This window comes from Marinomonas shanghaiensis (assembly GCF_003259175.1).
Taxonomy (GTDB): Bacteria; Pseudomonadota; Gammaproteobacteria; order Pseudomonadales; family Marinomonadaceae; genus Marinomonas; species Marinomonas shanghaiensis.
In genome coordinates this window covers 1-57,671 of record NZ_QGOK01000027.1, presented here as the reverse complement: position 1 = coordinate 57,671, position 57,671 = coordinate 1, and the positions used below count along the sequence as shown (strand labels likewise).

52 protein-coding genes are annotated in these 57,671 nt (G+C 45.1%); 25 read left to right on the top strand and 27 right to left on the bottom strand.

Annotation, left to right across the window (positions count from 1 at the left end; genetic code table 11):
* Positions 1-17: 17 nt before the first annotated feature.
* The 4 genes from DKT73_RS20445 to DKT73_RS18115 all read left to right on the top strand — a co-directional run bounded on the left by DKT73_RS20445 (position 18) and on the right by DKT73_RS18115 (position 4,428).
* Positions 18-1,313, top strand: coding sequence for a methyl-accepting chemotaxis protein (locus DKT73_RS20445; protein WP_111639927.1), 1,296 nt, complete (start codon positions 18-20; stop codon positions 1,311-1,313).
* 12 nt (positions 1,314-1,325) lie between these two features.
* Positions 1,326-1,817, top strand: a complete 492-nt coding sequence (locus tag DKT73_RS18125) for a GNAT family N-acetyltransferase (RefSeq protein WP_232827925.1) — start codon at positions 1,326-1,328, stop codon at positions 1,815-1,817.
* 82 nt (positions 1,818-1,899) lie between these two features.
* A complete protein-coding gene (locus tag DKT73_RS18120; RefSeq protein WP_198666660.1) occupies positions 1,900-3,408 on the top strand; it encodes an adenylyltransferase/cytidyltransferase family protein in 1,509 nt (502 codons plus the stop codon).
* Positions 3,409-3,681: 273 nt separating this feature from the next.
* A complete protein-coding gene (locus DKT73_RS18115; RefSeq protein ID WP_111639924.1) occupies positions 3,682-4,428 on the top strand; it encodes a SapC family protein in 747 nt (248 codons plus the stop codon).
* Positions 4,429-4,736: 308 nt separating this feature from the next.
* Here DKT73_RS18115 and DKT73_RS18110 read toward each other — a convergent pair whose 3' ends face one another.
* The 5 genes from DKT73_RS18110 to DKT73_RS18090 form a co-directional block, all read right to left on the bottom strand.
* On the bottom strand, positions 4,737-6,047 hold the full coding sequence (locus DKT73_RS18110) for an NAD(P)/FAD-dependent oxidoreductase (RefSeq protein WP_111639923.1): 1,311 nt from the start codon (positions 6,045-6,047) through the stop codon (positions 4,737-4,739).
* A gap of 99 nt (positions 6,048-6,146) precedes the next feature.
* The gene (locus DKT73_RS18105) at positions 6,147-6,917 is read right to left on the bottom strand and encodes an amino acid ABC transporter ATP-binding protein (RefSeq protein WP_111605654.1); all 771 of its coding nucleotides are present in this window, start codon (positions 6,915-6,917) and stop codon (positions 6,147-6,149) included.
* The gene (locus DKT73_RS18100) at positions 6,917-8,275 is read right to left on the bottom strand and encodes an amino acid ABC transporter permease (protein WP_111639922.1); all 1,359 of its coding nucleotides are present in this window, start codon (positions 8,273-8,275) and stop codon (positions 6,917-6,919) included. Before DKT73_RS18100 ends, DKT73_RS18105 begins: the two co-directional genes overlap by 1 nt.
* Positions 8,276-9,508, bottom strand: coding sequence for an amino acid ABC transporter permease (locus tag DKT73_RS18095; protein ID WP_111639921.1), 1,233 nt, complete (start codon positions 9,506-9,508; stop codon positions 8,276-8,278).
* A 110-nt stretch (positions 9,509-9,618) separates the two neighbouring features.
* Positions 9,619-10,650 (bottom strand): amino acid ABC transporter substrate-binding protein, encoded by a 1,032-nt coding sequence (locus tag DKT73_RS18090; RefSeq protein WP_111639920.1) that lies wholly within the window; start codon positions 10,648-10,650, stop codon positions 9,619-9,621.
* Positions 10,651-10,851: 201 nt separating this feature from the next.
* Here DKT73_RS18090 and DKT73_RS18085 point away from each other — a divergent pair, with 201 nt between their 5' ends.
* Complete coding sequence (locus DKT73_RS18085) at positions 10,852-11,775, top strand: LysR family transcriptional regulator (RefSeq protein ID WP_111639919.1); 924 nt, start codon at positions 10,852-10,854, stop codon at positions 11,773-11,775.
* A complete protein-coding gene (locus DKT73_RS18080; RefSeq protein WP_111639918.1) occupies positions 11,768-12,358 on the top strand; it encodes a DNA-3-methyladenine glycosylase I in 591 nt (196 codons plus the stop codon). Before DKT73_RS18085 ends, DKT73_RS18080 begins: the two co-directional genes overlap by 8 nt.
* 27 nt (positions 12,359-12,385) lie before the next feature.
* On the opposite strand, the gene DKT73_RS18075 is transcribed toward DKT73_RS18080, so the two are convergent.
* Positions 12,386-12,685, bottom strand: coding sequence for an addiction module antidote protein (locus DKT73_RS18075; protein ID WP_111639917.1), 300 nt, complete (start codon positions 12,683-12,685; stop codon positions 12,386-12,388).
* A gap of 366 nt (positions 12,686-13,051) precedes the next feature.
* Here DKT73_RS18075 and DKT73_RS20440 point away from each other — a divergent pair, with 366 nt between their 5' ends.
* Positions 13,052-14,350, top strand: coding sequence for a methyl-accepting chemotaxis protein (locus tag DKT73_RS20440; RefSeq protein ID WP_111639916.1), 1,299 nt, complete (start codon positions 13,052-13,054; stop codon positions 14,348-14,350).
* 112 nt (positions 14,351-14,462) lie between these two features.
* Here the strand turns inward: DKT73_RS20440 and DKT73_RS18065 are convergent, their stop codons facing one another.
* From DKT73_RS18065 to ypfH, 3 genes are all read right to left on the bottom strand, one after another.
* Complete coding sequence (locus DKT73_RS18065; RefSeq protein ID WP_111639915.1) at positions 14,463-15,224, bottom strand: sulfite exporter TauE/SafE family protein; 762 nt, start codon at positions 15,222-15,224, stop codon at positions 14,463-14,465.
* A gap of 161 nt (positions 15,225-15,385) precedes the next feature.
* Entirely contained in the window at positions 15,386-16,153 is a 768-nt protein-coding gene (locus tag DKT73_RS18060; protein WP_111639914.1) for a transporter substrate-binding domain-containing protein, read from the bottom strand.
* An 86-nt stretch (positions 16,154-16,239) separates the two neighbouring features.
* Positions 16,240-16,857, bottom strand: coding sequence for an esterase (ypfH, locus tag DKT73_RS18055; RefSeq protein WP_111639913.1), 618 nt, complete (start codon positions 16,855-16,857; stop codon positions 16,240-16,242).
* Positions 16,858-17,091: 234 nt separating this feature from the next.
* Between ypfH and DKT73_RS18050 the strand changes: the two genes are divergently transcribed.
* Both DKT73_RS18050 and DKT73_RS18045 read left to right on the top strand, forming a co-directional pair.
* Positions 17,092-18,174, top strand: a complete 1,083-nt coding sequence (locus DKT73_RS18050; protein ID WP_111639912.1) for a bifunctional transcriptional activator/DNA repair enzyme AdaA — start codon at positions 17,092-17,094, stop codon at positions 18,172-18,174.
* 128 nt (positions 18,175-18,302) lie between these two features.
* Complete coding sequence (locus DKT73_RS18045; protein ID WP_232827924.1) at positions 18,303-18,713, top strand: gamma-glutamylcyclotransferase family protein; 411 nt, start codon at positions 18,303-18,305, stop codon at positions 18,711-18,713.
* On the opposite strand, the gene DKT73_RS18040 is transcribed toward DKT73_RS18045, so the two are convergent.
* Positions 18,682-19,842, bottom strand: coding sequence for an aldose 1-epimerase family protein (locus DKT73_RS18040; protein WP_111639910.1), 1,161 nt, complete (start codon positions 19,840-19,842; stop codon positions 18,682-18,684). The genes DKT73_RS18045 and DKT73_RS18040 overlap by 32 nt on opposite strands.
* Before the next feature lie 439 nt (positions 19,843-20,281).
* Here DKT73_RS18040 and DKT73_RS18035 point away from each other — a divergent pair, with 439 nt between their 5' ends.
* On the top strand, positions 20,282-22,267 hold the full coding sequence (locus tag DKT73_RS18035) for a methyl-accepting chemotaxis protein (RefSeq protein WP_111639909.1): 1,986 nt from the start codon (positions 20,282-20,284) through the stop codon (positions 22,265-22,267).
* 73 nt (positions 22,268-22,340) lie between these two features.
* Here the strand turns inward: DKT73_RS18035 and DKT73_RS18030 are convergent, their stop codons facing one another.
* Positions 22,341-23,765 (bottom strand): coniferyl aldehyde dehydrogenase, encoded by a 1,425-nt coding sequence (locus DKT73_RS18030; RefSeq protein WP_111639908.1) that lies wholly within the window; start codon positions 23,763-23,765, stop codon positions 22,341-22,343.
* 130 nt (positions 23,766-23,895) lie between these two features.
* On the opposite strand from DKT73_RS18030, the gene DKT73_RS18025 reads away from it, so the two are divergent.
* The 9 genes from DKT73_RS18025 (at position 23,896) to DKT73_RS17985 (ending at position 34,711) form a co-directional block, all read left to right on the top strand.
* Positions 23,896-24,516, top strand: coding sequence for an SGNH/GDSL hydrolase family protein (locus DKT73_RS18025; RefSeq protein ID WP_111639907.1), 621 nt, complete (start codon positions 23,896-23,898; stop codon positions 24,514-24,516).
* 458 nt (positions 24,517-24,974) lie between these two features.
* Positions 24,975-25,844, top strand: coding sequence for an NAD(P)-dependent oxidoreductase (locus DKT73_RS18020; RefSeq protein WP_111639906.1), 870 nt, complete (start codon positions 24,975-24,977; stop codon positions 25,842-25,844).
* A 533-nt stretch (positions 25,845-26,377) separates the two neighbouring features.
* Positions 26,378-27,970 carry an ABC transporter substrate-binding protein gene (locus DKT73_RS18015; protein ID WP_111639905.1) on the top strand — a complete coding sequence of 531 codons (1,593 nt, stop codon included), beginning with the start codon at positions 26,378-26,380 and terminating at the stop codon, positions 27,968-27,970.
* Positions 27,971-28,090: 120 nt separating this feature from the next.
* Entirely contained in the window at positions 28,091-29,101 is a 1,011-nt protein-coding gene (locus DKT73_RS18010; protein WP_111639904.1) for an ABC transporter permease subunit, read from the top strand.
* A 10-nt stretch (positions 29,102-29,111) separates the two neighbouring features.
* Positions 29,112-30,026 carry a dipeptide ABC transporter permease DppC gene (dppC, locus tag DKT73_RS18005; RefSeq protein WP_111639903.1) on the top strand — a complete coding sequence of 305 codons (915 nt, stop codon included), beginning with the start codon at positions 29,112-29,114 and terminating at the stop codon, positions 30,024-30,026.
* Positions 30,027-30,037: 11 nt separating this feature from the next.
* Positions 30,038-31,006 carry a dipeptide ABC transporter ATP-binding protein gene (dppD, locus tag DKT73_RS18000; protein WP_111639902.1) on the top strand — a complete coding sequence of 323 codons (969 nt, stop codon included), beginning with the start codon at positions 30,038-30,040 and terminating at the stop codon, positions 31,004-31,006.
* Positions 31,003-32,043: a peptide ABC transporter ATP-binding protein gene (locus DKT73_RS17995; RefSeq protein WP_111639901.1), complete on the top strand. Its 1,041-nt coding sequence runs from the start codon at positions 31,003-31,005 to the stop codon at positions 32,041-32,043. The genes dppD and DKT73_RS17995 overlap by 4 nt, the downstream gene beginning before the upstream one ends.
* Positions 32,044-32,268: 225 nt before the next feature.
* Positions 32,269-33,525, top strand: a complete 1,257-nt coding sequence (locus DKT73_RS17990; protein ID WP_111639900.1) for an MFS transporter — start codon at positions 32,269-32,271, stop codon at positions 33,523-33,525.
* Between the two features lie 226 nt (positions 33,526-33,751).
* On the top strand, positions 33,752-34,711 hold the full coding sequence (locus DKT73_RS17985; protein WP_198666659.1) for an AraC family transcriptional regulator: 960 nt from the start codon (positions 33,752-33,754) through the stop codon (positions 34,709-34,711).
* 68 nt (positions 34,712-34,779) lie between these two features.
* Here DKT73_RS17985 and DKT73_RS17980 read toward each other — a convergent pair whose 3' ends face one another.
* Both DKT73_RS17980 and DKT73_RS17975 read right to left on the bottom strand, forming a co-directional pair.
* Entirely contained in the window at positions 34,780-35,871 is a 1,092-nt protein-coding gene (locus DKT73_RS17980) for a hypothetical protein (RefSeq protein ID WP_111639936.1), read from the bottom strand.
* A 194-nt stretch (positions 35,872-36,065) separates the two neighbouring features.
* Entirely contained in the window at positions 36,066-36,524 is a 459-nt protein-coding gene (locus tag DKT73_RS17975) for a YehS family protein (RefSeq protein ID WP_111639898.1), read from the bottom strand.
* 215 nt (positions 36,525-36,739) lie between these two features.
* Between DKT73_RS17975 and DKT73_RS17970 the strand changes: the two genes are divergently transcribed.
* Positions 36,740-37,867, top strand: coding sequence for an acyltransferase family protein (locus tag DKT73_RS17970; RefSeq protein ID WP_111639897.1), 1,128 nt, complete (start codon positions 36,740-36,742; stop codon positions 37,865-37,867).
* A 75-nt stretch (positions 37,868-37,942) separates the two neighbouring features.
* On the opposite strand, the gene DKT73_RS17965 is transcribed toward DKT73_RS17970, so the two are convergent.
* The 5 genes from DKT73_RS17965 to DKT73_RS17945 form a co-directional block, all read right to left on the bottom strand.
* Complete coding sequence (locus DKT73_RS17965; protein ID WP_111639896.1) at positions 37,943-39,004, bottom strand: class I SAM-dependent methyltransferase; 1,062 nt, start codon at positions 39,002-39,004, stop codon at positions 37,943-37,945.
* Positions 38,994-39,602 (bottom strand): gamma-glutamylcyclotransferase family protein, encoded by a 609-nt coding sequence (locus tag DKT73_RS17960; protein WP_111639895.1) that lies wholly within the window; start codon positions 39,600-39,602, stop codon positions 38,994-38,996. Before DKT73_RS17960 ends, DKT73_RS17965 begins: the two co-directional genes overlap by 11 nt.
* Before the next feature lie 198 nt (positions 39,603-39,800).
* The gene (locus DKT73_RS17955; RefSeq protein WP_232827923.1) at positions 39,801-41,333 is read right to left on the bottom strand and encodes a DHA2 family efflux MFS transporter permease subunit; all 1,533 of its coding nucleotides are present in this window, start codon (positions 41,331-41,333) and stop codon (positions 39,801-39,803) included.
* Positions 41,334-41,343: 10 nt separating this feature from the next.
* Positions 41,344-42,408 carry an HlyD family secretion protein gene (locus DKT73_RS17950; protein ID WP_111639894.1) on the bottom strand — a complete coding sequence of 355 codons (1,065 nt, stop codon included), beginning with the start codon at positions 42,406-42,408 and terminating at the stop codon, positions 41,344-41,346.
* A gap of 24 nt (positions 42,409-42,432) precedes the next feature.
* Positions 42,433-42,858 carry a MarR family winged helix-turn-helix transcriptional regulator gene (locus DKT73_RS17945; RefSeq protein WP_111639893.1) on the bottom strand — a complete coding sequence of 142 codons (426 nt, stop codon included), beginning with the start codon at positions 42,856-42,858 and terminating at the stop codon, positions 42,433-42,435.
* A gap of 202 nt (positions 42,859-43,060) precedes the next feature.
* On the opposite strand from DKT73_RS17945, the gene DKT73_RS17940 reads away from it, so the two are divergent.
* Positions 43,061-43,810, top strand: coding sequence for an SDR family oxidoreductase (locus tag DKT73_RS17940; protein WP_111639892.1), 750 nt, complete (start codon positions 43,061-43,063; stop codon positions 43,808-43,810).
* Between the two features lie 5 nt (positions 43,811-43,815).
* On the opposite strand, the gene DKT73_RS17935 is transcribed toward DKT73_RS17940, so the two are convergent.
* The 8 genes from DKT73_RS17935 to pdxR form a co-directional block, all read right to left on the bottom strand.
* Positions 43,816-45,480 (bottom strand): tannase/feruloyl esterase family alpha/beta hydrolase, encoded by a 1,665-nt coding sequence (locus tag DKT73_RS17935; protein WP_111639891.1) that lies wholly within the window; start codon positions 45,478-45,480, stop codon positions 43,816-43,818.
* Positions 45,481-45,683: 203 nt separating this feature from the next.
* Positions 45,684-46,574 (bottom strand): heme o synthase, encoded by an 891-nt coding sequence (gene cyoE / locus DKT73_RS17930; protein WP_111639890.1) that lies wholly within the window; start codon positions 46,572-46,574, stop codon positions 45,684-45,686.
* Positions 46,575-46,645: 71 nt separating this feature from the next.
* The gene (gene cyoD, locus DKT73_RS17925; protein WP_111639889.1) at positions 46,646-46,966 is read right to left on the bottom strand and encodes a cytochrome o ubiquinol oxidase subunit IV; all 321 of its coding nucleotides are present in this window, start codon (positions 46,964-46,966) and stop codon (positions 46,646-46,648) included.
* A complete protein-coding gene (cyoC, locus tag DKT73_RS17920; protein ID WP_111605712.1) occupies positions 46,966-47,583 on the bottom strand; it encodes a cytochrome o ubiquinol oxidase subunit III in 618 nt (205 codons plus the stop codon). Before cyoC ends, cyoD begins: the two co-directional genes overlap by 1 nt.
* Before the next feature lie 2 nt (positions 47,584-47,585).
* Complete coding sequence (cyoB, locus tag DKT73_RS17915; protein WP_111639888.1) at positions 47,586-49,565, bottom strand: cytochrome o ubiquinol oxidase subunit I; 1,980 nt, start codon at positions 49,563-49,565, stop codon at positions 47,586-47,588.
* A complete protein-coding gene (cyoA, locus tag DKT73_RS17910; RefSeq protein ID WP_198666658.1) occupies positions 49,565-50,647 on the bottom strand; it encodes a ubiquinol oxidase subunit II in 1,083 nt (360 codons plus the stop codon). The genes cyoB and cyoA overlap by 1 nt, the downstream gene beginning before the upstream one ends.
* A gap of 158 nt (positions 50,648-50,805) precedes the next feature.
* Positions 50,806-51,186 carry a hypothetical protein gene (locus DKT73_RS17905; RefSeq protein WP_111639887.1) on the bottom strand — a complete coding sequence of 127 codons (381 nt, stop codon included), beginning with the start codon at positions 51,184-51,186 and terminating at the stop codon, positions 50,806-50,808.
* 238 nt (positions 51,187-51,424) lie between these two features.
* Positions 51,425-52,903, bottom strand: a complete 1,479-nt coding sequence (pdxR, locus tag DKT73_RS17900) for a MocR-like pyridoxine biosynthesis transcription factor PdxR (protein WP_111639886.1) — start codon at positions 52,901-52,903, stop codon at positions 51,425-51,427.
* 105 nt (positions 52,904-53,008) lie between these two features.
* Here pdxR and DKT73_RS17895 point away from each other — a divergent pair, with 105 nt between their 5' ends.
* Both DKT73_RS17895 and DKT73_RS17890 read left to right on the top strand, forming a co-directional pair.
* Complete coding sequence (locus tag DKT73_RS17895) at positions 53,009-53,659, top strand: pyridoxamine 5'-phosphate oxidase family protein (protein ID WP_111639885.1); 651 nt, start codon at positions 53,009-53,011, stop codon at positions 53,657-53,659.
* Positions 53,660-53,924: 265 nt separating this feature from the next.
* A complete protein-coding gene (locus tag DKT73_RS17890; RefSeq protein WP_111639884.1) occupies positions 53,925-55,331 on the top strand; it encodes an alanine/glycine:cation symporter family protein in 1,407 nt (468 codons plus the stop codon).
* Positions 55,332-55,419: 88 nt separating this feature from the next.
* Here DKT73_RS17890 and DKT73_RS17885 read toward each other — a convergent pair whose 3' ends face one another.
* Positions 55,420-55,635 (bottom strand): DUF2798 domain-containing protein, encoded by a 216-nt coding sequence (locus DKT73_RS17885; RefSeq protein WP_111639883.1) that lies wholly within the window; start codon positions 55,633-55,635, stop codon positions 55,420-55,422.
* Positions 55,636-55,787: 152 nt separating this feature from the next.
* Here DKT73_RS17885 and DKT73_RS17880 point away from each other — a divergent pair, with 152 nt between their 5' ends.
* Entirely contained in the window at positions 55,788-56,678 is an 891-nt protein-coding gene (locus DKT73_RS17880) for a LysR family transcriptional regulator (protein WP_111639882.1), read from the top strand.
* 87 nt (positions 56,679-56,765) lie between these two features.
* Positions 56,766-57,572 (top strand): sulfite exporter TauE/SafE family protein, encoded by an 807-nt coding sequence (locus tag DKT73_RS17875; protein WP_111639881.1) that lies wholly within the window; start codon positions 56,766-56,768, stop codon positions 57,570-57,572.
* Positions 57,573-57,671 lie beyond the last annotated feature (99 nt).

The following is a 57,671-nucleotide window of genomic DNA, read 5'->3' as shown; positions in this document are numbered from 1 at the left end:
ATTTTGAGGGTAATAAAATGCTTTTTCTTAAAGGACATAAAGAAAAAACACCACAGCACAAAACAGAGTATTCGGTTGATAGTGAAAACGAACTAAAAGCCATCAAAAAAAACACCGCGGCAATCAGCTTCAGTAAAGAGGGCATCATTCTTGATGCCAACGCATTATTTCTTGAAACAGTGGGTTACAGACTAGAGCAGATTGTTGGTAAACATCATAAAATCTTCTGTGATGAAAAATACACCCTCTCATCTGAATATAAAAAATTCTGGCAAGATCTCGCGGCTGGGCAACCTTTTCATGGTACATTTTTACGCTTCAAATCGGATCATTCTGTACTACACCTAGAAGCAAGCTATTTCCCGGTCATTGACGACAGCGGTAACGTCATCAGGATACTCAAAATAGCCAATGACATTAGTCAAAAGCAAAAATCGCTTAATGATAAAATCGCCGTATTAAAAGCGCTAGACACCTCCTTAGCTGTCATTGAGTTTGATCCCAAAGGAAACATACTTACGGCAAACCAAAATTTCCTGAAAACCATGAAATATAAGTTTGAACAGATTCAAAATAAACATCACAAAATGTTTTGTGATGATAAATTCTACAAAAATAATCCTAATTTTTGGTCCGACTTAGCCAAAGGAAAACATTCATCAGGGCGCTTCCAACGTTTTGATGGCAATGGCAATACTATCTGGCTAGAGGCCACCTACAACCCCATTTATGATGAAGACGGTAAAGTCTATAAGGTCATAAAGTTTGCCTCCGACATAACCGTCCGTGTGAATGCAGCATTTAATGCCGTCAATTTAGCCGCCTCCACCTCTGAACAGACCAGTAACGTATCAACCAATGCCGTCAACATACTTAAGGCATCGGTCAGGACCTCAAAAGAGATTGTCGAAAACATTAAAAAAGCGTCTGAAACAGGCGAACAACTTAAACTGCAATCTAAAAGCATTGCCGATATTGTGGTGGCGATACGCTCCATTGCTGACCAAACAAACTTGCTGGCGCTTAACGCTGCGATCGAGGCGGCACGAGCTGGGGATGCTGGCCGAGGCTTCTCAGTCGTTGCAGACGAAGTCAGAAAATTAGCCAGTAACACCGCGGTTGCTACTGCAGAAATTACGGATGTTGTCGAAAAAAACCATGCCTTAATCAGTGAAATAGATAATACGCTTCGAGAAGTCAGCGGCACGGCACTGCATGGTCGAGAAAGCATTCTTGAAGTATCTAATGGCCTTAATGAAATAACAAAAGGAGTTGCTCGCTTTTTAGAGATGGTTGAAACAATGAAACCCTAATAAGCGGGTATAATGATGTCGCTTGCAGGCGATTTACTCTTACCAAGGGATAGGCAGATGGAAATCAGGAGAATCAAAGCCTGTGAGGCGATGTCATGGTCGGCGTTAAGAGTCGACTTTTTACCAGACATAAAAGACATTAGCCAAACAGAAGTTGACGCTTTCTTTCAAGGAACGTATCCCAACGTGAAGGAGGTGTTAGTCGCGCTTGATGATGCACAACAGATGGTCGGTTTTATTGAGCTGAACCTTCGCGACAATGTCCCCGGCAGCAGCCAGCAAACCACGCCTTATATCGAAGCGTGGTTTGTTTCACCAGATTGCCAAGGACAAGGCATTGGCAAAGCCTTGATTCGCGCCGCCGAGCAATGGGCCAAACAACAAGGCTTTCAGGAACTGGGCAGCGACGCCCCGATCACCAATGAGAAAAGCATCAACCTTCACAAACAACTTGGCTTTGACGAAATCGAACGTGTGGTGTGTTTGCTCAAGGTATTAGATTAAGATATCAAAAGGCACTTACCCTGCCCGCCGTCATAGAAAGAACAAGACTGCTCCCAATCACATAATGCCCTGCAGGAAGAACATGACCATTGACGACCAAATTCAACTCGCCGTGCAACATTTTCGTGCCGAGCAATATCAAGACGCCAAGCAACTTTTTCAAGGTATTTATAAACAAGCACCTGAGTTTATTATTCCGCAAATCTATCTCGCACAATTGGCGGTTTTAGAAGGTACTGGAAGTACATGGATCGAAAGGCTTGAGGCCTTATTACTAGAAAAGCCTTATATCCATGAGGCGTATCATATTTTAGGGCATTGTTATCAACAAAATCGCTTATTGCCCCAAGCTTCCCAAGCCTTTCATCAAGCGCTTGGGACTTTTTACCTTCAGCCTTCCTCCTTTACTGCTGTGTCGCCTCAGCCACGAAAAACACCTTCAGGGTTTGATCGCACCACAGCCGAATCTTTATTATGGTCAACACTGGTCGCATTGAAACAACAAAATATTTATGCCTTTGCCACCGCTGGCACCTTACTCGGCTTGGAACGCTCAGGACAATTGTTAGAAAACGACAAGGACATTGATATTGGTATCGATTGGCAGCAAATGCCCGACACCATTAAGGCATTAACGGCACTAGGTTGGCAGGAAGCGTCGCGCTCTTATGATTTGATTAACCCTCGCTGTTTTAAACATCAGACCTCTGGCATCATCATGGATGTCTGCGGTTATGGCACCGAGGTTCACTCAGGCAAAACCATTTCAGGACTCTGGATGGATCAGGTTCCCTTTGATTGGAACCGTATTACCTACTTCCCACCACTTCAGCTTAACGCCAAAATGTCTCCTGCCGGAGAAGTATGGCATTTGACGGCACCAGATGCGTTTTTAGCCGCCCTTTATGGCGAACATTGGCGCGTTCCTGATCCATATTTCGACACCATAGTATCTGCCGCCAACTTACGGCATTTTTCTTGGCTTGCGCTATGTTATGGCTACTCACACCTTTACGGTGAGTGGACTAAAGGCAATAAACAAAAAGCGCTGAATATCCTTTCTACCTTGCAGCGGCATCAGGCAGAGGATCCGTTACTGGCCGCCATCGAAAAACACCTTATTCAACCCATCCCCAAAAGCCAGCCACGGCGTGTACTCGCATTAGGCTACTTCGATCTATTCCATCAAGGGCATCTCAACTACCTGAATTACGCCAAACAACAAGGCGATATTCTTGTAGTCGGTGTGGCACCCGATGCCTTTGGTATAAAGAGTAAAGGTTACGCTCCCGTCATGCCAGAACAAGACCGCATGGCCATACTCAGTGCCTTATCTGTTGTCAGCGAAGTATATCTAGTTGGCGCGCCTATGTCTCAAACCGAAGCCGCCGCCCGATGGATTGCCTCACTCAATATCAATAGGGTGATTTGTGGCGAAGAATGGCAAGGCAGTGAGCGTTGGAACGCCCTTAGCGAACGCTTAAGCCAAGACCATATTCACGTCATATACGCCCCACGCACTGCAAACGTGTCAACCACTGACTTGAAAAATTACATCCTAAAAACGCTTAACGAGACACACGCCAAATAAGTAACATCTTACTGTGATAGCTGAGTTTTATGTTGAATCAATCAAATGGGACGAATTGCAAGAAAATAAGCTGGCTGAATACAACTCAATAAGACACCATCATATTGTTTCGTAGTGAAAAAATAGCAAAACCACTGAACGTAATTGCATAAGCTGTTAGACAAATTATCTATTCTATCGCTTTTCAAATAAAGTTAGATTAACCTAATAAAAATACACTAATGCTAATTCCTCTTGCTAATTTTAAAAAAGAATACTTAAGGACTTAATGCAATGTTCACTAAATTGACACCCATAAATAAAGAACAGCACGCTAACTTAAAAGTAAAGGCCATTGAAAGTTTCGATTTTGCTAGCAAATTTCATATCGCGTCGGTAATGGTGCATGAGTTTGTTAAAGCGGCATCGGTATATCCAATTGTTTTTTTAGAAGACAAGTCTCAGGATGAATTTAAACCTGTTGCTTTACTTGGCCTAGATGAAAACGAAAACCTGTTCATTGGTGAAGATGGCAAATGGCAAGCGCCTTACATTCCTGCGATCATTCGTCGCTACCCATTCGCTTTGGCTAAAAATCCCGATCAAGACAACTTTACGGTATGCATTGATGAAGACAGTAAGTATGTGGGCACAGAAGACGGTCAACCACTGTTCAATGATCAAGGGGAACCAACGGAAGTTATTGAAAATGTAAAACGCTATTTAGGCGAACTACAACAAATGGAAGAGTTTACTAAAGCCTTTTGCCACTTTTTGACTGAGAACAACTTGTTCACGTCACTAAACATGCGTGTTAAAGCCGCCGATCAGATCAAAAACGTTACCGGTTGCTACGTGATCAATGAAGAACGTCTAAACAACCTTTCTGATAAGAAATTCCTTGAAATTAAAGAAAAGGGTTATTTAGCCCCGCTTTATTCCCACCTTACTTCTCTTTATCAAATTGAGCGTCTAGCCTTACTTAAACAAGGTATCAGTGCCGTTGAAACGCCTCAGCAAGCAAAAAATAGCCTGCAATAAGCTAACGTTTCCTATTTAAAGTTCATAAAAGCCGTTTCAAATGTCTATTTAAGACGGCTTCTGTTTATGAGGACTGAAAAAAACAAACGACAGACTAAACCTTCTGCAGTAACCAACAAACCTCACATCGAAGCTTGGTTTGTGTCACCGGATTACCAACGAAAAAAGCGCCAACCTTCACAAACAACTTAGCGTTAACGAAATAAAACGCGTGGTGTATTTGCTAAAACCTTTGGCGGAAAAAACAAAACCCCAGTGAATTACTGAGGTTTTGCGAGGTTAAAATCAGACGTTTCTAACGGCTGTGACTACCAGCCGCGACGGTCGGCGAAGTCGTGCCATTTCATGATCATTGGCAAAAACCAAGGTTTTCCGGTGTAAAGCGGACGCGTATTGAACGGAAACTGGTCGAAAGACGTTTTTCCTTCCGCTTGATTCAGCACCTGTTGGGCGATTTTACGACCAAAATAATTCGCACGGCCCACACCCGAACCACAATATCCCATGGCATAGTGCATGTCGTCCATCTTGCCAATGTGTGGCACATGGTCAAAGGTATACGCCACATAACCTGACCAAGCGTAATCAATTTTCGCCTCTTCCAACTGAGGAAAAGTGCGAATCATAAAGTCTTGCAGGTATTTTGAATACAGCTGTGGCTGATCGCCACGGCCAAAGGCACGACCACCAAACAAGATGCGTTTGCCGTCTGGTGAGGGTCGATAATAGGCCACCAAACGCTCAGTACCGCCATGAGCACGTAATTTCGGGCTCACAGAACGAATCACAGATTCAGGCAATTCCTCGGTGGCAATCATCGCGGAACGAATCGGAATCACACGACGTTTGAATTTATCAAACTCGCCGCCAGTGTAACCATTTGTCGCAATAATGACTTGATCGGCATCGATCTTGCCGCCATCGTATATAACTGTGTGGCGATTAGCTTGTTTATTGATGCCTCGAACCTTGGTGTGTTCTAGCATGAGTACACCCGCTTGCTGAGCGATATGACACAATCCGCGGTGTAACTTAGCGGGCTGTAAGGTACCGTCGGTCGGGTAGATTACCCCACCGTAATAGGCATTAGAGCCTACTTCGTCAAATTGATCCTGACGACTCACCGCAATCGCTGGGAAATCCACAACTTTCGCCAATTCTTCCGCTTGTTCGATCAAACCCGCGTAATGACTCGGATGACTGGCGCCACGAAAACGACCACACAAGGACAAATCACAATCGATCTGCTCTTCTTTGATAAAGTCCACCAGCCAATTAAACGCCACCAGACTCTCTCGAATGGTCGAATGCACATTGTCTCGACCGTATTGTCGCTCCAGACCATCCACGCCTAATTTACTAAAACTCGGCCCAAGCAAACCACCATTTCGACAACTTGCGCCTTCACCTAAACGCCCCGCTTCTAGCAGAACCACGTTAAGTCCTGCTCGTGCCAAGGTAATGGCCGCAGAGACACCAGTAAAGCCACCTCCGACAATCACCACGTCGGCTTTTTGTGGGAGTTCAAAGCGAGCATTTGAGTGAATCTTGCTTGCCAAAGACGTATCGGCCAACCAAAAAGGCATGTTGGTGTACGTCGATCTGTTTTTTGCCAACATATCGATTTCATTCCATAAAATAAGGGTAAGTTCGTATTTTTTTAACAGCCAAGCTCAATCTTTGAACGATGTCACGAGCGCTGCCATCGTTCAAAAATTTCAGAGAACATGTTGTAAAAACTCTTTCGTCCTATCCCACTGGGGATTGACTAACACCTGCTCAGGTGGCCCAACTTCGATGATTTCACCATCGGCCATGAACACCACTCGATCGGCTACTTGTTTGGCGAACTGCATTTCATGGGTAACGCACACCATGGTCATGCCGGTTTTAGCAAGGTCAATCATCACGTCCAAGACTTCCTTGACCATTTCTGGATCTAACGCAGAGGTTGGCTCGTCGAACAACATGATTTTGGGTTCCATGGCGAGAGATCGAGAAATCGCCACACGCTGTTGTTGACCTCCAGATAATTGCCCCGGATAACGGGTCGCCAATTGCGCAATGCCAACGCGATCCAATAAACGCATTGCCATTTTGTCAGCGTCACGCTCTGACATCTTGCGCAGCCACGTGAGACCTAAAGTACAGTTCTGCAAAACAGTAAGGTGAGGAAATAAGTTAAAGTTCTGAAACACCATGCCCATGGTTTGGTGAATGATTTTATGGCTTTGACGATCCCGAGAAAGCGGCTGACCAAACACCGAAACCACGCCTTCTTGGTAATCTTCTAAATGATTCAAGGAGCGAATCAGGGTCGATTTACCTGAGCCAGACGGCCCACACACCACCATAATTTCGCCTTCACTAATATCCAGAGAAACGTCTTTTAAGACATGATGGTCTCCGTACCATTTATTTAGCTTGTCGATTTTAATCGCTGTGTTTGTGGTATTTTTTGTAGCCAAATGGCCTGATGACGTCATCATTAGCGATCCACCTTTAAACGTTTTTCTAGGGTCAAACTGTATTGAGACATGCTGTAGCAAAAAAGAAAGAAGAGTACGGAAATCATCACCAAAGGTTCGGTGTGCATGCCCACCCAGTCTTTGTCATTGGCAATGTTGCGCGCCATCAACATAATGTCGAACAAACCAATGATGGAAACCAAGGTCGTGTCTTTCAACAAACTGATAAACGACGTCATGATGTTTGGAATCATCATTCGAAGCGCCTGCGGCAGAATAATCAGCGCCATGGTATGCAGATAACCTAAGCCAAGCGTCGCGGCGGCTTCGTATTGACCTTTGGGAATGGCTTGCAAACCACCACGGATGTTTTCCGCCATGTACGCACCAGCAAAGATACACACCGCCACCAGCACCTGCGCAAGCTTGTTGAATTCCACATCCGCGGGTAAAAAGATAGGCAGCAGAGTCACGGCCATAAACAAGACAGTGATCAAGGGCACAGAGCGCACTAATTCAATCACCGTCATCGACAACCAATGAATCACGGGTAACTTAGAACGACGGCCAAGCGCTAATACCACGCCAATAGGAATCGCCATGGTGATAGCAAAACTGGCGATAATAAACGTCAAAAACAAACCGCCCCAACGCTCAATGGCCACCGGTTCCAGCGATACTTGATTCAGTGCAAAAGCCATCACCAACGCGATAAGCAACCACGCAGCCACAAAGCTCAACAGATGAATTCGTCGCTCAACGAAGCGTGATACCAGCGGCACAAACAGTTCGTTTAGCCCCTTTTTATCCCATACTGACAAGATCCAGTTGGCGTAGATAATGGTTAGAAAAGCCAAGGCAAGGCAGGTCATCACGCCATGTACCCAGCCCAACTCCGCACCAAAACGACCACCTAAGAAAAGATACGCCCCAACAAAAGGATACAGACCGATCCAAGACAATAAGATGACGTTACGCAAAGGTATACGCTTAGACATCAGCGGCAATAACCACACCAAGCCAAGCAATACGCCAACATTGACCCGCCATTGCTCATCGACCGGAAAACGCCCATAAATTAAGCCATTAAACCAGCTAATAACCCCCGCCCAGCAGGCGCCATCCGGACTGATATCCATGCATTGACGACGATTATCCGCAATAAATACAGCGTTAAACACGGCCCAATCCAACACGTGTTTCACTAAATAAAACAGCACAGCGATCACACACAAGGTCAACACACTGTTGCCGATACTGTTAAAACAACGCTGACGAATGGTACCGAAAATGCCACTTTTACTTTGACGTGGCGGACGCGGTGGCGTCGGAACAAATTGCTTTAAAGTGGGTGGATTTTTCACGTTTAGATCGTCCATTTATCGCACCTTATACTGCACGCTGTCGTTGTACTTATTGAGCAAGTAAGAGATCAGCAAACTGATGAAGATATAAAAGCCCATGACCATAAAGATGATCTCGATAGCGCGTCCGGTTTGGTTCATCGACGTTTGCATAAACACCGACACCAACTCAGGAAAGCCAATTGCCACAGCAAGAGAAGAATCTTTCACACTGGTCAACCAAGAATTGGTCATAGGTGGAATAATGGATCGAATGGCCTGTGGAATTAAAATCAGACGCAATGACTGAACACGAGAGAAACCAATGGTAAAAGCGGCTTCGTGTTGTCCTCTGTCGATAGATTGCATACCCGCTCGCACGGTTTCAGCTATCGCCGCAGATCGATACACCGTCATGGCCACAAACGCCGCCCCAAATGACGCCGGAAGATAAGCTCCCCCGCTGAAATTAAAACCTTGCAGAGTCGGCACAGACAGAGTCATTGCATTCACAAAGAACCACAAAGCCCAGCCAGCCAGCAATGCCCAAACGACTAGGCCAATATAAAACCCACTGGAACGAGAACCAGACAAGGCGTAATACGGTTTAGACCAACGCAACAACCCATAAAGCAACAGGATAAAGCCAGCAACAAGGGCAAGAACCCATCCCCATGACACGGCACTTTGCAAGGTCGTCACATACAAGCCACGGTTATTCAAAAAAAACCATTCACCTAGATGATAACTTTCTCGCGGCGCAGGCAAGGTAGAAAACACCACGGTAAACCAAAAAATAATTTGGATTAACAAGGGCACATTACGCACGATTTCCACGTACCAACGAGCCAATTGAGACACCAAGGGATTCTCAGACAAACGTAAAATGCCCACCAAGGTGCCAATCAGAGTACCGACAACAATCACGCAAAAAGACAATATCAAGGTATTCACAATGCCGACGAAAAAGACACGCAAATAACTCATACTGGGATCGTAAGGAATGAGGCTCCAACTAATGTTGAATCCTGCGGTCACTTGTAAAAAGTCAAAGCCAAACGTCATGCCCAAACGGTTTAAATTTTCACTGGCATTGGCAAATAAAAACCATAGGCCGAATAACGCTAACATCAAGACAAACGCTTGTAGGATGACCGCTCTGCTTGCATCATTATTAAGCAGAGACCGTCTTTTTTGTGTCGCAGACGAAGGCAAGCCAGCGCCCTTCACGGGACTTTTTTGTGACTTGCTCGTAGAAGACTGAATCATATCGATATACCGAACGAAGAAAGAAAACCAAAACCGTAATAGATAGGCAAACGCCTAGCTATTACGATATTTAGAAACCCTTACACCCAATAACGTGTCTCCATCGGGTGTTAACGGAAAGATTTTGCGTACATCATTCCGCCGTTAGTCCACAATGCGTTCAGAGTACCTTCACGGTCCAGACCCAACACACTGTTTACCCCCACGTTACGTTCGTAGACTTCACCGTAATTACCGACGTTTTTAATCACTTGATAAGCCCAATCTTGCGGCAACCCTAGACCAACATGCAGGTCGCCTTCAACGCCAAGCAAGCGGCGAACCACAGGGCTTTGACTTTCCGCACGCATCTGTTCAACGTTTTGCGAATTCACACCAAACTCTTCTGCCGCCACCATGGCGGCAAAAGTCCACTTCACCACATTCGCCCATTCACTGTCGTTTTGCTTCACTGCGAAAGACAAAGCTTCTTTGGAAATGGTTTCAGGTAAAATGACATAATCGCTTGGGTTAGGTGCGGCAGAACGCTGCGCCGCCAAACCGGATTTGTCATTGGTCAAAGCATCGCAGTTGTTGTTAAAAAAAGCCGTGTTGCGCACAGAAGAGTCATCAAACACGACGGTTTTAATGTCTAAATCATTCGCACGGCTGTAATCGGCGATGTTGAGTTCACTCGACGTTCCGGTCAGTACACACACCGTCGCGCCTTTTAATTCTTTGACGGATTTCACGCCCAAATCTTTGCGCACCATAAAGCCTTGGCCGTCATAAAAATACGTATCTAAGAAATCCAAGCCTTGCTGCGTATCACGGGACAAGGTCCACGTCATACCTTTTGATAAAATATCACCTTGACCACTCTTAATAGAGGTAAAGCTTTGCGCCCATTGCACGGGCAAAAATGTCACTTTAGAGGCATCGCCAAACACCGCTGAAGCTACGCCACGACACATATCAATGTCCATGCCTTGCCATTCACCCGCTTTGTTTAGGCTATAAAAACCAGGGAAAGAGTTACCGATGACACAGTTCACATAACCACGGTCTTTGACCGCACTTAATGTTGACGCGCTTTCATCGGCATAGCTGTTTGCGGCTAGAAGCGTGGTCGTTGCAGCTAATGCTAGAGAAATTTTTTTCATTGTTCGTTCCTTTTATAATGCTGTTGATTTTGTGATTTCTTTTTATTCGAACTCATTTTTATTATGAATCGAGTCCGCGACCCCATCGTTTTATTAAATCTTTTGATGCAGATCAAACAACTAACCGTTACGATCTTATGTGAAGATTTTTTATAATCACACTGAATATTTTTAATAGTCTAATAACTTTAGGTTATGCCAATGAACATCAATAAATTGCGTATATTTCACGAAGTATTTGTCACTGGCAGCATCACCCGAGCCGCAGAGCGCAGCTATGTCAGCCAACCGGCTGCGAGCAAAATGCTGGCCAATTTTGAGGATGAAATAGGCTACAAACTCTTTGTGCGCAATAACGGCAAACTGATCCCAACCGACGAAGCGCTTTACTTACACGAAGAAGTTTATGGTTTATTACAAGGAGTGAACCACTTAGAAGACAGTATCAAGAGCGCGAAAAACAACAAAACCGGCCGCTTGCGCATCGCCACTATTTTTGGCCCATCCTATCAGTTTTTACCCGAACTGATTGCCGAATACATGAGAGCGAATCCTGGCGTAGACGTGAGCTTACACCTTTCTGGTTGTTCGGCGATTCGACAAGGTATTGCCTCGGGACAATATCAAATTGGCTTAGTCGATAAAGCCCAAAGCTCCTCGAAACACGATTCCGTCGCCTTTGATCTTGCCTGTTATTGCGCGGTACCCAAAGATCATCCCGCGTCTCAATTAGACATTATCCATCCTCATGATTTACAAGGATTAAACTGGATCACACTCGATTCTGAAAACGCCACCACCAAAGCATTAAAACGCCTTTATGCCGAAAGTGGTTTGCCCTTTCATCGCACGTTAGAAGTCCACACCACGATTCACGGACTCTCTTTTGTAAACCTAGGAATGGGCGCCACCTTGGTCGACATTTTAAACTTCCGCTACTTCGATAAAGTCTTCCAACTGCCCAATGTCGTCTTAAAACCCTTCGCCCCCAATATTGTTGAACCGCTCGAAGTACTGACCTCTAACTTAAGCCCGCTTTCGGGCCTCGCCAAAGAATTTTACGATACCCTGATTAACAAACTGGAGAAACAAACTCAGCTTCCTAAGAGCGACAATAATGCCTAATAGCCATAAAACCCGCTGCGCATGGGCCAGTACCGCGCCAGACTTTCCTGAATACCATGATCACGAATGGGGCTTTCCGGTTAGTAACGACCAGCGTTTATTTGAAAAGCTATGTTTAGAAACCTTTCAAGCGGGGTTGAGTTGGCGAACAATCCTCAGCAAGCGAGAAAACTTTCGCCTCGCTTTTCACCACTTTGATTTTCACAAAGTGGCACAATTTGGTGAAGAAGACGTCGCTAAATTACTGGATAACGAAGGCATCATTCGCAATAAACGCAAAATCCTCGCCGTGATTAACAACGCCAAACGCGCTTTAGAAATGATCGAGCAAGATGGTTCATTAGCCGCCTTCATTTGGCGCTACGAACCCAACGAAAACACCCTGCCTCCACCCGAAACCCAAACCACCTGCGCGGAATCCATTGCCCTTTCAAAAGAGCTCAAAAAACGTGGCTGGCAATTCGTCGGCCCAACCACCATGTACGCCTTCATGCAATCCATGGGACTCATCAACGACCATGCAGAAGACTGTTTTATGCGGGAAGAAATTGATGAAGCGAGGAAGGGGTTTAAGAGGCCGTAAAAGCACATCCTATCGAAGTCGATGTGCTCATTTTTGCGTATGAACCACGGCTTTCAAATCAAAATTAAGGGATTTAAGCACTTTTACTATCGTGTCAAATTGCGGCCGAGAACCGGATCTAAGGGCTTTATAAAGACTCTCACGCCCAAGTCCACTGTCTTTGGCTATCTGCGTCATACCTCGCGCTTTGGCAATATGGCCAAGCGCATGAATAAGCTCATCGGTATCCCCACCCTCAAGCACCATAGATAAATAAGCAGCAATGTCTTCGTCGGTACGAAGCTGCTCAGACATATCAAAGTTGGTCAGATCTTTTATTGAAGTCATGTCGTCTCATCCAGTTTTGTGGCTTGCTGTTTTATCCTACATAAAAATTCGTATCCAACTGAATACAATATGGCTGTTTTTTAACCTAACATCAATATTTTTTACATCTTCATGCAATACATGGGACTCATCAACGACCATGCCAAAGACTGTTTTATGTGAGGAAGTATCAATTCAGTCAAAAGTAAGGTTAAGCGGTGATAAATCATTACAGAATTGCATAAAAACTTACCACATCAGTACGCAAGTTCTCATGAGTTAAGCCACACTCTAGAGGTAGTATTTTCAATACTGCAAGAGTTTTGAATTGTTCGCATAAAACGCTCGATGTTTAACAATGACTGCTCATTATCAAGGATAGCCAACATGATTTTCGGTAAAAAAATAGATAAACAATCTGACATTGAAATCAAACTTCAACAGTTAAAACAATGCCAAGATGAATTAAACGCCATTAAGCAAAATATCGCGAGTATCAGCTTTAGCCCTGAGGGTGTGATATTAGATGCTAACCCACTATTCTTAACGGCAGTGGGTTACAAACTAGAGCAAATCATTGGGCAGCATCATCGTATTTTTTGCGATACGGAGTACACCCAGTCCGTTGACTACAAGCAATTCTGGCAAGGGCTAAAGGCAGGAAAATCCTTCGAGGGTACTTTTTTACGTTTCAAACAAAACAAACAACCTATCTTCTTAGAAGCCAGCTATTTTCCAGTGTGTGATGAAAATGGTCAGGTAACTAAAGTGCTTAAAATAGCCAATGACATCACCGAAATACAAGCATCCTTGGCAAACAAAAATGCCGTTTTGACAGCGTTAGACCGCTCACTTGCCGTCATAGAGTTTGATACTAAAGGCAATATACTTCATGCCAACAGCAATTTTTTACGCGCGATGAAATACGATGAACAAGACATTAAAGGCAAACATCACAAGATCTTTTGTGATGAGAAGTTTTACCGAGACAACCCTAACTTTTGGTCTGATTTAGCACATGGCAAACACTTCTCTGGGCGTTTCCAGCGTTTTGATGGCACAGGCAAGACGATCTGGCTAGAAGCCACCTATAACCCCATATTTGACGAAAAAGGTCGCGTTTATAAGGTTATCAAGTTTGCGTCAGACATTACAGAACGGGTCAATAATGCCATGAACGCGATTGAACTGGCTGCTGCGACATCGGAAGAAACGAGCCAAGTTTCATCCAATGCTGTCGAGATACTGAATGCGTCCATCCGAACATCAAAAGAGATTGCGGAAAAAGTAAAACATGCCGCCAATATTGGCAATTTATTGAAAACACAATCTAAAAGTATTTCCGATATCGTTGTTACCATTCGCGCCATTGCCGATCAGACGAATTTACTCGCACTCAATGCCGCCATTGAAGCAGCACGCGCGGGTGACGCGGGACGAGGTTTCTCTGTTGTTGCAGATGAAGTCCGAAAGTTAGCCAGTAATACCGCCATCGCCACGGCAGAAATAGGTCAGGTCGTGGAGAAAAACCATAATTTAATCAGTGAAATGGACGTGATGTTGAACTCCGTAACAGGCATCGCCTTGCACGGCCAAGAGAGTATTAACGAAGTGTCGCGAGGCTTGATGGAAATTACATCCGGTGTGGCAAGATTCGTCGAAATGGTCGATAAAATGAAGAATTAATTTTGAGAAAAAAGAAACACCCTCTTTTAGATCTAACTAGGTCTCATGTAGGTGCTAAAGCTGCAACACTTTGGCACTTACTTTGTTTGATTTTTTTATCACAATAGCGTATTCAATCACTCAGTAACGCTGCCGCACTGCCACAAACGGTCATAATAAATAGGAACCATTTCAAATGGCTTGGATTGGCTTTGATGGCCATTTTCACGGCAAGAAAAGAACCAAGCATGGTGCCGGAAGCGAGTATCAGCCCTGGTATCCACAGGATTTGATCATTCCAAATGAATACCCCCAATGCCAAAGCGGTAAAACCGAGTGTACAGACCATTTTTAGCGCGTTGGTACGCACTAGGTCATAACGTAAGGTGCCAGCCAAGGCCGCAATCAGGATAAAACCCACACCCGCTTGCACAAAGCCACCGTATACCCCGGCAATAAACAGAGCAATCCATGCGCTTGGCTTTTCCGAGACCTTAAAAGGCACCGTGCCTTCTGGTGGCGCAATCATGGTCGGGCGAACGATCATGATGAGGGTCATACCAATCATGGCACTGAGCAATAAAGGTTTTAGCCACGCCTCTGGCGCATAACTGGCGGCAAACGCACCAACCACACCGCCAAGCAAAGAGGGAATCATTACTGGCAAGATGTCAGCGTTATCCAATTTTTTCGCTTTCCGAAAGCCAACTGTCGCCGCCACGTTCTGTAAAAATACACCAACACGATTGGTGGCGTTGGCGATGTCAGCCGGCATGCCCATGACCATCAAAGCAGGCAAGGTCAGGTTGGAACCACCGCCAGCCAGAGTGTTAATAATGCCTGCAAGAAAGCCAGTACCGATCAAAAGAGACACAGTGAATAAACTGTATTCCATAACATCGTCCTTAAATGACTCTTAAGCGAGTCGGAAGAGAATAAAAAGAGGAAACGAATGATAAGGAGAATTCGGCGAACTGACAAAAGATAATTTAGGCAGAGGAATAAAAACCAGCCCAACGTCACCTTTAAAAATACGTTGGGCCGATAAGAAATGACCTATTTAAGCGAATTATTCACCATTAAGGTTTCATCGATACCTTTTAGTGTCATTTCATCCATCATGAAATTAACGGTATTCAATAAACGCTGCTCACCCGCAGGAACGAGATAACCAAACTGGCTTTTAGTGAAGGGATCATTCGCTCGTGAGGCTTCCAGCTGCTTGTTAACCACTTGGTAATACAGTGCTTCTGGGGTTTCGGTCACCATAACATCAACGTCTCCTGCTTCAACGGCTTTCGGGACATCAAGGTTATTTTCATAACGTATAATGGTGGCTTTGCTCAGATATTGATCGGCAAATTTTTCATTGGTTCCTCCAATGTTCACACCAACCTTAACGTCTGGACGATTGACCTCTTCTAACGTATCAAAACGAGCTACATTGCCCGTCGCCACTAGGAAGCATTTGCCAAAAGTCATATAGCCTTGGGATTGGTCCGCTTCCATTTGACGCGAAGTCCGACGCGTAATGCCGCCCATAGCGATGTCGTATTTATCGTCTTTCAGATCGGTAATAAGATTTTTCCAAGTGGTTTGTACAAATTTCACTTCCACGCCCATTTCTGAGGCAAAATACTTCGCTACATCAATATCATAGCCAGAAAAAGTGCTGCCATCGTAGTATGAAAAAGGCTTGTAATCGCCCGTGGTTCCCACCGTGATATAGCCTTGTTTTTTGATATCTTCTAAACGATCGGCTTGTGCAATAGCACTGTAAGCCATAGTGGACACGAGCAATAAAAACGACGCAGTGAACTTCATAACAGTGTACCTAACATAAGAATGAAACGAATATACAAGCATTTGCTATGCCATGTTTTCAATTTTTATTCTGTAAAACCATACCGTTATACACGCTCTAACAAGCAATCTACCGCGGCTTGATTCACCGTGTGAGCAAGGTCAGGAATAAGGTCGTAAGTGGTCATGATGCCTTCACTGATCAGGGCATCGTAAGCTGATTTAGACAAGCGATAGTCAATCACGTTATCTTGATTTCCATGGATGAAATGCACTTCTGTGTGATTGATTGATTTTTTGTAGGGTAACATGGCAAAACGACCAGATAGGGAAACAACTTTTTCTGCCAACTTTTCCTCGACCATTTGCGTCGATGACAGGGCCATAATCGCCCCTTGGGAAAAACCAATCAAGGTCGTTTTCTCTGGGGTTAGTTCGCTTTTTTGCTGCCAATATTTTACCGTTTCGACAAAGGCTGGCATCGCAGCCGCAATGCGTTCAACTCGATTTTCTTCTGTCACACCCTGTACCGAAAACCATTGATAGCCTTGTCCAACATCAGAATCATCCGGGGCTTGTACCGACACGACAAAGGCATCTGGTAAAGCCTCAGCAAGAATCTGTCCCAAAGGTGCCAAACTCTGGGACGTTGCGCCGACACCATGAAATAATAAAAACAAACGCGTCGGCGAATTGGGTTCTTGTATTATGAGAGTATTGGGCATGTATCAACTTCCAGAGTAACGAGTTAAAAATAGAATGAATACTCTATTTCTCAACGAAAACAAGATATACAAGCTATTCCTAAAGCTTCTATTGCACATTAAAAAATAATGTATTGAGGAATGGCCGTAAGAAAAAATACTCGTCCAGTTTTCGGTTGTTACATCAAAGAGAATCAAGCTAACCTTAGTTTCATCAGCACAACAGCAACCTTCATAAGCTAAATGGACAATCGCATGTTAATAACAGATAAAAAACAAGCCGATGGCTATTATCAAGCGTTACTTAGCCGTGATCCCAGCTATGTCGGTGTGTTTTTTGTTGGTGTCAAAACCACCTCTATTTTTTGTATTGCCACTTGCCGAGCACGCAAACCAAAACGTGAAAATGTGGCGTTTTATACGCATTTCAAAGACGCCATGGACGCCGGTTTTCGACCTTGTAAAGTCTGCCGGCCAACTGAAAATGCCCATGAAGCCCCTTATGAAGTTCAAGCCGCGATGAATCTGGTACGAGATTGCACCAAGGCAAAGATTACCGACCAACAACTAAGAGAATCCGGTATACGACCCATTTTTGTGCGCCGTTGGTTTAATCAGCACTATGGCATGACCTTTCAAACCTTTCAGCGCATGTATCGTATCAATTATGCGTTTCAAGAATTAAAGACTGGTAAAAGCGCGACCCGTACTGCATTAGATTCCGGTTACGACTCTTTGAGTGGTTTCGGTTACACTTTTAAAAAGTTACTTGGCCATGCGCCTACCCTGAATATGGAGACTGCTGTGATTCTAATCGATAGGTTAACCACGCCGATTGGCCCGATGTTTGTGTGTGCGACGGATGAGGGTATTTGCCTGTTGGAATTCGTTGACCGACGCATGTTAGAAACCGAGTTTGAAGATTTACAACGACGTTTAAAAGCCCCCATCGTCGCGGGTGAAAACGCTCACATGAAACAGCTAAAACTTGAACTAGAAGAATATTTCTTAGGCGAACGCAGCGAATTCAGCGTGCCTCTTCATACGCCAGGAACAGATTTTCAAAATACCGTGTGGACAATGCTAAGCTCAATTCCGTTCGGCACCACCGCCAGCTACCAAGAACAAGCCACGCGACTCAATAACCCCAAAGCCGTTCGAGCCGTCGCTCGCGCCAATGGCATGAATCGCATAGCGATTGTGATTCCTTGTCATCGAGTCATTGGTAAGGACGGCAGTTTGACCGGTTATGCAGGTGGATTAGAACGCAAACGTTGGTTACTTGATCACGAAAAAAATCACTGCGAAAGCCTTCGTAAACGCAAGGTTTCACCATAAAAAAGCCTGTAGTTTCATGAATACATCAAGGTTATGTCATGGCAATGTAATTTCCCTGAAGCGCTATTGAAATGCGCTCGCTACCAGTCCATCTTGTGCACTTTGATTGTAATTAGATGGAATTCAACATGCCGACAAATATTGTTGCTGTATATGGGACGCTTCGTGAGGGGCTTGAAAATCATGAGCTACTGGCTGAGTGCAAACGCATCGGTCTAGGTTGGTTGACTGGGTTTCGCATGCACAATTTAGGCGACTTTCCAGGCATCGCATCTACCCATGATGAAAGTGGTCGAATCCGAGTCGAATGGTACGATGTATCTGATGAGATACTGGCCGCTTTGGATCAGCTTGAAGGCTATGATCCAGAAGCACCAGAAAGCTCTTTATACATCAGAAAACGCGTTTTTTCGCCTTATGGCCGCGGTTGGATTTATGTTTATAATAAATCCCTAGACCATGCTCCTTACATGGAAGCCGGCGATTGGGAGCGATACTCCCGCACGGCTACTTCTCACCAAGGCGCACAATCGGCGTAGACAGAACTTGAGCGGTTTGAACACTTTGTAATTGCGCGATATTCGCTGCACTGGCTTTGATTTGATCTTCATCCGTTAACAAACCAAAACGTACTACAAAGTGTTTTGACTCACCCGCACCGATTGTCGGCACCAGACCTAATTTGCGCTGATAAGAACGGTTGTAAGCAAAGCTAGTACCGGGTTCGATGCCCACCACGTAACCTTGCTCGACGGTATCGGTATTTTTCCAGATAGTCAGTACGGGCAAGGTCTCGGTTTGGTAGCTCACCTCGATACCGCAGTTCGCGTTAGCGTTATGCAACAAGGCATGAGAAAAACCATTTTCGTCACTCAACGGACGAATATTAAACACCATTTCATCAAAATCTTTCGTTGGCGCAGGCATCTGATTCCAATCGTTTAAGCCACCCGCAGCGTAGTCGTTAAACGGCGATAATTCCGCCATAGGAACATGCAGTTGCGCGCCTTTTTCGAGAATCGGCTGAGCAAAGTTGTTGTGATAAATCGCCTGGTATTCACGTGAGTAGCTGCCTTTGTTGGTCAAGGTATCTTCTACCAACAAATACGGCGCATCTGGCGTCAGTGACAATACCGTTTGCAGTTCAAAATTAGTGAATTTGAAACGTTTTTCATCGACGCGACCACGTAAGGTCACACGATAAGGTGGCACTTGCTCAACCTCTAAAATCACCTCGTCAGCAGGCGTGTTTTGAATACGGCCATGTAAAGTCAAAAACTCATCGCCGTCTTGACCAGGGTGCCCTGCCCACTGATAACCACAACGCACAATCATCTCGTTAAAACCGTCTAACCAGCCTAAGCCACCAGACGCTTCTTGATTCACGAAACTAGGATGAACCACCTCTTTCACAGGAGAATCCCAACCAAAGCGCACACCGTTTCTGACCACATCAAGCACCGCCATGCCACGAGTCGGCACGACACGAACCACAGAATCACCCACGGTTAACGTGATCAAACGCGAGCCGGTTTGCTTACCGCCTATCAGACACATCTGCTGCACACTAATCGGGATATCTTTCGGCAATCCCATTAATTCAGCAGACAAGGAGACATTACCGACATCGATATGTTGTTGATGACTAAGAAGAACAAGTTGAAACATGGGCCAAGCTCCGAAGAAAATTTCCTCATGCTAACGCGAGCTAGAGAACAAGGCTAGCTATGAGAATAAAATCTACTGTTTATTCAATGTTGCATTGTGCTTCACGTTCCTAACGCCCCCCAATCAGAAGTTTCTAGCACACGCAACAAACAAGTCCGCTCTTTTTGTCGTCATAATATGTCAATAATTCAATGGTAAAGTAACAGAAAACGCCATAAGAAAGTTTGTTGCCTTGCTGGAAAAACAAAAATTAACGCTAACGGGAAACAAGGCTAAATCCTACAAAATCGAAAGCTCTAAAAATGGAGTTAAGCACAGGAATACGAAGCAGTTTGTCATATTTCTTTACAAATTGTGTAAAAAATGCGCTTGATCTCTCTGTTTATATAAGACTATTGTCTTATATAAACCCACCTAAGTTGCAAAAGTTGAGGTTGTTATGACGTCACCCATTCGAATTCGACAACAAATTAATATCGGTTTAATCGCCATATTGTTACTCGCTCTCGCCAGTATTTACCTAGTAATAGAAACGAAAGTAAAACCCGACCTCACCGCTGAACGCCAAAGACAAATTTCCGTCAACCAAAAAGCACTGAGCGAATTACTCAGCGCAAAGTTAGAAAAAATCCAATTACTCACCAGCACCCTCGCATTAGCCAGCACTGAACTCCCTAAAGACGAAGCACTGTTTAAAAAAGTTTTTCCAAGCATTATTAATAACCACGATGATAAAAGTATCGCGGGTGGTGGTATTTGGCCTGAGCCTTCTGCGTTTACGCCCGGAACAGAGCGCCGTAGTTTCTTCTGGGGACGTGATGGTTCTAAAATGAGTTATCTGGACGATTACAATGATCCTGCGGGATCGGGCTATCACAACGAAGGTTGGTACACCGTTGGCAGAACCTCGCCAGTCAATCGTTGTGCGTGGTCTGAAGCCTACATAGACCCTGTTACCAATATCCCTATGGTGACCTGTACCATTCCCATGAAACAGAACAATACCTTCACGGGTGTCACCACCGTAGACATGATGTTAGACGGTATTACCAAAGCGCTTGAACTGTATGGAGCCGAAAATCAAGGTTATGTCTTCGCCATTGATCAAACAGGACAAGTTCTCAGCTTTCCGAAAGACAAAGCCAACTTGGTAAAAAGCGATGGCAGCATGTTAACGGCCACTGAACTGGGTAACCAGCTTCCATGGTTAAAGCCCGCTCTAGTAAAAATGGGCACCGCTGAACAAGCCATCACAGTTGAGCATGATGAAATTTTAGACGGTGCCGCGTATGTGGATCTGGTTAAACACCCACAAACCGGCTGGACGATCGGTTTGGTTGTGCCCAAAGCCCGCATGACCGAAATTGCAGAAAGCATGGGCTTGTTCCTAATGATCGTCATTGGGGCCTTGTTAATTATTGTCAGCCTAATTGCGGCGTCCTTCTTCCGTAGCTTACTTGGGCAAATCACTCAAACGACCAAGCAGATCCAAGAACTGGCCGATGGCGGCAGCATTCAAGCTCTTACCGTGGGTAAATTGAATGAATTAGGGGATCTTCGCCTAGCCGTGAATGCTTACGGCGATAAATTGAAAAAGTTATTAGAGCAAATCCATACTGAATCAGCCAATCTGGTCGCGGATGCAGGGCGCCTCAGTAAGTTCAGCAATGATTTTCTTAATAAAGCCAACAGCTTAAGTGATGAAAACACCACGCTAGCTGCCGCGACAGAAGAGCTTGGAGCCACTTCTCACGATGTGGCGATGTACGCCAACGAGACCAAAGAAACCGTTGAACGTATACACAAAGATGTGCGCAGCAGTGGTAAAGAAATGAATGTTGTCATAGACACCATGCGCTCTCTAACCCATGCCATGACGCAAGCACAAACCAACATTCTGCAATTAGACGAAGACAGCCGTCGGGCAAACGGTATGCTAAGCGTCATTCGTGACATCGCGGAACAAACTAACTTGTTGGCACTCAATGCGGCCATAGAAGCCGCACGAGCGGGGGAAACCGGTCGAGGCTTTGCGGTGGTCGCCGATGAAGTGCGTAACCTTGCGGCAAAAAGTGAAAGCTCTGCCGTAGAAATCGAGCAGGTATTAGGACGCTTACAAGTCGCATCAAAAGAATCCGTGAGTTCCATGGAGCTAGGACACAGCGAAACCGAACGAGCGGTAGCAACGGCAGAATCCACCGCGGCCCACTTACAACAGGTCGTCGATGCGTTCTCGCAAATTACCGATCAAGCAACGCAAATCTCTGTTGCGGCAGGCGAACAACAAAAAGTGTCACAGGATCTCAGCATGTTTGTGTCGCGTTTGCAGGAGCTTACTGGCAGCAATGCGAGCGACTCCAGCCAGCTTAGCCGTATGAGTCAAGAAATCGACGCCATCGCCAAACGTTTAAATGCGTTAAAATAGGCCATTCGTCCACCCTAAAAGCCATGATGATTGACCCATCGTCATGGTTTTTTTATGCCTTTAAAAAAGCGGCTTACAAAAAACGCCAGAGCTTAGCCACCATACGATGAATGGGGCGACGATAAGGCGGACGAAGCAAGGCCAGCATATTAAACCCGCGTTTATGCAATACCGACTTGCCATGAGAGAAGGTTTTAAAGCCTTCCTCAGCGTGATACGCCCCCATGCCGGAATGACCGATACCACCAAATGGCAGATCCGCTTGCGCGACCTGAATAAGTGTGTGGTTAATCACTAAACTGCCGCTGGTAATGCTTTCTTCGCAGAGTCGTTGATCTTGCGTTTGTTGGGTAAATAAATACAGGGCTAAAGGCCTTGGACGCTGGCGAATATAAGACAATGCCTCTTCCATATCATCGTAAAGTAGAATCGGCAGCAAGGGCCCAAAGAGCTCATCTTGCATGACTCGCAGGTCATCCTTTGGTTGATGTAAAACGTGCAAGGCCAATTTGCCCTCACTTTGCGCTGGTCCCTGCGGCATGAGATTCTCACAGTCGACGCCCGCCGCAATGGCGTCGTTTAAATACCCTTGTAGGCGCTCAAGCTGGCGAGAGTTAATCAAACTGGTGTAATCTGAGCTCAGCACACCCTCAGGATAATATTGGGCCAGCTCGTCTTTGATATGTTCAATCAAGCCCTGCTTTTGTTCGCGATGACAAAACACATAATCAGGCGCCACACAGGTTTGACCAGCATTTAACAACTTACCAAACACCAGTTTTTTTGCCGTGTCACTCAAATCAGCAGATGGCGCCACCAGCAATGGCGACTTCCCTCCTAACTCAAGCGTCACAGGCGTTAAATTTTCGGCGGCATTGCGCATCACTATGCGACCAACGGCGGTGGATCCCGTAAATAACAAATGGTCAAATGGTAACTGACTAAACCCATTGGCTATTTCCGCTTCGCCTTCTACCAGTTCTAGCCAATTCTCCCCTAACGAACGGTCTAATATCTCACGTAATACGCGATTGGTTTGCGGACAAAACTCTGACACCTTCAACATCACTCGATTACCCGCTGCCAAGGCGCCTATTAGTGGCCCAAGACAAAGTAAAACTGGATAGTTCCAAGGTGAAATCACCCCAATAACCCCTTTGGGTTGATACACCACTTTTGCATGCGCAGGTAAGGCGCTAATGTGTAAACGACGTTTTGACGATCGCATCCATTTTTTCAAATGCCGTTTGGCGTGTTTTAATTCACCCAATACAGGTATCAACTCTAATAAACGAGACTCTTCGGGGGCTCGGTGTCCAAAGTCGTGCTGTAACGCTCTTAATAACGCGGGTTCAGAGCGCAATAGCGTCATTTCCAAACGCTTGAGACACTGCAAGCGTTCAGTTGCCGTAGGAAAAGGTGTCCGCTGGGCGATGTCTTTCAGTCGTGTAAACGCCGCTCGCATTTCATCGTCATGATAAGAAAGTCCAACTGCCATTTTGCCCCCTTAAATAGTCATGCATTGTTTGCTACCCAGAAACGTTTTTACTCTAACTCTTACCAAATTAGCTACACTAATTAATGTGAAACAGACTTTTTACTGGCAAACACATGCTAAGGAGCAAATGATGGCGACCATCCTATGTTATGGCGATTCTCTCACCTGGGGCAGTGTGCCAAATGGCGGACGTTACCCAAAACACTTACGCTGGCCAACCATACTGAATGAGCGTTTAGGAAAGCATCATCAGGTTATCAATTTTGGCCTACCGGGCCGTACCACGATTTGGAATGATCCTTTTTTGGAGGGTCGAAATGGCTTGACCTACTTGCAGGCGGCTTTAGAAACCTTTGGTCCTGTCGACATTTTAATTATCATGTTAGGCACAAACGATTTAAAGCGACATTTCCATGTTGGGGCTTATGAAGCCGCCAAAGGCGTTGAAAAATTGATCGAAAAGTCAAGAATGCCCAACAATCATGGTTTTCTCAATCCCGCGCTTATGGTCATCGCACCACCAAATATTTTATCCCCAACGGGCGCCATGGCTGAAAGTTTTGACGGTGCCGTTGAAAAATCTCAACTTTTTCACCATTACTATCAAGATATTGCGGTTCACAACAAATGTATTTTTCTGAACGCCGCTGGCGTTTTACAACCCAGCTTAGTCGATGGCATACATTTAGATGCTCAAGCGAATGAACAACTAGCCCAAGCCATCCATGCCCTAATCAAGGATAAAATATAGTTATAACCTTGTTCTATATGGTATTTTATTGCTCTATCTTTGTACGAAAATAGAGCAATAAACAGCCGCATCTTTTCCTAGCTGGTTCATCAAAAGGCGTATTTTGGTTTTTGCGCCTTTCAGACATTGACAAAAGGGGTGAACGCTTAGATTACAAAAGGAAAATATGTAAAGTGTATAAAATATGCTCGATTATTGATCGATATCGTATTTTTCATGAAATAATCTCTCGTTTTCATTTTCTTGCACAAAGTTATCCACAGAATATTCAAGCAATACCATTCGTCCTGATCGAAGCAAAAAATGTTTAACATCCTTGCGCTGTCACGATATTCCGCTTCTGTATGCTTACTTTCTCTGTTTTTTGTACCTCGTAATTCCTCAACAAACCCGTATGATCTAGTGATTCAGTTGGTTTACCAAATCCGTCTCTCAACACATGCAGTAAGGAGAAAGCAATGAAAGTAAGCTTCATCGGACTCGGCACAATGGGTTATCCAATGGCAGGTCATTTGAGCAAAGCCGGCCATGACGTTGTGGTGTTTAATCGCTCCACGTCAAAAGCCCAACAATGGTGTAAAGAATACGCGGGGGTCTTTGCCACTACACCCGCTCTTGCTGCACAAGACGCTGACATAGTGCTGACCTGTGTAGGGAATGACGACGACTTACGCGCGGTTTATTTAGGCCCTGATGGCGCCTTCCAACAAGCGAAAACCGGCACGCTTTTTATTGATCACACCACAGCCTCTGCAGAAGTGGCAAAAGAGCTTTATCAAGCCGCTCAAGAACGTGGCTTTCATTTCATGGATGCTCCCGTTTCTGGAGGGCAAGCTGGTGCTGTGAACGGTGTATTAACCGTGATGATAGGCGGCACAAACAGCGACCTTGAAAGAGCGCAGTCTGTACTCGATTGTTACGCCAAAGCCACTCGACTTATGGGGCCTGTCGGTAACGGTCAGATCGCCAAAATGGTCAACCAAATCCTGATTGCTGGTGTACTATCGGGTCTATCAGAAGGCATACGCTTTGCGCAAACAGCGGGCTTAGACGTAGCAACCCTAGTTGATACTTTAAAGCATGGCGCGGCGGGCTCTTGGCAATTAGAAAATCGCGGCGTAACCATGGCAAAAAATGAGTTTGATTTTGGTTTCGCGATTGAATGGATGCATAAAGATTTAGGTCTGTGTCTTGCCCAAGCCGAAAAAATGGGCATCAAAATTCCGTTAACCCAAGCCGTTGATCAAGATTATCAAGCACTGATCGCTGAAGGCCGTGGTCGTCAAGACACTTCTGTTTTAATAAAGGCGCTCGATAAAAAAGCCTAATTTCTCATGTTATGTGCAGTTTAGTGCTTCTCTGAGGAAGCATTAAACTGTCTTTATATAAGTTTAATGTCTGGTTAAAGATCCTCTTTCGGTTTCTCTTTTTTCAACTTTTTGCCTATTTTTTAAAAAAAATAATCCTTTTTCTTCCCTATTCCTTACTTGGCTATTTCCCTAAAAACCCTTTGTTTTCAAGGCTTACACACCTTTATTAGGATTCTGTATTCATTACACGTATAGGCCATATCGTTATTTCAATTGGTTATTTAAATTGGCTTGAGTAATCTTCATGGACGCTGTTTTTAATGCGTCTGTTTATTCGGATGCATTGCTTATGGCTAAAGGGGGCTCAGGGACGAGGCAGAACAACCCCATTCGAACTAGGAGTTTGGATGGGGTTTGTTTTTAAAAAACGGTCACAGTCGCTACGCTAAAAGCCGCTTTAAACCCCTCAAAAAATCACAAAAGTAACGAACACCTTGATTCGACTTCCCACGTGCACAGCACGAAAATAATTATGTTAATGGAGAGTGACAATGAAAACAGGGCTAGCAAAAATAACGCTCGCACTTATGGCCGCTGGAGCAATCAGCACATCTGCTCACGCTGCAACCACATTGGTTTATTGCTCAGAAGGCAGCCCAGAGGGCTTTAACCCAGCATTCTATACCGCTGGTACCACTTTTGACGCAACATCAAAAAACATGTTCAACCGCTTAGTCGAATTCAAACTGGGTACGACAGAAACAGAACCTGGTCTAGCAGAAAGTTACGAAGTATCAAGCGATGGTCTTGAGTACACTTTCCATCTACGCAAAGGCGTTAAGTTCCACACGTCAAAAGATTTTACACCAACACGCGATTTTAATGCCGACGATGTTATTTTTACGTTTGATCGTCAAGGCAACAAAGACAACCCGTACCATGCTGTTTCTGGTGGCTCATATGAGTACTTCACTGGTATGGGCATGGATACCCTGATCAAAGAAATGGTAAAGGTTGACGACTACACGGTTAAGTTCATTTTGACGAAACCAGAAGCACCATTTATTGCCAACCTTGCCATGGACTTTGCGTCTATCTTCTCTAAAGAACAAGCCGATTTTTATATGAAAAAGGGCACCCCTGAGAAGCTAGATATTGATCCCGTTGCTACCGGTCCTTTCCAAAAAGTTCAGTATCAAAAAGACTCTTTGATTCGCTACACCGCGTTTGAAGACTACTGGAAAGGCAAAGCGCAAATCGATCGTCTTGTTTTCTCTATCACGCCAGACGCTTCCGTTCGCTACGCAAAATTGAAAGCGGGTGAATGTGATGTCATGCCCTATCCAAACCCAGCTGATCTTAAACAGATGGAAGCGGATCCAAATATCAACTTAATGAGCCAAGAAGGCTTGAACGTTGGTTACTTGGCCTTTAACACACAAAAAGAACCTTTCACTGATGTTCGTGTTCGTCAAGCATTAAGCTTGGCCACAGATAAGAGCGCAATCATTGATGCGGTATTCCAAGGTGCGGGTAAATCGGCTAAAAACCCTATTCCACCGACTATGTGGTCTTACAACAACAACGTTGTGGATTACCCATATGATCCAGTAAAAGCGAAAAAATTGCTTGCGGAAGCGGGTTACCCTGATGGTTTCTCGACAAACATCTGGGCGATGCCAGTACAACGTCCATACAACCCAAATGCGCGTCGTATGGCTGAAATCATGCAAGAAGACTGGTCTAAAATCGGTGTGAAAGCAGAAATCGTGTCTTACGAATGGGGTGAGTACTTAAACCGTTCCAAAAATGGTGAACACGATACCGTGTTGCTAGGTTGGACTGGTGATAATGGTGACCCAGATAACTTCCTATATGTTTTGTTAGGCTGTGATGCTGTTGGTGGCGCAAACCGTGCACAATGGTGTAACGAAGAGTTCAACAACTTGCTGTTAAAAGCCAAGCAAACCTCTGATAAAGCAGAACGTACGAAAGAGTACGAAGAAGCTCAAGTTGTTTTCAAGCGCGAAGCGCCTTGGATCACCGTTGCTCACTCAGTGGTTTACGAGCCAATTCGTAAAGAAGTGAAAGGCTACAAAATTGACCCACTTGGCGGTCACTACTTCTACAACGTTAGCAAGTAATCAACGTTTAGAAATATGTCCTTTGGACAACAAAGTACTTACTCGCTGGGACGTGAGTAAGTACTTTGCTGACCGAGCTCAACGCTCGATCATCTAATATCTCAAGAGAGCCCGTCCTTTATGTTCCAATTTATTTTCCGTCGTTTAAGCCTCGTTATTCCGACCTTTATCGGAATCACCTTGCTGACCTTTACCCTTATTCGTTTAATTCCCGGCGATCCAATCGAAGTGATGGCGGGTGAACGTGGTGTGAGCGCAGAACGCCATGCCGAGCTGAGTGCTCAACTGGGCTTTGACAAGCCACTATACGTCCAGTATTTCCATTACGTCACAGGCGTTCTACAAGGGGATTTAGGCAACTCCCTCATTACGCGAGAACCGGTAATGAAAGAATTCCTTACTCTTTTCCCTGCCACCATTGAATTAGCACTTTGTGCGGCCATCTTCGCAATTTTAATCGGCCTCCCAGCGGGCATTTTAGCCGCCGTAAAACGAGGAACCGTAATAGACCATTCGGTGATGACCTTTTCGCTCACTGGGTATTCCATGCCCATATTCTGGTGGGCGCTGTTACTGATGTTGGTCTTTTCCGTCAATCTGGGTTGGACGCCAGTGTCAGGGCGAATCGATGTCGTCTACTGGATTGAGGATGTAACGGGGTTTATGTTGATTGACTCCCTTTTATCGGACGAAGCGGGTGCCTTTTCTTCCGCTGTCGCACATTTGATTTTACCCAGTATTGTTCTCGGTACGATTCCTATGGCGGTGATTGCCCGTATGACACGCTCTTCTATGCTGGAAGTATTAAGCGAAGATTACATTCGTACCGCCCGCGCCAAAGGCATTGCGCCTTGGCGAGTCATCGTCATTCATGCGTTACGTAATGCCTTGATTCCTGTTATTACCGTGATTGGTTTGCAGGTCGGTATTTTGTTATCGGGAGCGATCCTGACCGAAACCGTCTTTGCTTGGCCCGGTATTGGCAAATGGCTAATCGAGTCCATCGGGCGCCGTGATTACCCTGTTGTGCAAGGCGGTATCTTGATCGTCGCATGTATCATCATTGTCGTGAATCTCTTGGTAGATATCACTTACGGCATTGTTAACCCACGAATTCGACACAGCCGATAAGGAGGCGTTTATGACGACATCTACTAAAACGTCCACGACAGACATCCCATTAACCGCGCCAGCCCCCATGACCCCCTTGCAAGAGTTTTGGCATTATTTCAGCAGTAACAAAGGCGCTGTCGCAGGCCTGGTGGTGATCTTAATTATTTGTTTCATGGCGGTATTTGCTAATTTTGTCGCCCCACATTCCCCTTCTGATCAATACCGCGATGCGCTGTTGTTGCCACCAGCATGGTTAGAAGGCGGCAACTGGTCTTACGTACTAGGCACTGACGATGTGGGCCGAGATATTTTATCTCGCTTGATTTATGGTTCACGCCTTTCAATTGCCGTTGGCATCGTCGCGGTGACGGCCTCTTTGGTGATGGGGATTTTACTCGGTCTGATTGCCGGCTATTTCAAAGGCATCATCGACACCGCGATTATGCGTATTGTCGACATCATGTTGGCGATGCCAAGCTTGTTGTTGGCAATTGCGATCGTGGCGATTTTAGGGCCAAGTATTGTGAATGCGGCGTTGGCGATTTCCATTGTCTCACTACCACATTATGTGCGTTTAACCCGTGCCGCCACCATGGCGGAAATGTCTCGTGACTATGTTACCTCCTCTAAGGTCATTGGCGCGGGGCCATTGCGCCTGATGTTTATCTGTATTTTGCCAAACTGTTTGGCGCCGTTAATCGTGCAAGCAACGTTAGGCTTCTCTAGCGCCATTCTTGATATGGCGGCCCTTGGTTTTCTTGGCCTTGGCGCGCAACCACCGACCCCAGAATGGGGCTCCATGTTGGCCGATGCCTTGCAGTTCGTGCAACGCGCGTGGTGGGTGGTAACTTTCCCCGGTTTGATGATTTTGATCACAGTACTGGCGTTTAACCTCATGGGCGATGGCTTACGTGATGCCCTTGATCCCAAGTTGAAACAGTAAGAGAGGTTGTTATGTCACTGTTACAGTTGGAAAATTTAAGCGTTACCTTCGGCAATTTTCGCGCCGTAGATAACATCAGTTATAAGGTCGAAGAAGGGGAAGTTCTCGGCATCGTGGGAGAATCTGGCTCAGGCAAGAGTGTGAGTTCATTGTCTATCATGGGCTTGATCGATTTCCCAGGTAAGGTGAGCGCAGATCAATTAACCTTCGATGGTCAAGATCTGCAAGCCATGCCAGAAAAGCAACGTCGTAAGCTTACTGGCTCCGACATTGCGATGATCTTCCAAGATCCGATGACCAGCCTTAACCCCTGTTTCACTGTGGGTTATCAGATCATTGAAGCGCTAAAAACGCACCAAGGCGGCAGCAAGAAAGAACTAAAAACGCGCGCTATTGAACTATTGAAGCAAGTGGGCATTCCGGCACCGGAATCGCGTTTGGACAATTACCCTCACCAACTGTCAGGCGGTATGAGCCAGCGTGTGATGATCGCCATGTCAATTGCCTGTGATCCACGTTTATTGATCGCTGATGAGCCGACTACCGCTTTGGACGTGACGATTCAAGCGCAGATTATTGACCTGTTGATCGAACTGCAGCGCAAAAAGCAAATGGGTTTGGTGTTGATCACTCACGATTTGGCGCTTGTGGCCGAAGTCGCTCATCGCGTTATCGTCATGTACGCAGGTCAAATCGTCGAATCTGGCCCAGCGTCGGAAGTCTTTAGTACGCCAAGGCATCCCTATACACAGGCATTACTGGCTTCTTTGCCAGAATCCGCTGCAGGTAAGGCGCGCCTTAAAGCTTTGCCGGGCGTGGTTCCGGGTCAGTATGATCGTCCTTTAGGTTGTTTGCTCAGCCCTCGCTGCCCTTATGCCACCGACCATTGTCGTAAAGTTGAGCCTGCGAACCAAGGTGATCTTGATCGCCAAGTAAAATGCCATACGCCATTGGACCGCGAAGGGAGACCAGCCGCATGAGTCAGTTTAATACGTCATCCGATAGCCAGTTAATTTTGAAAGCCGAAAATTTAAAACAGCATTACCATGTCAAACAAGGTCTGTTTAAACCGGATGCCGTGGTAAAAGCCGTCGATGGTATTAGTTTCAATCTTGAGAAAGGCAAAACGCTTGCCGTAGTAGGTGAATCCGGCTGCGGTAAATCCACGCTTGGGCGAATGCTTACCATGATTGAAACACCCACAGGTGGCAAGCTAGCGCACCTTGGTGAAGACTTACTAACCTTGAGCGCCGATGCACAAGCAAAGTTACGCCAGAAGATCCAAATTATCTTCCAAAACCCGTATGGCTCGCTGAATCCACGTAAGAAAATCGGTGCGATATTGGAAGAGCCTTTGGTGATTAATACCAAGCTTTCCAAAGCAGAACGCAAAGAAAAAGCCCTCGCTATCATGGCGAAAGTCGGTTTGAAAGCGGAGCATTATGAGCGTTACCCACACATGTTTTCCGGTGGACAACGTCAGCGTATTGCAATTGCTCGTGGCTTAATGCTTGACCCGAATGTCATCGTGGCCGATGAACCCGTATCCGCGCTGGACGTCTCGGTTCAGGCACAAGTATTGAACTTAATGATGGATTTGCAAAAAGAGTTTGGCTTGAGCTATGTGTTCATCTCGCACGATTTGTCTGTGGTGGAACACATCGCCGACGACGTGATGGTAATGTACTTGGGCAAAGTGGTAGAACAAGGCACTCGTGAGCAACTGTTCGAGAACCCAAAACATCCTTACACCTTAGCGTTGCTGTCTAGTACGCCGCAGCTTTCGCCCGATAAACGTCGCGTTCGCATTAAGCTGCAGGGTGAATTGCCTTCTCCGCTAAATCCGCCATCGGGCTGTGCCTTCCACGGACGTTGCAGCTATGCCAACGAGCGCTGCAAAACCGAAACACCATTACTACGATTAGACGATCAAGCGGAGCAAGAAAAAGGCCACATGATCGCTTGTCACGCCGTGGAAGAAAACCGTATTGAGAACATTGCGGTGGGTGCTGCCTAACCATTCAGACTGAAACCACACTCACCTCCCAGTGAGTTTTTGAACGCCCGTAAGGGCGTTTTTTTATCGAATAACAAAGAAAAGTAGTCAACAAGAAGGTCTTGAGATTACTATGTAGTGATCTTAATAAATGCTGCTTTTTAGCAAGGCACCTGCCCAGCCTATCAAGAAATATTTTCATTCGAATAAGGACTGATTCGAATACAGAGTAAGGAAGACTCGACCATGAACCATCTAAAAAAGTGCCTTCGCACTTCTGCAACCAATGCCTTTTTTATTATCTCTGCTCGCTGTCTTGCCGATTTTGGCAGCGTCCTCAGCATGATTGCCTTATCAAGCTATGTCTTTCTCGTCAGCAATAATGTGTATCAGTTCAGTGTTTTTATGATCTGCAGTGTATGCGGAAGTCTCTTAGCCAGTCTAATGAGCGTGCCTTTTTTTCGAAAAATGCAGGGGAAATGGGCGCTGATATCTCTAAACCTAGTTCGATTTTTCATCATGGTACTGTTGCTTATCCTGCCTGACTCCCATCTTCTTTATGTTGTCCCCTGTATTGCCTTTATTAGTGGCCTTTGCAACACTCTGTTTACTATAGGAATCAACAGCCAACTGCCTAATTGGATCATTCAGCCCAAACGGTTATCCGTTAATACTTGGCTAACCTCTTTGTCTTCGGTGAGTGCGGTAACAGGAGGCTTGTTGGTAGGAGTACTCATTGCAGGGACGGGGTACGAGAACGTTTTTATTCTCAATATTGTCGTCTATGTCTTTGTCGCCCTTATGCTTTTACCGTTAAAAACGCTCTCAGATACCACGCAAATTCCCCTACGACCAATGCCTTTCAAACAAGAATGGCGGCAGCTTACTATTGAACTCAGAAAAGCCCCGATTCTCGCGGGAATGTTATTGGTCACGCTAATGGGAAGTTTAGGCAATGCCGCTCATCAAGTCGGATTTCCAATCATAGCAACCTTGTTAACCCCCGAACATATCAGCCAAGCGATGGGGGCATTGATGGCATCATGGGCCATAGGTAAGTTCATCGGTGCCCGTCTTGTCAGCTATTTGTTAAAGAAATACCCGTACCTATCATTGGAAATGCTATTTTTTGTCGGCTTTTCAGCGCTGTCTCTTGGCTTCATTCTGACCTTTTCTCAGCAACAGCTCATATGGGCTATTGTGTTTGTTGTATGTGCGGGAATAGGCGAAGGCATCGCCGAAGTGAGTGTCGTATCAAGGATACAAACAGAGCCTGAAAGACTGCGTCTACCAGTGTTTAGTATGCTTGCTTTACTCAAGATGATGGGCTTTGCTGTCGGCATGGTGATAGTCGCCCCTTTTTATCATTGGCTGCCCCTCTATTTGGTCATTATGCTGTTTCATGGCATACCATTAGTCACACTAGTAATGGTGCAACTCTGGCTCAAAAAACGCTTCGCACCTCAAGGTCAACTCGATATGCAATCCAGTACTGATGTTTAAACACTTCATTTCCTGTCTTAATCGTTCAAACACACGCTTGGGTATTGTGTGAGCCACTGTTTTAAACATAACTGTTTACTATACCAATAATTGATGGCGTAACCTCAAAAATGGATGACTAAGTGAAAGCACCGCGCACTACACTAAGTAAGCACTCTATAGAGCAGTAAAAGAACAACCTAAGACTGCCCGCTCATAAAAATAATTAATGCATTGGTGTATCGCGATGAGATTTGATTTTTCAAACTATGACCTTCAGCTTGTAGACGCTCCCGTACAATCTCTTGCTGATGTTTTATTGGGAAAAGGCTTTGGAAAGCACGATTTTATTGAAAGGACAACACAGCCAGCACTCGCAACGTTGAAATTCAAAACGTTTGGCGCTCTTTCGATTGGAGAGTACAGTGTTGCCGCGCCCATCCAAGTGAATACCGCATTCCGATCGGATGCGTATTTTTTACAAATCGTTCTGACAGGACGCAGTATCGAACACAACCACAACGCTGAGCGCACACTCAAAGCAGGTGACTCAGTCATCGTTATGCCCAATCAGCAGGTGGAATCACATGATTCTGCTGACTGTAAAAAGCTCATCGTCAGAATTCCAACGGATTTTTTGCATCAAACTGCGCGGGAGTTTGGTTATTTAGCGTCGCCCAGTGGCATCATTTTTGATTCGGCTGTCAATCAACTCCCGATGGCGGGGCCTCTATTTAACTTACTCAATGACATGTTACAACAAGACAAATCCGTTCTTGGTGAACGGCCCTTGCTGTATTATTGCAAGCTACTGAATAGCGCTATTCTCAATGTCTTTGATAACAATGTCCGTCTAGGCTCAGTCGCCAAAGCATCGTGCCATCGTTATATTGCACGCATTCGTCATTACGTATTAGACAATATTACACGAGATATCACAGTCGACGAATTGGCTAGCCTATGCCAGATTAGCCGTAAATCGCTGTATAATGTGTTTGAACGTGAAACAGGACTAACCCCTTCAACGTATGTTCGCCGACTAAAACTAGACAGTGTTCATGCTGAACTAAAGAGCAATGAGCGCATCAAAAATGTGACTCAAGTTGCATTGAAGTATGGTTTTACTAACTTAGGACGATTTTCAGCTCAATACCGTGAACAAATCGGCGAGTTACCGTCACAAACATTGCGTGATTTTTCTTATTAATCAAACCATAAAAAAAACAGACTGGACAAAAGGGGAAAAGCCCAGTCTGTTCTTGTCGTTGCTCACTATTAGAACTTGTACATCGCCATCACTTCGACTTGCTGTCCAGCTGGACGTGCTGACGTACCGACTGCGACAGATGGACGGTTTGCCATATTCTGATCACGCACTTCTAAGCCAAACTCTAAACCTGGCAAATGGGTGTAAATAACGTTCGCCAAGGTCAACTTAAGTGTATCGTCTGCCAACGTAGATGAAATTTCATCCGATGTGACCTGACCATAACGTAAATTGACTCTTACTTTGTCACTGACTTTATGACCAATGCCCGCAGAGAAACCAGTTAGAGTCACCATATCGCCTTGACCGTCGATTTCGGCAACGCCTGAAGCACCAGAAGCTCCCTGATAACCCCAGCCAGCATACACACCCGCACCTTTACCAGAAAATCCGCTTAACGATAAACTTGTGTCACCAAATTTCAGCTTCGCCGCCAAAGACAAGGCTGCACCGAATTTAGAGTCGCTGTCAGCGCTATTGGAAGGCGTCATGTCCACATCACGACCCGTCACCGCAACGTTGAAGGCATGGCCTTCTGGTGTACGATGCGTATAAGCCGCCACCATATCTGGGTAGCTTGCGTCCGTATAAACAGGATCTTGGAACGTCAAACGCAGCCCTTTGTCCACGTAATGCACAACCAAATCAGGACGAACCACGGCACCGTTCCCTGCCACAGTACCTATCCCTAGACCCCATAAGTTAATCATTTCTGTATCAAATGGTGCGTTGGCAAAAAATTGACCATTCCACGTCTGACCCACAGTCAAATTATCCACCGAAATGGTCGCATGACGTAAGCGATAGGCATAAGTGGTGTCGGAGGCGGTGGTATTGTTATCCCAAAAATCCCCTTCAATAAACCCGGTGATTTTATGGCCATCTTCTACGCGGCTTGCGGTGAAGTTAATGCGTGATTGACGAGCGCTACCATCAAATGTGCTGGTCCCTTCATCTGGGTTATTGAACACACCCTCTGCCTTGAGATAGCCACCAATGCTAAATTGAGTACCGTTAAAATCGCCCAATTCCAGAGCAAACCCTTGCGAAGAAAGACTCGCAACAATAACGGCTTGCGCTACTTTATTTTTAATCAACATATGGATACCACCCTGTTTATTCACAGTTATATTTATAATTAGAGGGTCAATATCGCAAAGAGAGGCAGAATGAGATATCCACATAGTGCAATCTTTGTACACTGTGTGACATAAATAAGAAAAAACGTAGATAAGATAAAGGGATCAAATCCCTTTATCTAGAGCATTTTGAATAACATTGCGCCTGCTAAAATCTAAGCACGGAACTGTTTTTGCAACCCCATCAGGAAGTTACGCAAGATCTGATCTTTGCATTCACAGTAGTGACGATTGTCTGGTTTGCGGAAGAAGGAGCTCAGCTCATGCTTGCTTAGGTTGAATTCAGCAAGCGACATGATGTCTAGAATTTCTTCGCCTTGTAGGTTTAAAGCGATGCGCAATTTCATGAAGACAATATTGTTTGTCAGACGCTTTTCTGGCTCAGGTTGTGGGCCTTCACGCTTGCCACGCTTCGTATTGATAAAGCCGTTAAGAAAGGTCGCCATTTCCACATCAAGCATTTCAACATAGCCTGCATCGTCTTCTTTTTTGAGCCAACTGGTGACTTGCTCTTGTGAAGCAATACCGTCTGCAGCGGCAAAGATAGACACTATCTCTAATTCTTTTAGATCAAAGGTATAACGAAGGCGGCGTAAAATGTCGTTGTTGTTCAAGGTAATGTCCTAGTGTTAGGGAGATAAATAATAATAGACAGTGACTGTAGCAGATTGACGGATTTTTACCTATTTTCGCACTTTAATTCCGTCAGAGTATCGTCGAAACTGCATGATTGTCGTAAAATCTTGCCCACTTTAGGTAAAAGAAATTGATTCTCTAGACAGCTGACCACTTAATAGATTGCATTGCCCATTTTCATGGATGTAAACCAGTGAACCTAACCCAAAAACCGACGCTCATCGACATTACCGAACAAGCAGCCAAACATGCCTCGACTCCGACGAAAACACATTCGACAACACGGCTGACAGAATTCGAATACATGCGAGGCTTAGCTATTATATTGATCGTACTAGGGCACTCTGTGATCAATACGAATGATGGCTTCCCACTATGGTTAGAAAATATAGTGCGCGGTGGCACAGGTGTTTTTGTGTTTATTTCTGGTTTTTTCTTCCACCATGTTTTTGCACAACGTTTTGATTATCGACGCTTTATGTCGAAGAAAATCCTCAATGTGCTTGTGCCATTTTTGGTTGTGTCCGCGTTTGCCGTTGTAATGAATTTTATTGTCTTTATCTTAGTGGATAGAGTCAGCGCCTTTAAAGCGGCCGAGATGTGTTGGCACTTGATGAAACAAGGCTATGTTCTGTTTCCACACTGGTATATCCCCTTCATCATCGTGACGTTTTTATGTTCTAGACTGCACCTTCGTTATTTACAACTGCCGCTATTCACTCAGCTGTCTATTTTAATCCTGTTTGCCATTATTTCTGTTGTCGTTCATCGACCGCATGGCAATGTTAATGTGCTGCAATCCGTGGTGTATTTCACGCCTTTTTATCTAGCGGGTATGCTGTATTCTCTTCACCGTGGCTGGATGAAAAAGCATTATCGCTATTTTTTTGCCGCCGCCGTCTTTACTGTCATTTCCACCGTTTGGTTACAATCTGGCCTTTTGCTCCATGTTGGTGGCTATCATAAAGCGGCGTTTGAATGGGGTGGCATCGACTTACAATTCATTCAAAAAATGGGGCTCTGTATTTTATTTATCGGCTTTTGTTCCCACCTTGTCGGACCCGCTCTTGGCAAGCACTTAACCATGTTAGCTTCCATTAGCTTCGCTATTTTTTTCCTACACCCTCTCATTAGCATGATCTGGGGTAACGCCACCTATTTGTTACTCAACGCAGGGTATATTGAGCCCAACACAACAGTGCTATACAGCCTTATTTCATCATTGGCGTTATTTGTTTTTCAGTTTTACGGATCCGTCTGGCTAATAGGTAAATTACAACCCATGTTAGGCGCTAGAAGCCGCTTATTGATTGGGGCTTGATATATTATTTAACTCTGCAAAAGCAAAAACGCCCATTTTCACAAATGGGCGTTTCGTTATACAAAGCCTCTAACGTTACTTTTTCTTCGGTTGGCGGCCATGATAGATAGCAAAGCCTTTGTCTCGGTATAGGCGAGTATGGGAACCCAGTGCAGCGTCTAGAATAGGCGGATAGCGCAAGAAGTCGTTCGCCACCACAAACAATTCACCGTTCAAGGTAAGGTGTTGTTTCACTGTCATGAAGAAGCTTTCCGCGATGCTGTAATCCGTATTCACACCGGTGTGAAAAGGTGGGTTGGTCACCACATAGTTAAAGCGTCCCTTCACTTGATCTAGACCATTAGAGGCAAGCAAGGTCACCGCATCACCGACCTGATTAGCCGCAAAGGTTAACTCTGTTGCTTTCAGAGCCAACACGCTGTCATCCAAGGCGGTAATTTTTGCGCCTGTTTTATTATGTAGCCACAAGGCAATAATCCCATCCCCACAACCAAAATCAAGTATACGAGCGCTGCCAATATCACTCATAAAGCGATGCTGGTTCAGTTGATTTAATAAAATCTCCGTGCCCTTATCGAGTTTTCCATGACCAAACACACCAGGGAGACTACACAACGTCAATATTTGCCCAGCCACCTCTTGTTTCCATGTCACGATCCAATCTTCAAATACAAATGGCTTGGCTGGACGACGTTTGTAACCCGCATACAGTAAACAATGCTTAGCACCATCCTTCTTACCGACTTCGTCCAATCCCGCTTCCAGTCGCTTCATAGAGGACTTGACGCCGCTTTTGTTATCGCCCACCAGCCAAATTTGGCCGCCATCTTTTAAAAGAGGCAGAACCGACGCCAATAAATAATCCAATAGCTCTTTGGCTTTGGGTTGATAAATCACCACAAAATCAAATTCACGAGCATTTTCAGGCCCCCATTGTTCAGACAAAAAGAGTTTTTCATCCGCAAAGCCAACACGCAATAAAGCATCGTAAGAAGTTTTTGATTGGCACCAAGCATACACATCCGCTTGTCGACTTACCTCCAGTGGATAAGTGTCTTCTGGGTTTGCGAATAAAATTTTACCCGACAATTCCGTATTGTTGCGTACCAATAGTTGGCTCGTTAAATTAAGATTCATAAGTAACAGATAGCTCTTTAATAGAAAGGGTGGTTACCGGCGCCAATAAAATATTCAAACGCTCAGTAGACAGTTCTGGTTGCACTCTTGGGTAACGCGGTGCTTTTCGGTCATTCAGTAAAGGCGACGACCATCCTTTAGTTAGGGTTAAAAAATCTTGAGCAAAAACATCACCGTGCTCTAAACATCCAGATAAAATAACGTCTAGATAACTGAGCGCAATAGGACAATCGTGATCAGGCTGAGTCACTTCGTGAGTATGATAAACCCAATAAGTGCCTTCGGGCAGAGCATCATGATGATAAGGTGTTAATTGTTCCGTCTTAATCATGGTTCGCTGATAACCCCGCTCCCGTTCATCAAACAAAGGGAACTGATCATGAGGCACTTCAACCAAGACACCATTACAGGCTTTTTCAGGGGCAAGGACGACCGCAACAGAGCTCATGCCGTACTCGACCGACATCACCGACCAGTGGCGTTCAAAGCCATGCAGTTTAACTGGCCAAACCCTACCGGTTTCACCTGTTTTAGCACGACTTTGACCATTCATCAGACTGCCATAGCCTAAAATAAAGTGTCTGTCTAATACGTTCATAGCCGCCCCCCAGCAGAATATGCCAATTTACATTCCTAGATAGCCTGCATGATAACGTGTGACTTTAGACAGTACTAGCTCATGTCTTCATTGATCGAAACTAAGAGGGCAATCAAGGCACGAAAAAACACAAAAAAGCCCTGAAAAATCAGAGCTTTTAAGCATTTATTTGAAGTAACGAGCACCACACCTATTTTGCTATGCCGTAGCCTGCTTCGCTTTGCCTTTCAATAAAAATACTAACGGCAAAGCTGCGACAGTCACCCACATCATCAAGCGAAAGTCTTGCAAGTAACCCAAAGTAGCCGCTTGTCCAGTGACAACCTGGTTCAGTGCTGCAAGCCCCGCTGCGGTTGTCGTATTATACGCCCCCTGTTCTTGTGCGAGTTGTAAGCCAAGGCTGAAGGGGTTGATATAATCCGCAAAAGCAGCATGGTTGATTTGCGTTCGTTGCGCCAAATACGTTGTGACCACCGAAATACCAATACTGCTACCAATGTTTCTCAATAGACTGAACATCGACGTCCCTTCATTACGGTATTTAGGGTCCAAAGTCGCAAAACTAATGGTGGATAACGGCACAAAAATAAATCCTAATCCAGTCCCTTGAACTAAGCCTGTGCGAATGATATCCCATGCGGTGACGTCCGTGGTGAATAGCGTCATCTCCCACATAGAGACAGTGATCAACACCAACCCCAAGGTAATGAATAAACGAGCGTCGATCCTATTTGCAAAACGTCCGACTATGATCATCGCCGCCATGGTACCAAAGCCTCTTGGTGCGAGAATGGCACCAATATCAACCACAGGATACCCCATTAGCGAGCTCATAAAAGGCGGTAACAGTGCCATTGAAGACAGCAAAATAATACCGACAATGAAAATGAACACCATACCGACACTAAAATTTCTGTCGCGAAACATTTTTGGATCGATAAACGGATGGCTGTGGGTAAAAATATGCGCCAAAAACATGGTTCCGCACACAATGGTCAGCAGGCCTTCAATCGTCACTTCCAAACTCGCAAACCAATTCTGCGACTCGCCTCGGTCAAGCATCATTTGTAAGCTACCAATCGCAACACCGAGTAACACAAAACCATACACATCAAAGCTGCGCTTTTTATCCAGCTTAGACTCTTCTAGGAAACCGGCTAAACCCAGCCAAGCCACAATGCCAAATGGCACGTTGATATAAAACACCCAGCGCCAGCTGTAATACTCCGTCAACAAGCCACCAAGATAAGGCCCTAAAATTGGCCCAACCATAACACCAACCCCCCACATGGCCATTGCAGAGCCATGTTTTTCTTTAGGGTAAGTGTCCAGCAAAACAGATTGAGATAAGGGCACCAAACTCGCACCAAACACACCTTGCAGCAAACGAAATAAGACAATCTGATCTAACGATTGCGCGGCACCACATAAAATAGACGATACGGTGAAGCCAACAACCGACCACATAAACAATCGTTTACGACCTATTTTTGCGGCTAATACCCCAGTAAGCGGCATACAAATCGCCGCGGCAACAATGTAGGAGGTCAACACCCAAGAAATCTGGTCTTGGGTCGTTCCCATCGCGCCTTTCATATGTGGCAAGGCAACGTTGGCAATCGTCGTATCCAGCGCTTGCATAATGGTCGCCAACATCACGGAGATGGTAATCATGATACGAGTTGTACGAGCGTCCATTTCTTTCGCTTGTCGACCCTGTGTCATAGCCATAACAATCACCTCACAAGGCTAAACCGAATAAACGGCGCTGATGTTCTGTGTCTATGGTTACATTTGAACTAAAGCCGGTACGCAATATGGGGGTATTTTCATTAGTGTCGACCAAAATCTTCACGGAAAGACGCTGCGCGATTTTCACCCAATTGCCTGTGGCGTTTTCAGCGGGAATCACAGAAAACTCAGATCCCGTCGCAGGGCTAATGCTTTCGACCTTGCCATGTAAGACAACACCTGGATAAGCATCAACGTCGATGTCAACCATTTGACCTGGTTGGACATAGGTCAAATCTTTTTCTGTAAAATTGGCTTCTATCCATTGTTTCTCGTCTGAGACCAATACCATGGCCGTTGAGCCAGCATTGATGTATTCCCCGCTATTAGGGACTTTGGCGACCACACCGGATGCTGGCGCCTTCACTTCTACATGGCCAAGGTCAATGCGCGCTTGATCCAGTGATGCCTGTGCTGCTTGATAGCTCGGATGCGTTTCCAGTGGTGCGCTTGGGTCTCCACCCAACGCCTCTTTCAAACGGAACAAGTCTTTCTTCAGCGTCATCACATTGAGTTCGCTGACTTCAGCGGCTTGTTTGGCCTGGTCAAATTGAGTATCGGAAATGAATTTCTGTTTTAACAAATTTGCTTGGCGTTTCTCTTCTCGCTGATTAAAAGCAAACTGTTTCTCAGCGAGCGTTATCTCGGCTTTTTTCTCCTCATAAGCGGCTTTCTGCTCCAGAATATTCAATCTTACTTGCTGCAATTGTGCTTGTGCTTTCGCTTCCGCAACCTTAAACGGGGTTTCATCTAGGCTAAATAACAACTGACCTTTTGATACTTTCTCGTTTTCTTTGACGGAAATCGTCTCGATTGCCCCAGACACTTCGGCATTAATGGTCGTGATATCAGACCGAATATAAGCATTGTCTGTTTCAACATAACGGCCGCCTTTCATATAAACAAAAACGGAGGCCAGTATGACCACTACAGGCAATGCCATTAAAAAAATACGGCGAGTGGTACGCTTTTCCACTTGCTTTGGTATAGATGAAATCGTTTCTTGTTCACTCATTTCCGGTATTTCTCCAAGTAAATTCTATAATGACGAATCAGCTGATAAATTGGTATGCATAACCACAAGCGCGCCTTGAAGCTCGCTCACCTGCTTTTCAGATAAACCTTGAAACGCTTTTTCATGGACCCGCTTCACCTCAAGATCAATTTTTTCCAATAACGGCGTCGATTTCTCCATGAGATATAATCCATAGGCACGGCGATCCTTAGGATCAGGACGACGCTCAATCAACTGATCGTCTGCCAATTGATCTATCAGTCGAGCCAATGTAATAGGCTGAATATCAAGCATTTCTGCCAGTTGCACCTGCCGAACGCCTTCATAGCGAGAAACGTAAACAAGCGCCCGAGCTTGCATTGGGGTCATACACAAATCGCTTTTTGAGTATTCCCTGCGCATGAGACGAATGATGTCTGTTAAGAGGAAACCAATGTTATTTGTCTGCATATAAATCACCAACTTTTAATATAATAAGATTATTATATACATTACTTACTATATTCAACATGGCAGGATGAATATGCTCAATACATCCTAAATCTCAAGCAAATTGTCGACTTAAGCGTTTTCAATCCCATGAGAAATCAGCTGGTTTTGCATAATTAGTCACGTTATTGTTAATCACTACTAAACAAATAAGGATAGTCATATGAACTCCCCTATACTTTTGATCACGGGCGGTGGAAGAGGCATTGGCGCGGCGACGGCTAAACTGGCTGCTCAGCAAGGTTATCGGGTCATTATTAACTATCGAAAAGACGCGACTTCAGCGGAAAACGTCGCCGCTGAAATCGTTGCGTTTGGTGGTTTAGCCCATTGTGTACAAGCCGATATCAGCGACAGCGATCAAGTCTCTAAGATGTTTGCCACCATCAGAGGTCAGTGGGGAGCCATCAAGGCTTTAGTAAACAACGCGGGTGTTTTAGATCAACAAGCTCGTTTCGTAGACACCCAACCAGAACGCTGGCAGCGCATCTTTCAAACCAACGTTTTCGGCACTATGATCTGCTGCCAAGAAGCCTTCCAAGACATGGCGAAAAGTCGTGGAGGCAATGGTGGTACCATTGTTAATGTTTCTTCTCTAGCCTCCGTCTATGGCTCACCCAATGAGTACGTCGATTATGCAGCAAGCAAAGGCGCCGTAGACTCTTTCTCTAGAGGCTTTGCTTTAGAAGTCGCAGGCGATGGCATTCGCGTTAATGTGGTCAGACCTGGGTTGATATATACCGACATGCATGCGGATGGCGGTGAAGCAGGCCGAGTGGATCGTATTGGCCCCAATTTGCCATTACAACGCGGCGGGCAACCAGAAGAAGTTGCAGAAGCGATTCTCTGGTTACTCAGCGACAAATCCAGCTATTCTACTGGCGGCTTTATTGATGTTGGCGGTGGCCGCTAAAACCGTTATTCAGCGACCACACATTGAAAAGAGCTTGCTTTAAGAAAATCTCCTTTATTGTACCTGGCGTAAGCAGGATATGGGCACAGAGGCCTTGTCATACCTGCCATGCGGGCGGTGATTTCTGGGTTGTCAGGGCGGGTTGCAGCCACAATTTCTTGCGGCGCCTGTTTCCTTTCAACCCATGAAACCAAGGGCTGAAGCATATCAAACTTATCAGCCGACGGACCTCCTTGACCATGGGGCATACCAGGCACTCGATACAAGCGTACAAACTCATGAGCGCGACCCACTAAGCCAAAATCGAGAAAATCATACCAACGCATGGTGTCTTTTACCGAAAAAACCGGATCACTATTACCATGGAAAATCAGCATTTTTCCACCATTTTGCTTAAACTCACTCAGCTTGGGTTTGGCAGCATCAGGTGGTGTCATCATAGTCATAGCAGACTCTTTGAACTGGCTATTCGTGGCGAAGATTTTGGGCGCGTCTTTATCAAAATCAAACTTAAGCAAGTAGTTTTCTAATGAATAAATATCACCCGCAACATTCGTATAAGGTGTGGTAAAAACATTCGCTAAGGAAGCGCTTCCCATTACCACATTAATGGGTTTGTGACTCCAATCGGAAACGGAGCTTTCCAGTTTCCACATGCGCCAATTATTAGACCGAATGCCCGTGTCATACACCCAATCGGTGTACAAGGCCTGATCTTTTGAATTGTGAGGGCCTGCATGCATTTTGATTAGCGCCGCGACCTTAATCATTGATAAACAGTACTTATCAAAATCACTTTTACACACCAAAACTTTAGGATCAAACACTTTTTGGCAAGCGTCTGTGGCAAATACCATGTCATCATAGATTCCATCTAATCCATCACATTGATCTAAGATTTTTTTCGCGAACACCACCAAATCGCGCCGAGTCAAAGCTCGGCTAATGTTGTCATTCACATGGTAAAGCGCCTGAGTGTCCCAAGCTTGTTGTAACGCGGCTTTCGGCAGATTAAAACCAGGATAACCAACCAATAAGCCATCAAACATAGTGGGGAAGCGAGTTGCCGCCACCATTGCCAGACGTCCACCATTAGACTGCCCAAGGCCATAAGAATATTTAATAGGCGATCCATAATAGCTCTCAACCAACCCCCGGGCGATGGGGTTAAGTTTTTGCACCGCTCCATAGGCATAATCACGACGCGCTTCTGGATCGTGACCAAACGCAGCAACGCCAGCAAGACCCGTTTCAGGGTAAGCTCTCGCATCATGACCGCCGTTGCTTGAAACCACCGCAAACCCCTGGTTGATAGCGTACTGAGACGGCATCAGCCCAGTCATTTTACCCAATGCAGGTTTTACTTCTCCGTCCAAACCACCATTGAATTGGTAGGCAAAACGGCCCTGCCAAAAATCTGGTAATCGTAGTTCAAACTGAATACCATAAAATTTGCTATTCACTCCCATTCGCTGAGCTATTACGCCAGAAACAAGGCAATATGGACTTCTGACATCCTTATCACGGCTCATCATAGTGCTTGTCATTTCCACATTCAGTGGCGCCTTTGCAACTAATGCTTGGCAGCGCAGAACATCTGCATGAGCCGCATTAGTCATGAAACCAAGCAATAGCAGAGTTTGTAGTAACAAGGCCAAAAGCTTTTTCATTCACTCGTCCTTTTTAATTGTTAAGCGCCAAGTGAAAGAGCCGTTTCTTCACTACGCGGCAGTGAAAATACAGGAAGGCTCCTTGTGGAATTATTGCACAATAGGCAGCACTCAAAATAACGAATATTAGTGGAAATAGAAAGGGATGGAAGGAACAGGAAGGAAATAAAAAACGGGCTAAAAGCCCGTTTTGAAAGCATGGATTAATGAGCTGCAAACACCAATAAGTTTGGAGACACTTCATTAAAATCCAAGGCCATGGTCACACTAAGCGCCGTCACCGTAATGATGGAAAAAAAGAACACTTGGCGTGCCCATTTGTTTACATCAACACCTAAACGATAACCTCGTAACGCCATGGCTAACCACCATAGACTTGTCGCTAGCGCAACGACCATAAAACCAATACCAACATAGCCCGTCAATGGCAACAATGCAGCCACCACGGCAAAAGCAGCGATATGAAGGATTATATGGCGTTTTGCTTTTGCGATGCCTTTTGAAACAGGCAAAACAGGTATGCCTGCTGCTTCGTAGTCTTTGTAGCGAAAAATAGCAATCGCATAAGAATGTGGCATTTGCCAAATACAAAACATTGTCAGCAAAATTGCAGCGCCTGCATCGAACTGACCTGCAGCAGCACAGTATCCCACCACTGGAGGAACGGCACCCGATAAACTACCAACGAAGGTTCCATAAACGGAATTGCGCTTGAAATACATAGTATACAAGCCAACGTAGACAACATAACCAAAAGCCGCGAAAGCAACCGCGACCCAGTTGGTAAAGTAGGCTAACAAAGCAAAACCAATGATGCCCAACACCACACCATGGAAAAATGCCGCTTTACCTGACATCTCACCATTTACCGTCACGCGGTTACGTGTGCGCTGCATCTTGGCATCAATATCTCTATCAATGTAGTTGTTAATGGCACAACCAGACGCAACGACTAACGACAAGCCAATCACTGTCGCTAGCATAAGAATCCAATCAATCTCGCCACGGGAGGCTAAAAAGAAGCCCCCCGCAACAGAGATGAGGTTGCCCATAATGATGCCAGGCTTAGTCACCTGAAGATAACGCTTAAACATCTTTATCGGCTCCCATCGGACAGGTATCACTTAACATGAAAAAAGTCCGCATAATCATCAAATTACTCTGCTTACATCATCATCGCGTTGGAAGCGTAGATAATCCATACGGACAATCCCACCACCATGACAATGATAACGGCAGAAAAAATAAATGAATAAGTATCCAACTTGCCTTGTTGAGAAAAGTTCAAATGAAGAAAATACTTCAAATGCACAAAAATCTGAACAATGGCTAACACAACGATTGTTATGTAAGTTGGTCCTTTATCAAACGCTTCCGTCATGACCATCCAAAATGGGATAGCGGTCAAAATAACTGACCAAATAAAGCCCACTATGTACGATTTAACGCTACCGTGTGAATGCGCTTCAGAAGAATGATCGCTCATTAGATCGCCCCCATCAGATAAACAACGGTGAAAACACAAATCCAGATAATGTCCAAAAAGTGCCAGAACAAGCTTAAACAAGCCAAGCGAGTCAACGCACGACCAGTTAACCCTGTCATCACAATTTCAACGAACAAGATTATCATCCAAATCAAACCAGCGGTAACATGCAAACCATGTAAACCGACTAAGCTAAAGAAGGCAGATAGAAAAGCACTGGCTTGAGGACCATTACCATTGTGGATCAAGTGGTTGAATTCATACAATTCTAGCGCGATGAAGATCCCGCCAAAAATGAAAGTCGCCACTAACCACATCAGTGTACCAGCACGATTCTTTCTATGAGCACAGATCATAGCAAAACCGAATGTGATACTTGAAATAAGTAACGCAGCGGTTCCAGCAAGAATCAACTCAAGCTCAAAAATCTCTTTTCCGGATACGCCACCTGCTGTGTTCATAAAGAGCACAGCGTAGGTAGCGAAGACTGATGCAAAAAGCAAACAGTCTGTCATCAAGTACAACCAGAATCCAAATACGGTGTTGCCACCAGTATCGTGATGCTCGTCATGAGCGGCGTCGTGAGCGCCGTGCGTATTCATATGTGTTGTGCTCATGATTACCCCTTAGCCACGTTATCTAAATGTGCATTCTCAATGCGAGCCACTTCATCTGGCTGTACATAGTAATCCACATCTTTGGTATAAGCGCGCACCACAAAAGTGACGATCGAGCCAACCAAACCAACAATAGCTAACCACCAAATATGCCAAATCATAGCAAAACCAAACGCTGTGATAAGACCACCAATAACAATACCCGCCATGGTGTTTTTCGGCATATGGATTGGCGCATAGCTCTCTTTACGAACGTACGCTGTGCCTTTTTCTTTCATATCAGTAAACGCATCGATATCAGAAACGACAGGAAGCTCGGCAAAGTTATAGAACTGTGGCGGAGACGAGGTCGCCCACTCAAGAGTATGGCCGTTCCATGGATCACCCGTCGTATCCAAGTTTTGCTTACGATCACGGAAACTGACATACAACTGTAGGAACTGACAGATGATACCCGCAAGGATAACAAACGCACCCACAACTGCTATGTATAGCCAGATATTCCAGTCTGGGTTATCCGTATGGTTAAGACGACGCGTCATACCCAAGAAACCTAGAACGTACAAAGGCATAAAGGCTAAGAAGAAACCGACCAACCAGCACCAGAAAGCCGCTTTACCCAACTTAACGTTAAGGTGGAAGCCCATCACTTTCGGGAACCAGAAAGCAAAACCAGCAAGATAGCCAAATACCGCACCACCTATGATGGTGTTGTGGAAGTGAGCGATCAAGAACAAGCTGTTATGCAATACATAGTCAGCACCCGGTACAGCAAGTAGTACACCTGTCATACCACCGATAGTGAATGTCACCATGAAACCAAGTGTCCAAAGAACCGGCACTGTCACACGAAGGCGACCGCGGTACATAGTGAACAACCAGTTAAACAGTTTCACACCCGTTGGAACCGCGATAATCATTGTCATGATACCAAAGAAGGCATTGACGTTCGCGCTGGAACCCATGGTGAAGAAGTGATGCAACCAAACGATGAAACCAAGAATGGATATCGATGCCGTTGCCCACACCATAGACTTGTAACCAAACAAACGCTTACCAGTAAAGGTAGAGACAATCTCAGAGAAGATACCAAATGCTGGAAGTACAAGGATGTACACCTCAGGGTGACCCCATGCCCAGAACAAGTTGATATACATCATTGAGTTACCGCCGCCATCATTCGTAAAGAAGTGGAAGTCTAAGTAACGGTCAAGCGTTAACATCGCTAATACAGCAGTCAAAATTGGGAAAGAAGCTGCGATCAAAATGTTGGCCCAAGTACAGGTCCAAGTAAAGATCGGCATATCCATCAATTTCATGCCAGGAGCACGCATTTTAAATACAGTTACCAAGAAGTTAACTGCAGTTAAAGTGGTACCGATACCCGATATCTGCAATGCCCAGATATAGTAGTCGACCCCAACACCCGGACTGTATTCCAGACCAGATAATGGCGGATAAGCGACCCAACCTGTCATAGCAAATTCACCAAGACCTAGTGAGATGTTAACCAATACCGCACCAGAAACAGCAAGCCAGAAGCTTAAATTGTTCAAGAACGGGAAGGCAACGTCACGTGCGCCAATCTGTAAGGGCACAACAATGTTCATCAAACCAATCATAAATGGCATCGCCATAAAGATGATCATGATGACACCATGAGCGGTAAAGATTTGGTCATAGTGACTTGGAGGCAAGTAGCCGGGGTCACCGTTCGTGGCAAGCGCAAGCTGCAAACGCATCATTATGGCATCAGCGAAACCACGAATAAGCATCACGAACGCCAATACTATGTACATTACACCTAGACGTTTGTGGTCAACGGACGTTAACCAATCATTCCAGAGTACACCAAGTAAGTTGTTTTTTATCACTAGGAAAGCAATAACACACGCCGCAATGGCTACCACGCACAAAGTCGTGATAACGATCGGGTCGTATGGAAGCGCATCCCAGGATAGTTTGCCTAAGAGTGCAGACATTATTTTTCAGCCTCCGTATGCATATCATGCGATGAGTGTTCAGACTCGCTATGATTCATATCATGCGATGAATGTTCAGACTCGCCATGACTCATATCACTGTGGTTCATCTCACCATGATTCATTTGGCCATGACTTGAATTGTCGTGGATCATTTTAGAATCAAATACAGTGCCTTCTAGCAACTCAACTTTGCCATGATCTTTCATGAACTTCATAACATTGTCCATGAAAATGCTTGATTTAATAGAGTTGTAGTATTGAACTGGTGTTGGTTCAATGTGATGAGCATCTAGATCGAATTCAGCAAGAGCCTCATAGGAAGCCTGATCCAATATACCATTATTAATGGCACCATCGATGGATTCTGCTTTCACACCTTCAACCCAAGCGTCAAAGTCAGCTTCTGTTTCTGTTGCAATAGCCTTGAACTTCATTCCAGTGAAACCTGCACCACTGTAGTTTGCTGAAATGCCGTCGAATGTACCTGGCTCGTTAGCAATCAAGTGAAGCTTGGTCACCATGCCTGCCATTGAGTAAATTTGACTACCCAATTGAGGAATGAAGAAAGAGTTCATTGTACCTTCCGAAGAAATATGGAAAGCAACAGGAACGTTTGCTGGGAATCTCAGCTCGTTTACAGAAGCAATACCAAGGTCTGGATAGACGAACAACCACTTCCAGTTCATCGAAATGACCTGAACGTTGATGTGCTCTTTTTCATGCTCCAAAGGCTTGTAAGGGTCTAAAGCATGAGTCGATTTCCAAGTAATTACCGCCAAAACGATGACAATAATAATTGGCACAGACCAAACAATAGTTTCAATTTTTGTGGAGTGTGACCATTTTGGTTCGTAGATCTCGTCACGACCTTCACGGTATTTCCAAGCGAAATACAGTGTCATGAAAATGACGGGGATCACAACAAGCAGCATCAACAAAGTCGCAACAATAATCAGTTGCTTCTCTTCAATACCAACTTGTCCTTTAGGATCAAGCACACCACCCTGACAACCGGCGAGCAAGCCCACCATTAGCGCCAAAGCGACTTTATTTAGGATACGAGTTAACAAGAGAATCATCCTCTAACCCTTATGTTCACAAAACTGCCACTTGAAAACCAAGCAACAGAACGAAAATCCGGCAAAGCCGGGTATTTCAGTAAGATCACCTCACTGTAAAAACAGTGTAAAAATCATTACTGTGTCAACAGTATTAACGCAGTAATAATTCTTCTGGATCACCTAAATCTGAAAAAGGGAGCTCTACATCTCATCGCGAACGGTGCCTCAGCACCATTCAAGCGCTCTTTCAGAGCGTCAGTACGAAGTAAAGAGAAGGCCATTTTATGGCGAGCAAGGTTGTTATTGATCGTAACGGACCAATAACCAACCAATAACAGGGAGATAAATATCACGCTGGAAAGCAGCGCCATATTAAAAATAGGGTCGGTCATGATAACCATATGATTATCAGTCAAAGAGGAGATGGTAACCAGCAAGAGTAAAAATAGCGTAGGGCGTTGGTTAGCAAAAACAGGGCGTAAAAAATTCGCCAAAACGCTGGATACCGAATTCACATAATGATGCAGAATGTCTTGAATTTTTTTCAATTTATCCATCCGTTTCATAAAAACAAAAGTGAAAATGCCGTTTTTACCCGCTTCATACGAATTTAAGAGTGCGAAATATAGCAAAATTTATACGACCATACAAAGCGTAGTTTAGCCTTTGTTCGTCTTTGCTTCACGGCCTTTTTATAAAAATTCACATTCTAACCCTGAGGCAACCAATACGTCTTGCTCTGAAGCGAGCAAGATTAACATTCTTCCCATACAATTTCCTTACAAAATGTAAGTCTTATTTTGTACTATGTGCTGCCTCCATCCAAGATTGCAGTCTGCCTACTATATACGCCATGTCTTCTTCGCTTGGACCACTAAATCCCAGTAAAAAACCTTGTTTCTGATTGCTTTTATCAGCGTAGTGAAGCGATAAAGAGGAAAGAACTATGTTTTCAGCAGACAAATCCTCTGCAATACACTGATCCAAAATGCCTTCGGTCACCATGCTAGACACAACCTCTGCCTTAATATTGAGTAAAATGTGCATGCCTCCGCGGGGTGACTTCCACTCAAACCAAGCAGAAAGGTGAGCCTCTAAAAGACGTAACAGCGCATCACGCTTAAAACGATAATGGCGACGCATGCGGTTCACATGACGATCAAAATGACCTTGCTGCATAAAGTCGGCTACAGCAGGTTGAATGGGCAAAGACGCCGACGATCCTAATACCCCTTGACTGCTATGCAGAGCGGCAATATGCCTCATCGGCGCAACGATAAAACCAAGCCGCAAACCACGAAACAGCACTTTAGAGAAACTCCCCACAAAAAAAACACGATCACGGGATTCATCATGAACACTTGCCGTTTGCATAAAAGGCACATTACTTCGCCCCTGATAAACAAACTCGTTGTCATAATCATCTTCGATACACCACCAGCTTGGAGAGTCATTCTGTAATGCCTGCAACCATTGCTGTCGACGCGTCGCACTGAGACTCCCACCAAGCGGATATTGTCGATTCGGCGTCACAACGGCCACATTTGAAGGGGATTCACTGTCGGGCAAACACGGGCCGTCATCGTCAATAAGCAGCGAACCCGGTGTGGCTTTGGCAGACATAACCTCGCGGATAGGCGGATAAGTGGGTTCTTCTACCCACCATGTCATTGATGAATGATGAGAGCCGTCAATCGAAATCAGAGCGTGCTGCAAAAGAAGAAACGAATCACGACTGCCTGCCGTAACGATGATTTGTTCTGCCGAACATTCAAGACCACGAACGCGATACAAATAATCCACAATCGCGTTTTTTAAATCCGGATAACCAGTGGCATACCCACCTTTTAACACGGCAAGATCTGGATTTAGCCAGCTACGACGCATACTTGCCGCCCATTCCTTAGTAGGAAAAACCGACATATCAGCGCCAGCATCAAATGCTCGTTTTTGAGGGACGTCATTCATAGCGGAAGACACCGCATGAGGCAATTTAATTGCGCGATGACTGATCATGGGTAATGCGGCAACAAACACACCACGTTTTTCTTCGCTGGTTAAAATACCTTCTGCAATAAGTTGATCATAAGCCCGTGACGTAGTACTACGAGACACGCCCAATGAACTGGCTAAAAAACGTGAGGAGGGCAGCTTGTCGCCAACCGACAACACACCAGAGACAATGCTTTGCTGAATTTGCTTGATCAATTGTTGGTAATAAGGTGCGCCGTGCTCGTCAAGAGAAAAGCGTAAACTCGCAATAATACACGACATATCTGGCCTGCTTTTTTATTTAAATTCTGGCTATTTTTATAATAGCCAAATCTCTTTAAAGTCTCGTTATAGCCAATCCATCATTCAGATACAAGGAGAGAATGCATGAGCCAATCACTAGAAGAAACCGCATTAAGCAAAGTAAAAAGAGGACCTAACCGCGCGTCCTACGACAAAGAGCTCGCACTCAATATTATTGATTCATCACTCATGTGCCATGTCGGACAAAGCAAAGATGGACAAGTTTTTGTCACGCCTACTTGCCACTGGCGCGATGGCGACTATTTATATTGGCATGGCCACTCTAAGGCTCGAAATGTCAAAGGACCCATCGACGCACAGGAAAAAGTTTGTATCAATATATCCCAACTCGATGGTTTAGTGATGGCACGTTCCGCCTTCCATCATTCCGTCAACTATCGCTCCGTGACCTTATTTGGAGTGCCGGAGCTAATCGACGATAAAGAAGAGAAAATCCGTCAGTTTAAGATTTTTTTAGATAAAGTCAGTCCAGGCCGCTGGGAGGCGTTACGCCCAATAAACGATCAAGAAATAAAAGCCACCGGCTTAGTTCGCATCAAAATAGAAGAAGCATCGGTCAAAATGCGTGCCGAGCCACCAGTCGATGATCCAGCCGATAAAGACTGGCCAATATGGGCGGGAGTCATACCGGCCAATGTGTCTTGGGGAGAGATGGAACAGGATCCCATACAAACCAAGCCTTACCCTGAACCCACACCACCCAATGCGTATTAGCTCATCAAAATCATGAGGGGCATTATGGTACAGGAAGAGAATTGCTAAGTTTTAGCTCAAAAATGCTACAAACCCATCTTTTATGCACCATTAATGCACATTTTCACAGCTTTTACCTTGCGGTTTTTCATAAAATCGCTAATCTTGCACCCTTTTTTACGATTCTACGCGTTTCTTAGGGTGTCTTTTTACAAAAAAGCACTCCTAGCATTCAACCCACGAACAATAACACAATCGATATTATCGAATAACGGGAGTGCCCTACATGGCAGCAATCATAGACTTTTTAAACACCATTTTCTGGGGGTATATCCTCATCTATGGACTATTAGCCGTAGGCGTATATTTCACCTTACGTCTTGGTTTTATTCAGGTCCGACGTTTTCCAGAGTTCATCCGTACTGTTCTTAAAGCCCCTCAATCTGATCGTGGCGGCATCTCTCCTTTCCAAGCCCTTTGTACCAGTCTCGCTTCTCGTGTTGGAACAGGCAACATGACAGGTGTGGCTGTCGCGTTATATTTAGGTGGCCCAGGAGCCATTTTTTGGATGTGGGTAGTGGCCATTATCGGTATGGCAACCGCCTACGCGGAAAGCACCTTGGCCCAGCTCTACAAAATGCGCGATCAAAATGGTCAATTACGTGGCGGTCCTGCGTTTTATATTAGTAAAGGCTTAAAAGCCCCTTGGGCAGGCGCCGTATTTTCGCTGGCCCTGATTTTGGCTTTTGGTTTAGTTTTCAACGCGGTTCAAGCCAACTCGATTGCGGGTGCAATGGAAGGCGCATTTGGTATCGACACCAGCGTAACTGGCATCGTCATCATGCTATTGGCAGCCGTGGTTATCTTTGGCGGTATCAAGAAAATCGCACGTTTTGCTGAAATCGTGGTGCCATTCATGGCGGTTTTATATTTGCTACTTGCCTTATATGTGATCTTCACCAATCTTTCTGATGTGCCGGCGGCATTCGCGTTAATCGTCAAAAGCGCCTTTGGTATAGAACAAGCCGCAGGCGGCGTTCTAGGAGCCATGCTTAACGGTGTCAAACGTGGTTTGTTTTCCAACGAAGCGGGGATGGGTTCTGCACCCAACATTGCGGCGGTAGCAACACCAAACCCTCATCATCCAGCGTCTCAAGGCATGGTTCAATCGCTTGGTGTGTTCATTGATACATTGCTGATTTGTACAGCAACCGCCTTAATGATTCTTTTATCTGGCGCATTGGGTAACGGTCAAACTGGTATCGCTTTGACACAAACCGCTCTTACGACTCACATCGGTAGTGCGGGTCACTACTTTGTCGCGATTGCGATTTTCTTCTTTGCGTTTACTTCCATCATTGGTAACTATACTTACGCAGAAAACGCGCTAACTTACCTAAAATGGGCGAATAAGCCTGGCATCTTCATTCTACGCATCTTAGCGCTCGGCATGATTCCTTGGGGCGCTTATGAAAGTGTGGCGATGGTATTCAATGCGGCTGATGCCGCTATGGGTCTAATGGCAACCATTAACTTAATCGCTATTATGATGCTGTCCGGTCTCGTTGTGAAATTAACCAAGGACTATTTCACTCAATTAAAAACGAAAACGCCCGTTTTTAATTCTGATGACTACCCAGAAATTCGTGATGATATTGACCTCAGTGTTTGGGATGAAAAACCCAGTAAATAAAAGACGAACACAACGTTAGTGATGTTAAAAAAACAAAACCCGCTGCGCAGCGGGTTTTTCATTTCTAATACAGTTTAGTAACAATAGGCTAAATTTTCGCGGCAATCTTATGCGCTAGACCATGTAAGAATGGACCAGCAATAAAAGAAATAATGCCCGCCGCTGGCCACGCTAATACCCAAGCATGCATCCAAAAGGACACAAAATCTGGGTGTAGTCCAATATTCACGTACGTAATCCATGCCGACATCATCAACGACAAGGTAAACGACATAAGTACCGCAAAAATAATTCGGTGTTTCATTTTTTCTCTCCTGCTGAACTGATCGTCTTCTCTATGAGTAGAGTGCCCCAGACGAAAAGTAAGTAAACGACTCAAATCTTAGATACATACTAGCAAGCATCTTAAATTGTAAATATACTGATTTTTTAAAATCAAATTTACGAAAATGCAAAATGCTTGATGATCTAAAGATTTTTATCACCGCGGCAAATAAAAATAGTCTGACCGCTGCGGCTCAGCATCTTGATATGACCATCGCCACAGTGTCTCGTCGTATCAGCGCGCTTGAACAAAAACTTGGCTGTGAGTTACTACATCGTTCAACAAAAGGACTAACCCTGACACCTGTAGGAGAAAGTTACTACCAAGAATGCGCCGAATTTATCGATGCACTAGACCAGAGGATTTCCAATCTCGATCAAACGTTGAACAGTTTAAAGGGTGATCTAAAGATATTAGCGCCCGTCAATTTAGGCAGTGGACCTCTGGACGCATTTTGGCAAAATTTTGTTCAACGCTACCCAGACATTGAGCTAAACATCGAATTGAGCAACGCAATACAAGACATAAGAGACACCCGCGCCGACATTGCCTTACGCTCGGGGAATCAACCCAGCTCATCATTGATTCAAAAGAAACTAGGTCACATTGAGCCTATTCTAGTCGCATCGCCTAACATGGCATTCCCACTACCGACATCCATAGACGCCTTGCAGCACGCCCCAAGCATCGCCTCGAATATGTTTGCCGATTGGCTACTGATGAATAATCAAGGTGAGCGTCACCCGTTAAACAAAGAACACCGACACATTAGCAACGACATGACCATCACACTGAATCTTGCAAAAGCGGGGGCTGGAATAGCGCTAATTCCAATGAGTATGGTCGTGAACGCCCTAGAAAGCGGTGAACTGATCCGCGTTTTACCTGAATGGCGCGGACAGAATCGGGAGATTTTCTTGGTCTGGCCTTATCGCCGCAGTTTATCCGCTCGTGCCAAACTGTTACGCGATGAACTAACACAGTACCTTCATCAACAAAGCTGGTTTCATCCAAGCCCTTAATCTATCTAAAAAGCAAAAGCCTAAAAAGCAAAGTTTGGTTACACTAACCCCAAAATATCGGACACATTGCTTTAAACAAGGATCAAGATGGAAAACTTACTCTGGTGGCAATACGCCTTAATTGGCGCTATTTTTATATGGAGCGGCTTTGTTCGCAGTGGCTTAGGGTTTGGTGGGGCGGTGCTCGCGTTGCCTTTTCTGTTATTAGTGAAAAACGATCCGCTGTTATTTTTACCGATTATTTCCATCCATCTTTTGGTCTTTTCCAGTTGGATTGCTTGGCAAGGCTCTAGAGTCACCAAGCAACAAGCCAAGCTCGCCGCAGAACGAGGCGAAGCGCCGCAAGAAGCACAGGGCAACATTGCTTGGGGTTATTTGAAAAAAGCCCTCGGCATCATGATAGTGCCAAAACTGATCGGCGTATTTGGCTTATTAACCTTACCGGGCAACATAGTCACCGGCGTGATTTTTGTCATCGTCGCTGTTTTTGCCGTGTCTTACATACTGAACAAGCCGTTTTACACCAACAACAAATTCCTCGACACGATTTTCCTTATGCTTGGCGGTTATGTTAGCGGCACATCCTTAATCGGCGCACCGCTCATCGTCTCCGTCTTCGCCACCAAAGTTCCGCGCCACCAACTGCGCGATACCTTATTCGTGCTCTGGTTTATCCTCGTGATGATCAAAATGGCGTCCTTTCTCATCGCCGGCATCGATTTACAACTCATCCACCAACTTTGGCTACTGCCTTGCGCCTTGATTGGTCACATCTTCGGGCAAAAGCTCCACAACCGCATTCAAAAAGCCGAAACACCCGTCTTCTTCCAATTCGTCGGCTGGGCGTTACTCATCGTCTGCGGATTTGGCTTGTACTCGACGTTCATGCTCTAAGATTGTCTGCTGGGCTTTGTCACACGAGGTTAACTCAGTCACGACAAAATCAATACAAAACAATCACTTGTAGGTCGGCCTTTAGGCCGTCAAAAAGCA

Coding starts and splice junctions, on each gene's coding strand:
- DKT73_RS20445 (WP_111639927.1), top strand. CDS start 18: ATGCTTTTTCTTAAAGGACATAAAGAAAAAACACCACAGCACAAAACA.
- DKT73_RS18125 (WP_232827925.1), top strand. CDS start 1,326: ATGATGTCGCTTGCAGGCGATTTACTCTTACCAAGGGATAGGCAGATG.
- DKT73_RS18120 (WP_198666660.1), top strand. CDS start 1,900: ATGACCATTGACGACCAAATTCAACTCGCCGTGCAACATTTTCGTGCC.
- DKT73_RS18115 (WP_111639924.1), top strand. CDS start 3,682: ATGTTCACTAAATTGACACCCATAAATAAAGAACAGCACGCTAACTTA.
- DKT73_RS18110 (WP_111639923.1), bottom strand. CDS start 6,047: ATGTTGGCAAAAAACAGATCGACGTACACCAACATGCCTTTTTGGTTG.
- DKT73_RS18105 (WP_111605654.1), bottom strand. CDS start 6,917: ATGATGACGTCATCAGGCCATTTGGCTACAAAAAATACCACAAACACA.
- DKT73_RS18100 (WP_111639922.1), bottom strand. CDS start 8,275: ATGGACGATCTAAACGTGAAAAATCCACCCACTTTAAAGCAATTTGTT.
- DKT73_RS18095 (WP_111639921.1), bottom strand. CDS start 9,508: ATGATTCAGTCTTCTACGAGCAAGTCACAAAAAAGTCCCGTGAAGGGC.
- DKT73_RS18090 (WP_111639920.1), bottom strand. CDS start 10,650: ATGAAAAAAATTTCTCTAGCATTAGCTGCAACGACCACGCTTCTAGCC.
- DKT73_RS18085 (WP_111639919.1), top strand. CDS start 10,852: ATGAACATCAATAAATTGCGTATATTTCACGAAGTATTTGTCACTGGC.
- DKT73_RS18080 (WP_111639918.1), top strand. CDS start 11,768: ATGCCTAATAGCCATAAAACCCGCTGCGCATGGGCCAGTACCGCGCCA.
- DKT73_RS18075 (WP_111639917.1), bottom strand. CDS start 12,685: ATGACTTCAATAAAAGATCTGACCAACTTTGATATGTCTGAGCAGCTT.
- DKT73_RS20440 (WP_111639916.1), top strand. CDS start 13,052: ATGATTTTCGGTAAAAAAATAGATAAACAATCTGACATTGAAATCAAA.
- DKT73_RS18065 (WP_111639915.1), bottom strand. CDS start 15,224: ATGGAATACAGTTTATTCACTGTGTCTCTTTTGATCGGTACTGGCTTT.
- DKT73_RS18060 (WP_111639914.1), bottom strand. CDS start 16,153: ATGAAGTTCACTGCGTCGTTTTTATTGCTCGTGTCCACTATGGCTTAC.
- ypfH (WP_111639913.1), bottom strand. CDS start 16,857: ATGCCCAATACTCTCATAATACAAGAACCCAATTCGCCGACGCGTTTG.
- DKT73_RS18050 (WP_111639912.1), top strand. CDS start 17,092: ATGTTAATAACAGATAAAAAACAAGCCGATGGCTATTATCAAGCGTTA.
- DKT73_RS18045 (WP_232827924.1), top strand. CDS start 18,303: ATGCCGACAAATATTGTTGCTGTATATGGGACGCTTCGTGAGGGGCTT.
- DKT73_RS18040 (WP_111639910.1), bottom strand. CDS start 19,842: ATGTTTCAACTTGTTCTTCTTAGTCATCAACAACATATCGATGTCGGT.
- DKT73_RS18035 (WP_111639909.1), top strand. CDS start 20,282: ATGACGTCACCCATTCGAATTCGACAACAAATTAATATCGGTTTAATC.
- DKT73_RS18030 (WP_111639908.1), bottom strand. CDS start 23,765: ATGGCAGTTGGACTTTCTTATCATGACGATGAAATGCGAGCGGCGTTT.
- DKT73_RS18025 (WP_111639907.1), top strand. CDS start 23,896: ATGGCGACCATCCTATGTTATGGCGATTCTCTCACCTGGGGCAGTGTG.
- DKT73_RS18020 (WP_111639906.1), top strand. CDS start 24,975: ATGAAAGTAAGCTTCATCGGACTCGGCACAATGGGTTATCCAATGGCA.
- DKT73_RS18015 (WP_111639905.1), top strand. CDS start 26,378: ATGAAAACAGGGCTAGCAAAAATAACGCTCGCACTTATGGCCGCTGGA.
- DKT73_RS18010 (WP_111639904.1), top strand. CDS start 28,091: ATGTTCCAATTTATTTTCCGTCGTTTAAGCCTCGTTATTCCGACCTTT.
- dppC (WP_111639903.1), top strand. CDS start 29,112: ATGACGACATCTACTAAAACGTCCACGACAGACATCCCATTAACCGCG.
- dppD (WP_111639902.1), top strand. CDS start 30,038: ATGTCACTGTTACAGTTGGAAAATTTAAGCGTTACCTTCGGCAATTTT.
- DKT73_RS17995 (WP_111639901.1), top strand. CDS start 31,003: ATGAGTCAGTTTAATACGTCATCCGATAGCCAGTTAATTTTGAAAGCC.
- DKT73_RS17990 (WP_111639900.1), top strand. CDS start 32,269: ATGAACCATCTAAAAAAGTGCCTTCGCACTTCTGCAACCAATGCCTTT.
- DKT73_RS17985 (WP_198666659.1), top strand. CDS start 33,752: ATGAGATTTGATTTTTCAAACTATGACCTTCAGCTTGTAGACGCTCCC.
- DKT73_RS17980 (WP_111639936.1), bottom strand. CDS start 35,871: ATGTTGATTAAAAATAAAGTAGCGCAAGCCGTTATTGTTGCGAGTCTT.
- DKT73_RS17965 (WP_111639896.1), bottom strand. CDS start 39,004: ATGAATCTTAATTTAACGAGCCAACTATTGGTACGCAACAATACGGAA.
- DKT73_RS17960 (WP_111639895.1), bottom strand. CDS start 39,602: ATGAACGTATTAGACAGACACTTTATTTTAGGCTATGGCAGTCTGATG.
- DKT73_RS17955 (WP_232827923.1), bottom strand. CDS start 41,333: ATGGCTATGACACAGGGTCGACAAGCGAAAGAAATGGACGCTCGTACA.
- DKT73_RS17950 (WP_111639894.1), bottom strand. CDS start 42,408: ATGAGTGAACAAGAAACGATTTCATCTATACCAAAGCAAGTGGAAAAG.
- DKT73_RS17945 (WP_111639893.1), bottom strand. CDS start 42,858: ATGCAGACAAATAACATTGGTTTCCTCTTAACAGACATCATTCGTCTC.
- DKT73_RS17940 (WP_111639892.1), top strand. CDS start 43,061: ATGAACTCCCCTATACTTTTGATCACGGGCGGTGGAAGAGGCATTGGC.
- DKT73_RS17935 (WP_111639891.1), bottom strand. CDS start 45,480: ATGAAAAAGCTTTTGGCCTTGTTACTACAAACTCTGCTATTGCTTGGT.
- cyoE (WP_111639890.1), bottom strand. CDS start 46,574: ATGTTTAAGCGTTATCTTCAGGTGACTAAGCCTGGCATCATTATGGGC.
- cyoD (WP_111639889.1), bottom strand. CDS start 46,966: ATGAGCGATCATTCTTCTGAAGCGCATTCACACGGTAGCGTTAAATCG.
- cyoC (WP_111605712.1), bottom strand. CDS start 47,583: ATGAGCACAACACATATGAATACGCACGGCGCTCACGACGCCGCTCAT.
- cyoB (WP_111639888.1), bottom strand. CDS start 49,565: ATGTCTGCACTCTTAGGCAAACTATCCTGGGATGCGCTTCCATACGAC.
- cyoA (WP_198666658.1), bottom strand. CDS start 50,647: ATGATTCTCTTGTTAACTCGTATCCTAAATAAAGTCGCTTTGGCGCTA.
- DKT73_RS17905 (WP_111639887.1), bottom strand. CDS start 51,186: ATGGATAAATTGAAAAAAATTCAAGACATTCTGCATCATTATGTGAAT.
- pdxR (WP_111639886.1), bottom strand. CDS start 52,903: ATGTCGTGTATTATTGCGAGTTTACGCTTTTCTCTTGACGAGCACGGC.
- DKT73_RS17895 (WP_111639885.1), top strand. CDS start 53,009: ATGAGCCAATCACTAGAAGAAACCGCATTAAGCAAAGTAAAAAGAGGA.
- DKT73_RS17890 (WP_111639884.1), top strand. CDS start 53,925: ATGGCAGCAATCATAGACTTTTTAAACACCATTTTCTGGGGGTATATC.
- DKT73_RS17885 (WP_111639883.1), bottom strand. CDS start 55,635: ATGAAACACCGAATTATTTTTGCGGTACTTATGTCGTTTACCTTGTCG.
- DKT73_RS17880 (WP_111639882.1), top strand. CDS start 55,788: ATGCTTGATGATCTAAAGATTTTTATCACCGCGGCAAATAAAAATAGT.
- DKT73_RS17875 (WP_111639881.1), top strand. CDS start 56,766: ATGGAAAACTTACTCTGGTGGCAATACGCCTTAATTGGCGCTATTTTT.